Genomic DNA, 56,061 nt, shown 5'->3' with positions numbered 1-56,061 from the left:
GGTGCGCGGCCCGTGGTCCATGCCCCAGTCGAAGTCGCCGGCCATCCGGACGCTGGTGATGAAGTCTTCGCGTTCGTCTACGCCGCGGCCGTACGGGTCCAGCAGCAGCGGCTGCGCGCCGTCGGCGTCGAAGTCCAACGTCGGCACGGAGAGCGGCAGGGCCTCCGGCTCAGGCGAGGCGCGCAGGCCGTAGCGCGAGCCGGCCGGCAGTCCCTCGACGATGCCGTGGTGGACGCCGTCCGTGATGTTGGGCAGGGTCTTCAGCTGCCAGCTGCCCCCCGGGGCCTGGTAGGCGATGTCCAGGTTAGCCACCCCCGGCGCGTAGACGGCCACATTGGCGAAGGCACCCCGAGGGTCGTCCGTCGCCGCGGAACCCGTGCGCGGGACGCTGACACCGAGCGGAAACGGCCGCGAGGCGTCTACGGTGGTAGCTGGATCTACATAGGACTTGACCATCGCTTAAAGCTTAGCTGGGGATAACAAATGACCCTGGTTTTCGCCGCGGGACGTCAAAGACCGTTCACAAAGCGACCCGCATACTGGGAGTAGGCGCCGAACTGGAGGTAATTGTGCGAATAGCACTGGCTCAAATCATCACCGGCCGCGAAACGGAACGGAACCTGGACCTCGTGCGGGACTACGCCCGCCGGGCCAAGGACGGCGGGGCGGAACTGGTGGTCTTTCCCGAAGCGACGATGCGCGCCTTCGGCAACTCCCTGCTGGAGGTCGCCGAACCCCTGGACGGGCCGTGGGCCGCAGAGGTCCGCGGCATCGCGGCCGAGCTCGGCATCGTAATCGTGGCCGGCATGTTCACCCCCGGATCGTCTACCGCCGGCACCCGCAAGGTCCGCAACACACTCCTGGTCACCGGCCCGGGCGTAGACGCCAGCTACGACAAGATCCACCTTTACGACGCCTTCGGCTTCGCCGAGTCGGACACTGTGGACGGCGGCACCCAACCCGTCACCTTCGACGCCGGCGGCATCACCTTTGGCCTCGCCACCTGCTACGACGTGCGGTTCCCGGACCTGTTCACGGAGAACGCGGAGCGCGGGGCGCAGGTCAACATTGTTTGCGCCTCCTGGGGCGCCGGGCCGGGCAAGGTCGAGCAGTGGAAGCTGCTGTCCCGGGCCCGGGCCGCGGACTCAACGACGTTCGTCCTGGCGTGCGGCCAGGGCGACCCGGCCAGCGTTGGCACCGAGCCCGCCGGGTCCGCCCCCACCGGCGTCGGGCACTCCGCCGTCGTCTCGCCCTTCGGGGAGGTCCTCCAGGAGCTCGACGGCGCCCCCGGCCTGCTCTTCGCCGACCTGGACCCCGCCGTCGTCGAGGACGCCCGCGCCAAGCTCCCGGTCCTCGCCAACCGCCACAAGTTCTAGCAACGCGGGGTCACTTCTGGCCCATCCGGGGCACCCCGATGGGCCAGAAGTGACCCCGCGTTTTACTTACTTGGCGGCGCGCTGGCGGGAGATCTCGTAGAGCGAGATGCCGACGGCCATCGAGGCGTTGAGCGATTCCATGGCGGAGTCGATCGGGATGGAGACGATCTGGTCGCAGTTTTCGCGGACCAGGCGGCTCAAGCCCTTGCCTTCGGACCCGACGACGATGCAGACCGGCTCGGTGGCCAGGGCAAGGTCCGGCAGCGAGACGTCGCCGTCGCCGTCCAGGCCCAGCACGTAGATGCCCATGTTCTTGAAGGCCTTGAGCGTGCTGTTCAGGTTGGCGGCGCGGGCCACCGGGACGCGGACGGCGGCGCCGGCGCTGGTCTTCCAGGCCGAGGCGGTGACGCCGACGGAGCGGCGTTCCGGCACAATGACGCCGTGGCCGCTGAAGGCCGAGACCGAGCGGATGATCGCGCCCAGGTTGCGGGGGTCGGTGATGCCGTCGAGGGCGACGAAAAGCGGCGCGTTGGCGACGTGGCCCTTCTTCCAGCTCTCAAGGGTCTCTTCGGCCAGCTCGTAGGCGTCCTGGTATTCGTACGGCGGGATCTGCAGCACGAGGCCCTGGTGGATGGCGTCGTCCGTCATCCGGTCCAGTTCGGGCTTGCCGGTCTCCAGCAGCGGAATGCCGCGTTCGGCCGCGAGCTTGAGCGATTCCTTGACGCGGTCATCCATTTCGATCCGGATGGCGACGTGCAGGGCCTTGGCGGGGATGCCGGCGCGGAGGGCTTCGACGACGGAGTTGCGTCCGGTGACGACTTCCTCGGTGGCGCGTCCCTTCGGGCCCGAGCGGGCGCCGGGGTTGCGGGTGCCCGTGCCGCGCTTGGCTGCGGAGCGTTCCGCGAGCTGCTTGCTCTTGTGGGCCTTGTGGTAGGGACGGTCCTCCGCCTTGGGAGTGGGGCCCTTACCCTCGAGGGCTTTACGGCCGTGACCGCCGGTCCCGACGGTGGGGCCCTTCTTCATTTTGACCGAGCGGCGACCGTTGTTGGCCATGAGTTTCACCCTTTTAACTACGCGATTCGTTGATAAGTCTGAACTCCAGTCTACTGACTCGCGTTAAATCCTCGACCGGGGGCTCCTCCGGCGGCCCGCTTCGACCCGCCGGGCGGGGACGGGTTCAGCCCCGCTTGAGGCTCCAGCTGGCGCCGTCCGCGCCGTCCTCGACAACGACGCCGGCCGCCGCGAGGGTGTCCCGGATGGCGTCCGAGGCGGCCCAGTCCTTGCCGGCGCGGGCCTGGGCGCGGGCCGCGAGCTGGGCCTCGACCAGGACCCCGAGGGCAGTGTTGGCCTGCTCGTCGACTGCCGGGGCTGCCGTGTCGTTGAGACCAAGGACACGCAGCATGTCCGTGACACTGGCCAGTGCCTGCCGGGCGTCGTCCAGCTCGCCGGCGGTGAGCGCCGTGTTGCCAGCCCGGACGGTGTCGTGCAGGACGGCGAGGGCCTGCGGGACGTTGAGGTCATCATCCATCGCCGCGGCAAAGGCGTCCGGGACGACGCCGCAGCTGAAGGAGCCGAAACTGGCCGGCGCCCCGCCGTCGACGTCGCCAAGGGTCCGGACGGCGCGGCTGATGAAGCCGTCGATCCGCTCCATCGCGGCGGCCGCCTCGCTCAATGAGGTGGGCTGGTAGTCCAGCACCGAGCGGTACTGCGCCTGGCCGAGGTAGTACCGGACCACCCGCGGCGAGGCGAGTTCCAGCATGTCGGCCGGGCTGACCGTGTTGCCGATGGACTTGGACATCTTTTCGCCGGCGTAGGTGACCATGCCGTTGTGCATCCAGAAGTTCGCGAAGCCGTGGCCCGCGGCCTGGGACTGGGCCATCTCGTTTTCGTGGTGCGGGAAGCGCAGGTCCAGCCCGCCGCCGTGGATGTCGAACTCGGTGCCGAGGTACTTGGTGACCATTGCGGAGCACTCCAGATGCCAGCCCGGCCGTCCGGCGCCCCACGGCGAAGCCCAGGCCGCCGTCGCCGGCTCGCCTTCCTTGTGGCCCTTCCAGAGCGCGAAGTCGCGCGGATCCCGCTTCCCCCGGGGGTCGGCGTCGGGAGCTCCCTGCATGTCATCGAGCTTCTGCCGGGTCAATGACCCGTACTTTGCCCAGGAGCGCACATCGAAATACACGTCGCCGGAATCGTCGAGCGCCGGGTAGGCGTGTCCGCGGTCGATCAGCTGCTGGATCAGGGCGTGCATCTCGGGGATGTGGCCGGTGGCGCGCGGCTCGTAGGTGGGACGGGAGACGCCCAGGGTGTCGTAGGCCTTGAGGAATTCCTGCTCGTACCGGTAGGCCAAGGCCCACCATTCCTCCTCGCGGACAGCGCCCGGCTCGCCCTCGAATTCAGGGGCAAACGATTCGGCCGACTTCGCCAGGATCTTGTCGTCAATGTCGGTAACGTTGCGGACCACCGTGACCCGGAACCCGCGGTACTGCAGCCAGCGGGTGAGCTGGTCAAAGGCGATCGCGGAACGGATGTGCCCAACGTGCGGCATGCCCTGCACCGTGGCACCGCAGTAGTACAGGCTCACATTGCCGGGAACCAGGGGGACGAAGTCGCGGACTTCGGCGGAAGCAGTGTCGTAAAAGCGCAGGGTCACCGCTCCAGATTAGCCGATGCCCGGGAACCGGCCCGGCGGGCTACTTGCAGTGCACGCCAATCTGGTCCATCTGTTGCCGCAGCTGCGTCAGCTGCTCGGAGGTCTGCCTGCCGGTGGGGCTGGCTCCAACCTGCTTCATGATGTCGGCCATCTTCTGGATCGGTTCGGAGACTTCCGGGGCCACCTTGTCCGCGACCTCCTGGTAGTGCTGGCCGATCTGGGTGGCCTTTTCCTTGTCGCTCCCCTTGGGCACGAAGGTGTCGGTGGTGAGGAACTTGCAGCTTTCCTCAACGCTCATCCGGGGCGTGGTGGTAGCGGGCGGCGTCGCGGCGCCGGCGCACCCGGACAGCAGCGTTCCGGCTAGAAGGGCGACGACGGGAAGCAGCTTTTTCACGGGAGGTCTCCTGAGAGGTGCGGAGGGGTTGTCCCTTAAGCGTAGGCCCGATTGCCCCGCCCGGCCCGGCCGTCCTCAGACGGCCGGGTAGACCAGGGCAGTGGCTGTGGCGGCGATCCCTTCGCCGCGGCCGGTGAAGCCAAGGCCGTCGCTGGTAGTGGCCGACACACTCACAGGCGCGCCGGCGGCCTCACTGAGGACTCGCTGGGATTCCTCCCGCCGGGGACCGAACTTGGGCTTGTTCGCCACGAACTGCACGGCAATGTTGCCGATCTCAAAGCCGCCGGCGCGGACGATCCGGGCCGCCTCGGCCAGCAACGTCACGCCGGAGGCGCCAGCGTATTCGGGCCGGTCAGTACCGAAGTGCGTGCCGAGGTCCCCGATCCCGCAGGCGGAGAACAGCGCGTCCGCGGCGGCATGGGCCACGGGGTCTCCGTCGGAATGGCCGGCCAGGCCCCGTTCGCCCTCCCAGAGCAGGCCGCCGAGCCAGAGCGGCTGTGGCGCGTCCTCGGGGGCGTAGGCGTGGACGTCGATGCCGATCCCAGTCCGCGGGATCGGCACTCCGGGCTGCTGCGGCCGGTTCCCGTCCATCCTTAGCCCTCCACCCAGCGCGCGCCCAGGGGACCTTCGAGGAGGCCCTCGGCGAGGATCAGGTCCAGCGGCGTGGTGATCTTCAGCGACTGGCTGGCGCCCCGCACGGCGTACACGGGGACGCCGAGCAGTTCCACCAGCATCGCATCGTCCGTGACGGCAGCGGCTTGGGCCGCGTCGAATCCAGCGGCTGCTTCGTGAGCGCCCAGCAGGGTGGCCAGGTCGAAGCCCTGCGGCGTCTGGACAGCGCGCAGCATTTCCCGGGGGGCGGTGCCGGTGACCACTTCAGGGGCGACGTCGGTTTCGTCGCCGAAGGTTGGGTCCACCGTCTTGATGGTGTCGACGACCGGGATCACGGGGATGACGGCGACGGCGCCGGCGGTGAGGGCGGCGGCCACGCGGTGGAAGACGGCTTCCGGGGTGAGCGCCCGGGCGGCATCGTGGACGAGGACGGACTGCGTGCCCGGCGAGAGCGCGGACAGTGCGGCGCGCACGGACTCGGCGCGGCTGGCCCCGCCGTCGACAATGGTCACGTCGGGGAGCTGCACGGCTGCTCCAGGCGCGGCGGTGCGGCGGTGTTCGGCATGCAGTTCCGCGCTGAAGGTTTCGCACTGGGCCCGCAGTTCAGTGTCCCCCGGCGGGATCGCGACGCAGATCTGCCGGGCGATGCCGGCCGCGGCGACGCCCCGCAGGGCGTGCATGAGGATGCTGTCACCGCCCAGCGGCACCTTGGCCTTCGGCATGCCGTAGCCCAGGCGCTGGCCGGATCCGGCGGCGACGAGGATGACCGCTGTGACGTGAGCTGTCGATGCAGTGTTCATGCGGACAAGACTACGTCCCGGCGCCGCGCCCCAAGCCCAACTAGCTGGCAGTTGTTGTCGTTTTCAGGGCCCAAAAGGACAACAACTGCGAGTCAGTTGGGCCGGTTTTGGGCAAAAAGAAGCCCCGGCGGCCGTAACGCCACCGGGGTTCGATTCTTAGTTAGGAAGCCAGGACTTCATCGAGAACGCTTGCGGCCTTCTCTTCATCAGTCTTCTCAGCCAGTGCCAGTTCTGAGATCAGAATCTGGCGGGCCTTGGCCAGCATGCGCTTCTCCCCCGCGGAGAGACCCCGGTCGTGGTCACGGCGCCACAGGTCGCGGACGACCTCTGCCACCTTGATGACGTCACCGGAAGCAAGCTTCTCCAGGTTTGCCTTGTAACGACGCGACCAGTTGGTGGGCTCTTCAGTGAACTCGGCCCGCAGCACGTCGAATACGTGCTCCAAGCCTTCCTTGCCCACTACGTCCCGGACCCCAACAAGGTCAACGTTTTCTGCTGGAACTTCAATGGTCAGATCACCCTGAGCCACCTTGAGCTTGAGATACATCTTCTCTTCGCCCTTGACAGTGCGCATCTTGATTTCTTCAATTTTGGCTGCACCGTGGTGAGGGTAAACTACTGTCTCGCCGACCTCAAAAACCATGTGGACATTCCCCTTTCCCGCAGACCAGTTTATCACGATTAAGGCATACAACTGCCATGGATCGTGCCCCGAAACCGCGTAAATCCGCGGAAAATGGCCCGAATCGGCTCCTTAAAACCCTTGACGGATGCGGATAATAGTGCATTGGCCACCCGCTGCCAAGAGCCGCACGGTTCGACGCCGGACGGCCCCTGGGCGGGGCGGCTGCCGGTTCCACAGCCGGGCTGGCAGCCGGACCGGCAGCCGGACCGGCAGCCGGTCCCGCTCCCCTGCGGGCGCCTTTGTGTACTCCCCCGAATCCGCGTTTGCGCTCCATTGCGGATAGGCTATGGCTGAATAATGTTTCAAGACTCTCAAGGAGTGCGTGACGTGCGTTTCACTGCGATGACCCGGGGCCGGCGCGGCAAGCTGGCAATGGCAACGGCTGCACTTGGCATTGGCCTGCTGTCGGTGACCGGCTGCGGCTATATCAATGCCCAGCAGACCACTGAGCAGTACTCGGCGTCGGACGGGACCCGGACCGACCTCGGACCGCTCCAGCTCCGCAACATGATGATCATCTCCGACGGCGAGGACAAGCCGGGCCGCGTCATCGGTGCCGTGTACAACACCTCCGCCAATGATGTGAAGCTGACCATCAACGGTGCCGGCGGATCCCAGACCCAGGTTCCGGTTAAGAAGAACTCCTACGTCCTGCTCAACGATTCCGCCGACCCGGCGATCCTGAGCACCTCCGGCGGCAAGCCCGGCTCCCTGGTCGAGGTCACGATCCGCGAAGACGGCACCAACTTGGACGCCAAGTTCAAGATGCCCGTCCTGGACGCCACGATCACGGACTACAAGAAGTACCTGCCCACCGCCGAGCCCACCAGCTCCAGCACCGCCTCGGGTACGGCCACGCCGTCGCCGTCGTCGACTCCGTCGGAAACCCCCACGGAGACTCCGTCGGCCACTCCGACTCCGTAGCACTCCAGTACGCAAAAGGAGGGGCACCCGCACCGGGTGCCCCTCCTTTTGCGTTCCTGTGGCTTGCGTTCCGCAGCCCTGAGGGCGCCCGGGCGCCTGGCGCCTAGGGTTCGAACTTGTAGCCCAGCCCGCGGACCGTGATCAGGTACCGCGGGGCCGAGGGGTCCGGTTCGATCTTGCTGCGCAACCGCTTGATGTGCACGTCCAGGGTCTTGGTGTCGCCGACATAGTCAGAGCCCCAGACCCGGTCGATGAGCTGTCCGCGGGTGAGAACCCGGCCGGAGTTGCGCAGCAGCATCTCGAGCAGCTCGAATTCCTTGAGCGGCAGTGACACCTGTTCGCCATTCACGCTGACCACGTGCCGCTCGATGTCCATCCGCACCGGCCCGGCCTGGACGGTGCTGGAGACCAGTTCCTCGGGCTCGCCGTGGCGGCGCAGCACGGCCCGGACCCGGGCCACCAGCTCCCGGGAAGAATAGGGCTTCGTGACGTAGTCGTCGGCACCCAGTTCAAGGCCCACCACTTTGTCGATCTCAGCGTCTTTGGCTGTCAGCATGATCACCGGCACGGAGGATCGTTGGCGCAGCTGGCGGCAAACCTCGGTCCCGGACTGGCCGGGCAGCTGCAGGTCCAAGAGGACCAGGTCGGCGCCGTTGCGGTCGAACTCAGTGATGGCGTCGAGTCCGTTGTCCACGACCTCCACCTCGAATCCTTCCTTGCCCAGCAGGTAGGAGAGGGGGTCGCTGAACGATTCCTCGTCCTCGACAATAAGAATCCGGCTCAAGCGCTAGCTCCTTGTTCATGGACGCCGGCGGCGTCGCGTCGGTCGTGTCGTGCATTTGCCGCGGATCGGCGGGGATCCGCGGCGGGGTCGTCCTGTCCCTCCATCTCCGGGAGGCGGATGGTGAAGGTGGAACCCTGCCCGGGCTGGGACCAGAGCGTCACCTCCCCGCCGTGGTTGGCCATCACATGCTTGACGATGCTCAGGCCAAGGCCGGTGCCGCCGGTGTGGCGGGAGCGGGCGGAGTCCACGCGGTAGAAGCGTTCAAAGACGCGTTCCTGGTCCTCGGGGCTGAGTCCCTCGCCCTGGTCGGTCACGGAGACGGCTACCAGGCCGTCCCGGGCGCGCACGCCGACGCCCACCCGGGTGTTCTCCGGCGAGTATCGGATCGCGTTGTCGATCAGGTTGCGCAGCGCGGTCACGAGCAGGTCCTGGTCGCCGTAGACCATCGCGTCGGTCCGGCCGCCGACCACGATCTCGATGTTCTTGCTTTCGGCGGGAAGCTGGGACCGGTCCACGGCCTCGGCGACCACCTTGTTGATGTCCACGGGGTGGGCCTGCTGGGCCACGTTCGCCCCCTGCAGCCGGGAAAGTTCGATGATGTCCTGCACGAGGGCGGCCAGCCGGGTGGATTCCTTGTGCATGCGCTTGGCAAACCGGCGGACGGCTTCCTCGTCATCGGGCGAGGCTTCCAACGCTTCGGCCAGCAGCGAGATGGCGCCGACGGGGGTCTTCAGCTCGTGCGAGACGTTGGCGACGAAGTCGTTGCGGATCTCTTCGGTGCGGGTGATCTCGGTGCGGTCGTCCGCGAGCAGCAGGATATATTCCTCGCCGAGCATGGCTGCGCGGACCTGCACCACTATGGTTCCCTGGCCCAGCGGGCCGCGCGGCAGCTCCAGCTGTTTCTCCAGGATCACACCGTCGCGCCGGACCTTGCCGGTCATTTCGAGCAACTGCTGGTGCACCACGGTATGCCCCCGCACCAGGCCGTAGGCGTAGGCGGCCGGGCTGGCGCGCACAACGCCGTCGATCGCGTCCACCACCACGAAGGCGCGCCCCACGACGGCCAGCACCTCGGCGGCGCCCTCCGGGAGCGAGGGATCGCCGGTCTCGACGTCGCTGATTTTGCGCTGCTGCTCACTGATCCGGAAGGCGAGCACGCCAAATATACCGAGCGACAGGCCGACCAGGCCCGCGATCACACCGATGAGCATTGGATCCACGGCTCCAGCTTATGCGCTGCGGCCCGCCGGAAATCGAAAACTTGTGCGATTGCGGCGCTGGTTCAGCTAACGTTCACCTATTGAGGCGTAACAGTTCACCGGAGGCTGGAAGGGTGGCAGGTTGAACGCCGCTACGGTGAAACGAAACGGCCGGGCGCCGAGGTGCCCGGCAATGTTTCCGAGGAAAGGACGCACCCGTGCGTAAGGTTTTTCAGGAAGAGCTCGCCCAGGTCGGTGAGCAGCTCGTCGAAATTTCGAAGCTCGTCAGCGAGGCCTTTGAGAAGGCCACAACAGCCTTCGAGGGCGCCGACATCGACCTCGCCGAGGACGTCATCGCGGCCGACGCCCGGATCGATTTCCTGCAGAACAGCCTCGACGAGCGTGCCATCGACATCCTCGCCCTGCAAGGCCCGGTGGCCAGCGACCTGCGCATGATCGTGGGTTCGCTCCGGATGAGCGCCTCGCTGGAGCGGATGGGCGACCTCGCCCGGCACATCGCCCAGCTCGCCCGGCTCCGCTACCCGGCGAACGTGGTCCCGCAGCAGCTGCAGGAGACTTTCAAGAGCTTCGCCAAGCACGACCTGGAAATCGCGCAGAAGCTCACCGTGCTGCTGGAGACCCGCGACCTCGAGGTGGCCCGTGACATCCTCAAGGCCAACAGCGCCGTCAACGACCTGCACCTGAGCGTCTTCAAGGCGATCGCGCGCAGCGACTGGGCGGAATCCGCGGCCACCACCGTGGACGTCGCCCTGGCCAGCCGCTACTTCGAGCGCTTCGCGGACCACGGCGTTTCCGTCGCGCAGAAGGTCACCTACCTGGTCACCGGCGCGTGGCACCCGAACAGCATCGAGCACAGCTGACGGCCCAGCCGTCCCCAAAGCAGCAGGTACGACGGCGGCCGGTCACCTTGGAGGTGACCGGCCGCCGTCGTCGTATCCGGGGTGCGAAAGGCGTTACTTCTTGCCCTGGTTTGCCACTGCCTTGATGGATTCGGCGGCGGCCTCGGGGTCGAGGTAGGTGCCGCCCGGATTCAGCGGCTTGAAGTTCTCGTCCAGTTCGTAGACGAGCGGGATGCCGGTGGGGATGTTCAGCCCGGCGATGTCCTCGTCGCTGATGCCGTCAAGGTGCTTGACCAGCGCGCGCAGGGAGTTGCCGTGGGCGGTGACCAGCACGGTCTTGCCGGCCTTGAGGTCTTCCTTGATGTCCGATTCCCAGTAGGGCAGCAGCCGGACCAGGACGTCCTTGAGGCATTCGGTCCGCGGCACCGCGTCGCCGAGATCCTTGTAGCGCGGATCCCCCACCTGGGAGAACTCCGAGTCGTCCGCGAGAGGCGGCGGCGGGGTGTCGTAGGAACGGCGCCAGGTCATGAACTGCTCCTCGCCGTATTCGGCCAGGGTCTGGGCCTTGTCCTTGCCCTGCAGCGCGCCGTAGTGGCGCTCGTTGAGGCGCCAGTCGCGCTTGACGTCGATCCAGCCGCGGTCCGCCTTCTCCAGCGCGAGGTTTGCGGTGTTGATGGCCCGCTTCAGGCGCGAGGTGTAGAGGATGTCCGGGAGGATGTTGTTCTCCACCAGCAGCTCGCCGCCGCGTACCGCCTCGGCACGGCCCTGGTCGTTCAGGTCGACGTCCACCCAGCCGGTGAACAGGTTCTTGGCGTTCCATTCGCTGTGGCCGTGGCGCAGCAGAATCAGCTTGTAAGTCATGCTTTTCATCCTAGCCGAGCGGTCCCGGGCCGTGCCGAGCGTTACACCCACGGCTGCTACCGCGACGCGGGGTCAGCTACGGCCCATCCCCGGGCCCGGCATGGACCGTATCTGACCCCGCGTTGGACGATAGGGTTGGCGTGTGGTGCAGAAAGCTGAGCGGGTGGTGTCACCCGGGACCCGGGGCGGGACGGGTGGCGGCACCCGGTCTAGCCGGCCCGTGGGCAACGTGACCCGCGGAACCACCAACCCGAACCGGATGCGGCGGGTCGACCGCTGGCTCACCGGGCCGCAGGCCTGGCGCTTGCGCGGCGCGAAGGATCCGCTCGTCGTCGACCTCGGCTACGGCGCGTCCCCGGCCACCGCCGTCGAACTCTTTGAACGCCTCTCCGCCATCCGCGCCGACGTGCGCGTAGTCGGAATTGAGATTGAGCCGGAGCGGGTCCGGCAGGCCAAGGCGCTGGAGCGTCCCGGGCTCAGCTTCCAGCTGGGCGGCTTCGAACTCCCGGTTCCGGGCCGGCCGGTGCTGGTGCGGGCCTTCAATGTCCTGCGGCAGTACGAGGAGGCGGATGTGCCCGCCATCTGGCGGCTGGTGCAGGACCGGCTGGCCCCCGGCGGCCTGTTCATCGACGGCACCTGTGACGAGATCGGACGCCGGGTTACCTGGGTGGCGCTCGACGACGTGCGGCCGCTGAGCCTGGGGCTGTCCATGCGCTTCGGCGGCTTCGAGCTGCCCTCGGATATCGCCGAACGGCTGCCGAAAGCGCTTATCCACCGGAACGTGCCCGGCGAGAAAATCCATTCCTACCTGCAGGCGCTGGACAAGGCCTGGCTTGAGGCGGCGCCGCTGGCCTCGTTTGGGAACCGGCAGCGCTGGACGGCAATGTGCCGTGCACTGCGCGACGGCGGCTGGCCAGTGCAGGACGGCCCGGCGCGGTGGCGCCTGGGTGAGCTGACCGTGGACTGGGAAGCCGTGGCGCCTGACGGACTACAGCAGGCAGGTCACCAGGGGCCGTAGGGCCCCATGTTGCGGCTGCCGCCGCGGCCGGCATCCTTCACCGCGGGACGGACATCGGCGAGGTAGACGGATGCGGCCGTCACGGCCGCGAGGCCGAAGAGCCCCAGCGGGCCGAAGAACCCGCCGCCGCCGCCGACAATGGACAGCAGGCCGATGAAGAGGGCACCCCCGGTCAGGGCGAGCCAGAACGTCTTGGTCCGCTTGGACACCGCCTCGAAGGCGTTGGCCTTGTGCCGCAGGCAATCGAAGAACGCCCACACCTCAAGCCCCAGTGCCACGAGCGCCAGCAGGAAGTAGATCCCTCTATCGGCAATTTCAATCAGCGTTCTTCCGTCCATGCCCCCAGCCTAGCCGTCCAGTGTTGCCAAAGCCTGCTGCAAATCGGCCCACAGGTCCTCGACGTTTTCAATTCCGACACTCAGCCGGACCAGGTTCTCCGGTACGCTCTCCGGCTCCGCCGTGTGCCGGCGGCGGCGCTCGATCAGGGATTCCACCCCGCCCAGCGAGGTGGCCGGCAGCCATAACTGCAGGGCCCGGATCATCCGGTCGGCCGCCTCCGCGCCGCTGAACCCGCCGTCGGGGCCGTCCCCCGGGGCCATTTCGATGCACAGCACGGAACCGAAGCCCTTCATCTGCGCCTTGGCCCGTTCGTGGCCGGGGTCCGAGGGCAGGCCCGGGTACCGGATGCTGCCGACCTGCGGGTGCCGGCTCAGCCGCTCCGCGAGCACCGCCGCGGATGCCTGCGAGCGCTCAATCCGCAGGGCCAGGGTGCGCAGCCCCCGCAGCGCCAGCCATGCCTCGAACGGCCCGGCGATGCCGCCGTGGATGGTTCGGTGGTGCAGCAGCCTGGCGTGGAGCTCGGCGTCGGAGGTCACGAGGGCGCCCAGCACGACGTCGGAATGGCCGGAGAGGTACTTGGTGACCGAGTGCAGGACGACGTCGGAGCCGAGGCTGAGCGGCTGCTGCACGAGCGGGGTGGAGAAGGTGTTGTCGGTGACGACGAGGGCGCCGGCCGCGTGCGCTGCAGCGGTGAGCGCACGGATGTCCGCGACGCCGAGCATCGGGTTGGTGGGGCTCTCCAGCCACAGCATGCTGGCAGGCGTTCCGCCGGCGGGCGCCAGCTGTTCCAGCACGGCGTCGGTGTCCGCAATGTCCACGGTGCGCAGCTCCAGCGCACCCTTCTGCGCCAGTTCCGTCGCCATCACGAGCGAACCGGCGTAACTGTGGGACGGCATTACCAGCACCCCCTGCGCCGGAACCAGGGACAGCGCGGAACTTACGGCGGCGAGGCCGGAGGCGTACAGCAGGCCCGGCAGCGTGGCGCCTTCCAGCTGTGCCAGGGCCTGTTCGAAGGGGTCCCAGCTGGGGTTGGAATACCGGCCGTAGCCGCGGTCGCCGGGGCCCAAGGGACCGGTGCCGAAATAGGTCGAGGACAGCACGATCGGCGGGTTGACCGGGGCGTCGCGTTCGCGCGGAGGACGGCCTGCGGCCACCACCACGGTTTCGGCCGAGAGCGAGGCTGCCTGTTCTTCGGAGAGACTCATGGTGACAGGGTACTTCGGAGCCGCGCCGGGCCCGTAAGGCGTTACGCGCTGGCCGCCATGGTGTCGGTGATTGTCGGTAGGCTAGAGCAGTGACTACCCAGACTCCCGGACCCTTCCCCGGACTGTTCATTGCCTTTGAGGGCGGCGACGGTGCCGGCAAGTCCACCCAGGCCGCGGAGCTCGCCGGAGCACTCGAGTCCCGCGGGCTGACGGTGCTGCGGACGCGGGAACCGGGCGGCACGCCGATCGGCGAGAAGCTTCGGTCCCTGGTGCTGGATCATGGCCACGGGCACATCGACGCCCACACCGAGGCCCTGATCTTTGCAGCGTCCCGCGCCGCGCACGCCGCGCAGGTCATCCGTCCGGCGCTGGAGCGGGGCGAGGTGGTCCTCACCGACCGGTACATCGACTCCTCGGTCGCCTACCAGGGCGCGGGCCGGCACCTCGGCACGGATGCGGTGCGTGAGATCAATGACTGGGCCACCTCCGGCCTGCAGCCGGACCTGACGGTGTTGCTTGACGTCGACCCTGCCGACGGGCGCCGGCGCCGGACCGCCGGCGACGCCGCGGAGGACCGGCTCGAATCCGAGGCCGACGACTTCCACGCCAGGATCCGCGCCGCTTTCCTGGCGCTGGCGGCGGCCCGGCCGGAAAAATACCTGGTTCTCGCGGCGCACCTGCCCGTGTCGGAGCTGGCTGCCCGGATCCTCGAACGGGTCGAGACGCTGCTCTCGCTCCGTCAAAGCAGCTCGGCATGAGCGTCTGGGACGACCTCCAGGGCCAGCCGGCCGTCGTCGCCCAACTGCGCCAGGCCGCGGAGGGCGACGGTCTCACGCACGCCTGGCTGTTCACCGGCCCGCCGGGATCCGGCCGGTCCAACGCCGCGAAGGCCTTTGCCGCGGCACTGAACTGCGACCAGGAAGACATCACGAAGCGCGGCTGCGGCGAATGCCCTGCGTGCCAGACCATCGTTGGCGAGACGCACTCCGATGTCACGTTCGTGCGCACCGAGAAGGTCACCATCACGATCGACGAGGCCCGCGAACTGGTCTCGACCGCGGGCAACCGTCCCTCCTCCGCCCGCTGGCGCATCATCGTCGTCGAAGACGCGGACCGGATGGCGGAGCGCACCACCAACGTGCTGCTCAAGGCCATCGAGGAGCCCACCCCGCGCACCATCTGGATGCTGTGCGCGCCGTCTCCCGCGGATGTGCTCGTGACCATCCGTTCCCGTTGCCGCCCGGTGGCGCTGCGGCTCCCGCCGGCGGCCGACGTTGCGGCCCTCCTGGTCAAGCGCGACGGCGTAGAACCGGAGGTTGCCGAACGCGCCGCCCGCGCCGCGCAAAGCCACGTGGGAATCGCCCGCCGGCTGGCGAAGGACCCGGAGGCCCGCGAACGCCGGCTGGAGACCGTACGGTTCCCGCTGCACCTGCGGGGCATCACCGCGGCCGTGATGATGGCGGACAAGCTCGTCAAGATCGCCACGGAGGAAGCCAACAGCTCCAACGACGAGCGCGACGCCGCCGAAAAGGCGGCGCTGCTCGCCACGCTGGGGGCACCCGAAAGCGGGCCGCTCCCGCCGGCCATGCGCGGGCAGGTCAAGCAGCTCGAGGACGACCAGAAGCGGCGTGCCAAGCGCTCCGTCACCGACTCGCTTGACCGTACCCTGACCGACCTGCTGTCCTTTTACCGGGATGTGCTGATCATCCAGATGGGGAACGCCGTGGAACTGGTCAACGTTGAGCTGAGGAGCGAGCTGCAGGAATTCGCCGGGCGCTCAACGGCCGAGGTGACACTTGCCCGGATGGATGCCATCAACAAGGCCCGCAAACGGATCACGACGACCAATGTGGCCCCGCTGCTGGCCGTCGAGTCCATGGCCGCCAGCCTGATCTGACCCGTCAGCAACGCTCCACCCGCTTCGATCCGCCCAGTTCCACATCCCCAAGGAGAACCGCATGACGTCAGCACCACCACCCCCGGCAGGCAGCCGAACCTTGGGGCTCGGGGTGCGGGCTGCCGGCGCCTTGGCGCTGGGCCTGGTGCTGTCCCTGGTGCTGTCTTCCTGCACGCTTTTCGGCTCCGGCGACGGCGGCCCAAAGAGCTCCTCCGCAACGGCCGACCCTTCGATCGCCGCAGCCGCCCCGGCCGAGCTGCGGAGCTACTACTCCCAGCAGCTCAAATGGTCGGCCTGCGAGGGGGACTTCCAGTGCGCCAACGTCAAGGTTCCGCTGGACTACAGCAAGCCCGACGGCGACACGATCGAACTTGCCGTCATCAAACTGGCATCGAAGGGCGGCAACAAGAAGGGCAGCCTGCTGGTTAACCCGGGCGGTCCCGGCGGTTCCGGCTACGACTTCGTCAGGGACGCCGGCTCTACGAACATTTCCGAGAAGGTGCGCTCGAATTACGACGTCGTGGGCTTCGATCCGCGCGGGGTGAAGCGCTCCGCTCCGGTCACCTGCCTCACCGACCGGGAACGCGACGCCAACCGCGCCAAGATCTACAAGCTGGACACCGACGCAGGACTGGCCGAAGCCTTCGCGGACAACAAAGCCATCGCCGCCAAGTGTGCCGAGAAGACCGGGCCGGTCCTGGGCCACGTCGACACCGTCAGCGCCGCCAAGGACCTCGACGTCCTCCGCGGCGTCCTGAACGACACCAAGCTGAACTACCTGGGCTACTCGTACGGCACCTTCCTCGGCTCGACCTACGCCTCGCTTTTCCCGGACAACGTGGGCCGGATGGTCCTGGACGGCGCCCTGGACCCCTCCCTGAGCAATGAGGAGCTGACCGCAGGCCAGGCGAAGGCTTTCGAGAAGGCCATCCACGCCTATGCGACCAGTTGCCTCCAAAACAGCGGCTGCCCGTTGAGCGGAACCCCGGACGAGGCCGTCCGGCAGATCCAGGACCTCATCGCGGCCGTGGAAGCCAACCCGCAGCCGGCCAAGGACGGCCGGCTGGTCAACGCGTCCATGTTCGTCAGCGGCTTCATCCTGCCGTTCTACAACGACGACAACTGGCCCGTGCTGACCCAGGCCCTGGACAGCGCGATGAAAGGCGATCTGTCCCCGATGCTCCGGCTGTCCGACTTCGGCGCGGACCGCGAGCCGAACGGCACCTACTCGGCAAACTCTGCGTTCGCCTTCAATGCCATCAACTGCCTCGACTACTCGATGGAAACCGGCACGGCGGCGATGCGGACCGAGGAGAAGCGGCTCCGCCAACTCTCCCCCACTCTGGGCTACTACTTTGCGTACGGCGGCACGAGCTGCAAGGACTGGCCCTACAAGAGCCTCCGCACCCCGGCTCCGGCCCAGTACAAGGGCACGGCCGACATCCTGGTCGTGGGCACCACCGGCGACCCCGCCACACCGTACGAATGGGCCGTCGCCCTGCGCAAGCAACTGGGCACCGCCGCGCTGCTGACCTGGAAGGGCGAGGGCCACACCGCCTACGGCCGTTCCAACAGCTGCGTTGAGAAGGCCGTGGACGGGTACCTCGTGGACGGCAAGACACCGGCGGACAACACCGTCTGCTGACCGGTCCACGGCACCCTCGCGGCTCATTTTGACCCGGGCGCGGGGACTCCATTACAGTTGTCTCTTGCATGATCCGCCCGGTTCGCCGGGGTTTCACGCGGTTGCTTCCTTAGCTCAGTCGGTAGAGCGTCTCACTCGTAATGAGAAGGTCATCAGTTCGATTCTGATAGGAAGCTCGGAAGTTCGAAGCAAAGAACCCCTGGAAATCATTGATTTCCAGGGGTTCTTTGCTGTCCGCCCACGCGGTCCGGTCCGGCCCGGGATGCGGGTCCGGGTCCGGGTCCGGGGGGACTTCGACACGGGCACGCCGGGCACGTAGCGGCCGGCGTGCCCGCGTTTGGTCCAATAGTGCCCGGGGCTGCGGCCGCGGCATGCACGGCCCGGACCCCGGCTGCTCTTGTCATTCACGTCCCCGTCCGCGACCCTTGGGAAATGGACCGGCCTGAGCGCGAGGTGCCCGCCCCTCCCGGGCCGGACCCCGCCGCGACGCCGACCGGACCCGGGATGGCAGCACCGGGACCGGCACCGGCCGCGTCCCCCACTGCATCACGGGCAGGCGGCCGCCGGCCGTGGGGCACGGTGGTGGGCTTCGGGCTGGTCAGCCTGGCGACCGACGTCGTCTCCGACGGCGCCCGCCCGCTCGCCGGACCGCTGCTGGCGCAGCTCGGCGCCTCCGCGCTCATCGTAGGGCTTGTCACCGGCGGGGCCGAGGCAGCGGCGCAGGGCCTGCGCTTGGTCTTTGGGCCCTGGGCGGACCGCACCCGCCGGTACTGGACCTTCACGCTGGCGGGCTACGCCCTGACGGCGCTCTGCGTGCCGCTGCTGGCCGTCGCCCCGGCCGCGGGTGCCGCCGGGCTGGTCCTGGCGTCGGCGCTGATCATCGGGGACCGGGTGGGCAAGGCCGTGCGGAGCCCGGCAAAGACCGTGCTGCTCGCCTCAGTGGCCAAGCGGGTGGGGCGCGGCCGCGGCTTCGCCGTGCACAAGTCCCTGGATCTCACCGGCGCGCTCCTCGGTCCGCTGATCGTGGCGGCCGTGCTGGCGGCCACCGGCCTCATCTCGGCCGCTTTCGCGGTCCTGGCTGTTCCCGCTGTGGTGGCGCTCGCGCTGTTGCTCTGGTTGCGCCGCCGCGTCGCGGAGCCCGGCGGCACTCCGGCGCCGCCTGGAACGGCGGGCAAACCGCCGTCGTTGTTCACCGGCGTTTTCCTGCTGTTCGCGGTGTGCGCCTTCTTTTGGAGTGCGGGTCTGGTGGCTTTCGGCGTGATTTCCTACCATTTGACCGCTGCTGTGGCGGTTCCGGCGCCCGTGGTGCCGCTGCTCTACGCCGCGGCCATGGGCGCGGCGGCACTCGGCGCGCTGGGGAGCGGCTTCCTCTACGACCGCGCGGGCCCGGCCGTATTGCTGGCGCTGCCGGTGCTGATTGCGGCCGTGCCCGTACTGGCATTCTCCACCGGCGTGGCCCTGGTGGTGGCTGGCGTGGCCAGCTGGGGCGCCGCCACCGGAATCCAGGACTCGACGGTCAAGGCGCTCGTGGCGGACCTCGTGCCGGAGCCGCGGCAGGGATCGGCGTACGGGGTCTTCGCGGCTTTCGAGGGAGCCGGCGCGCTGGCCGGCGGCGCGCTCTATGGCGCCCTCTACGGGGCGTGGCCCGCGCTGATCGCAGCGGTCGCCGCGCTGCAGGCGGCTGCCCTGGTGCTGCTGCTCATGACAGTGCGAAGGGCGCGCCGGGCCTGAGGCCCGGGCGCGCCCCTCGGAATGGTCAGTGCACCGTCAGCGCACCGTCAGCGTGCCCACACGGACGCGGCGCCGGAGTGCCCGGTGATGATGCTCTGGTACAGGAAGAAGGCGCCGGCCAAGGCTCCTGCAACCAGCAAGACGGTCCGCAGGACCCGGTTTTCGCGCAGGCCGCCGAGGAAGGCGAAGCGCCGGCCGATCGGTTCGAAGCTCACGATAATCATCGCCGCGACGATCACGAAGAAGATGATCGACACCACCTTCAGCACGTCACCTTGTTCGGCATGTTCCCGGACCAATTCCGTCGATGGACGGGCCTTCTGCAGCTGCTCCCCCGCCTGCGCGGTGATGAGCGCGACCGGAACCAGCCCCAGCGAGAGAACACCCAGCGGCCAGGCCAGGTACCGCCGCCAGCGGGTTACGGCAGCGTAGGCGATGGCGGCGAGGCCGGCGATCGGGCCAAGCACAACGACGGCGTGGACCAGAAGGATGTGGGCCGGGAGGCCGCCTATTTCAATCACGTGGAATCTCCTACGGTGGACGTGTGCTGCGCGCCCCCGGCGTGGGGGCCGGAGCTTCTATGATTCTTGCATGGCAAAACGTGAGCTCGCGGACATTGCGGCGCAGCTCTACGGGATGCCGTTCGACGGCTTTGTCGCAGGCCGCAATGCCGCGGCCAAGGAACTGCTCTCCGCAACGCCCGCGACGCCGGAGCTACGCTACCGCGCGGCGGAGGTGCGCTCCCTGCCCAAACCCTCGGTGAGCGCCTGGGCCGTCAACATGCTCGCCTGGCGGCGGCCGGAAACACTCCGTGACCTGGCCGAGCTGGGACTCGCAATGCGCCGGGCCCAGGCCTCCCTCGACGCGGCAACGCTCCGCAGCCTCTCCCGCGAACGGCGGACCATGCTGGCCGGCGCGGTCGACGCAGCCCGCGCCGTGGCGGAGCAACAGGGGCGGAAAATCAGCGGCACCGTCGCGGCGGAAGTGGAACAGACCCTGCGTGCGGCCACGGCTGACGAGGGCGCCGCTGCCGCCGTCCGGAGCGGGCGGCTGCTCCGGACGCTCTCCGCCGACGGCGTCGACGTCGTTGACCTCGACGGCGCCGTCGCCGTCCCGGATGCGACCGGGGCAAGGCCGTCGGCCGCTCCCCCGGAGAACGCTGCGCCCCCGGCTCCGGGCACGCCTCCGGCAACCGGCCAGCCGCGCCTGCGGGCCGTCCGGCAGGAACGGCCGGCGCCCAGCCCCTCGGCCAGGGAGCGCGCCCAGGCCGCCCTCCGGCAAGCCACCGACGCCGCCCTTTCCAGCGCCGCCGAGGCAGAACGCGCATCCGGGGAACTAGAGGACGCGACGGACGCTGCGGCTGCACTGACGGAGGAGGCTGCCGGGCTCAGGGAACAGCTGGCGCGTGCCGAGGCCGGGCTGCGGCAGGCCCGAAAGCGGCTCGAACTGGCCTCGGCTGCCGCGCAGCAGGCAGCCCGGACGGCGGAGAAAGACCGCCGCCGGGAGGACCTGGCCCGGGAACGGGTGCTGCGGCTGGGCAACACGCCGGGCGGATGACCACTTACTGTCAGAGGGCGGTTGCAGACTTAATTCATGGAACAGGATCAGGATTTCGAACATCAGGAGTTCACGGCAGCCCGGCAGGCAGCAGCCCCGTCCGCAGCAGAGCATTGGGAAGTCACCTACCTGGACACCGAGTGCGGCCGGATCCGCACCGAAGCGTTCGACGACGCCGCTGGGGCTGAGCGCTTTGCCAGCCGGCGCATCCAGGACGAACACGGCTGGGCGGTCATCGACGCCGTGCTGCCGCGTCAGGGCCGGGCCGCAGCGTAGACGGGAGGGCAACCTCGGACCTCGTGCGAAGGTCCTGGCTCGTCAGGGAGCCCGGAAGTCCGTCCGGATGGCCTGTTGGCGGACGTCCCGAAGGAGTAACTTTCGGAGTGGAGGCTTCCTCTTCTGGTGTCAGCTACGTTGGGAGCTTCGCCTTGGACCCGAAAAGAGGCCAGCATGCAAGCACGGATGCGTGGTGCGGCGATCATGGCGGCGGCAGCCCTAGTCCTGGCGGCGGCCGGATGCGGGGCCAGCGGACTTTCGCAGGCTGATCAGCAGTCCGCTGACGCGATGGTCCTGACCCTGGCCACCGCTGGCGGTCCCGACGGTCATTCCGCAGCGCAAGTCCGGGAATTCGCCAGCCAGGTGAAGGAACTCTCCGGCGGGTCGATCCGGATCGAACTCGTGCTCAGGGCGGCCGCCGACGAAGCAGGCGCATGGGACCAGGCCGTGGCCCAATCCACCGAAGGCGGCGACTTCGACATGGCGCTGGTCCCCACCCGGACCTGGGAGTCGGAGGGTGTCCTGTCCTTCACGGCACTCTCGGCGCCTTTCCTCCGGGCCTCGGACCAGGTGGTGGCGAAGATTGTCGCGCCGGAGATCGCCGGCAGCATGATGGCAGGGCTGAGGCCGATCGGACTCACCGGGCTCGCCCTGCTGCCCGACCGACCGCGGATGCTCTTTTCCTTCGACGGACCCGTAACGGCACCGGCGGACCTGGCCGGAAAAGTTGTCCGCGCCCCCGGTTCCAGCACGGGATACGCGACCCTGAAGGCCTTGGGAGCCAGGCCGCAGTCACTGGCGGGGGAACTTTTCACCGACGCGCTGAACAAGGGCACGGTTAAGGCCGCCGAGTCATCCTTCACCCGGGCCGGAACCTTTCCCCGGCCCAGCACAACCACGGGGAATCTGCCGCTGTACGTAAAGGTCAACTCGCTGGCCATTAACACCAAGACCTATTCGCACCTGGCCGCAGACGACCGGCGGATCCTGATGGAGGCGGCCGCGAAGACCCGGGAAGCAGTAACGAGCTCCATGGTCCACACCGCCGACGAGGCGGCAGCCTACTGCCGAAGCGGCGGCACGATCGTCGCAGCCACGGACGAGCAGATCGCAGCATTCGAAGCTGCGGCGGCCCCGGTCTACGCCCAGCTTGAAAAGGATTCCGCCACGCGGGCACTTATCGCAAAGATCCGCGCCTTCGCCGACGCTCCGGACGGGGCCTTCGACGTCGCCCCCTGCAGTCCCGGCGCCTGACTGCGCGAAGACCACCTGTAGCCGATGCAAAGAAGACCGACGAAAAGAGCGGTCCAGGGCCAATAGCCCTGGACCGCTCACTTCTTACCTCCTGGGAGGAACCCCTAATTTACCGGGATGGCTAGGCGAAGTCGGAGACCGCCGGGTCTGCACCGATGCGGCCGGCGCCCTCTGCGGAGCGGTCCAGACCGTTGATGGCCTGCACGTCCGTCTCGTCGAGGGTGACGTCCAGGGCCGCGTAGTTCTCGCGGATCCGCGATTCGGTGACGGACTTGGGGATCACGACGTTGCCGATCGCGAGGTGCCAGGCGATGACCACCTGCGCCGGCGTGGCGTTGTGCTTGGCCGCGATCTGGGCGATGACCGGGCTTTCCAGCAGCTCGCCGCCCTGGCCCAGCGGCGACCATGCCTCGGTGAGAATGCCCTTGGATGCGTTGAATTCACGCAGCTCCGCCTGGTTGAAGAACGGGTGCAGCTCGATCTGGTGGATCGCCGGAACCACGCCGGTTTCGTCGATCAGGCGCTGCAGCCCCTCCTTGGTGAAGTTGGAGACTCCGATGGTCTTCACGCGGCCCTGCTTCTGCAGCTCGATGAGCGCCTTCCAGGTGTCAACGTACTTGTCCTGCTTGGGCTGCATCCAGTGGATAAGGTAGAGGTCCAGGGTCTCGAGGCCAAGGCGTTCCATGGATTCCTCGAACGCCTTCAGGGTGGACTCGTAGCCCTGGTCCGCGTTCCACAGCTTGGTGGTGATGAAGATTTCCTCCGGCTTCAGGCCCGAACGCTGGATCGCGCGGCCTACCCCGGCTTCATTTCCGTAGATCTTGGCGGTGTCGATGTGCCGGTAGCCGGCCTCGAACGCCTGGACGACGACCTTCTCGGCGATGTCGTCCTCAACTTGCCACACGCCGTAGCCGAGCTGCGGGATGGTGTTGCCGTCATTGAATGTCAGTTCGGGTGAAGAAGTCATTCGTCCATCCTGCCAAGCGGCTGCCCCTCAGGCCAGTGTTTTGACGCCGCTAAGCTAGGCGCTTAACCCGGAATATCCTTAGCACCCGGTGTTTCGACCCGGTCACCCGCCGCGATGTGGGCGCAACATCAGCCTTGCGTTGCTGCGTCCGCGAGCCGCCGTTCGGCGTCGTCGATGTGTTCCACGACGGACTCCGCGCGGCGGCGCACGGACGCCGCACCGACCGGGACCGGCCCGACGGCGAGGCGCAGCATCGCCGCTGCTTCCGCGGTCATGGCCAGCGAGTTGCCGGCCGTGGACAGGGAACGGTGCACGCCGGCCAGGGCTCCAGGGATGTCGAGGCCGTCGCTGGGCGAGCGGCGTTGAGCCTCCACGCAGATCTGCCGGACCCGCCCGGCCAGGGCGGACAGTTCGTTGGCGATCTCGACCAGCTCCGCGTAGAGGGCCTCATCCTCGACGCCTTCGAGGACCTGGTGGTACCGGTCCAGTCCCCGGACAAACCGGTCGTGGGCGCGCCGCCACAGGCCCTTGCCGAGTTCGGCGTCGTCCTTGCGTCCCTGCCGTGCCGCGCTAAAGAAACCCAACGGTGGCCTAGAGGTACTGGCCGGGACCGTGGTCCGGGTCGGCGGGTCGGACCGGCTGCGTGGGATCCGCGCCGGGCTGGGGCTCGGCGGCGCGTTGCGGTTCGCCGTTTTCCCCAATGATGACGCCGGGCGCGATCATGGTGCCGGGCGGCAGCTGGCGGAGTTGCAGCTGCGCGGCCGCGTGCTCCCGGGCGGCATGCTGGGCCGCGATCGCGGTCTGGATGCCGTGGAAGAGTCCCTCCAGCCAACCGACCAGCTGGGCCTGGGCGATGCGCAATTCCGCGTCGGAAGGGGTGCCGTCCTCGGGGAACGGCAGATGGATCCGCTCAAGTTCCTGCACCAGCTCGGGCGCGAGCCCGTCTTCCAGTTCCTTGATCGAGCGTTCGTGGATTTCTGCCAGCCGGATCCGCGCCGCGTCGTCCAGCGGGGCGGACTTCACCTCGTCGAGCAGCTGCTTCAACATGGTGCCGATCCGCATGACCTTGGCGGGTTCGTCCACCAGGTCCTGCAGGTGGCTGGCCCGGTTGCGCACGCCCGGCCCGCGGGAATCCGAGGGGCCCTGGGCCGGGCCCGTGGCCGCCGCTTCGGTGTCGGGTGCGTCCTGCGGCGGGGCGGACGTGGTGATGCCCTCCACCGGAGTGTCGTCGCCGGACTGAGTGTCGATCGGATCGCTCATGGCTTCATACTCTCACGCGCGGCAGCGAAGGGCAGGGGTGGATGACGACCCGTGCCGCACCCCGGCGAAGCGCCTACGCAGTGCGCGGTTATGCGCCTACGCAGTGCGCGGTTATGCGCCTGCGCAGTCCCCGGCGTCGTATCCCGTAAACGGCGGAAGGCGCCGTCGGGAACGGGTGTTCCCAACGGCGCCTTCCGGATTGCGACAGCGGTGTCAGCAGCAACGGCCTTGCGGGTTGCTGTCCTGGCGGTCCGTGTGGTCGCGCCAGAAGTCCCGTTCACACATCGGCGGACCGTCGTGGCCGGGGGCCTCCTGGTGCTCCAGATACTTCTTGTAGGCATCGGCACCGAGGACACCGCTGAAGTACTCAGCAAAGCCCCGGAATCCCGCTACGAGTGCATTCATGGCAGCAACCGTCAGTGCCGTGCGGCGTGTTCGAGCCGCTGGTCTGCGGGCAGCTTCTTCCACTCCGCGTCCAGCTCCCGCTCGGCCGCGGTCGGGAACAGCCCGGCCGGCGCGAACACGCGGGACGGCTGGGCCGGGTCCTCGTATTCGACGTTGGCGATGCCGGCGGAGGCATTGCGGAAGGCCTTTGCCGTCGCGATCAGGGCCGTGATGATGACGATGATGCTCAGCACCACGAAGATGATCGAAAGCCAGCCCTGGATCATCGTGTTGCGGACCACGGCTTCCATGGCGGCTTGCGTCTTGGCCGTGCCGAAGGAGGTCTTTCCGTCGGCCAGTGCCTTGGCGAACGCCGCGTTGTTGGCGAAGTACCCGACGGCGGGGACCGGCGAGAAAATCTTGTAGAAGCTCGCGGTGATGGTGACGACGGACGCGAAGGCCAGCGGCAGCGCCACGATCCAGAGGTACTTGAAGGTGCCGCGCTTGGCCACGATGGCGAGCACCACCGACAGCGCAATGGCCGCCAGCAGCTGGTTGGCGATGCCGAACAGCGGGAACAGCGTGTTGATGCCGCCCAGCGGGTCGGTAACGCCCATCAGCAGCACCAGGCCCCACGCGGCGACCATCACCGCAGTGGCGAGCCAGGCCCCCGGCCGCCAGGAGTGGTCCTTGAACTTCGGCACGAAGTTGCCGATCGAGTCCTGCAGCATGAACCGCGCGACGCGGGTGCCGGCGTCGACCGCCGTGAGGATGAAGAGCGCCTCGAACATGATGGCGAAGTGGTACCAGAAGGCCATCATCGCGGTGCCGCCGATGAACTGCTGCATGATGTGCGCCAGGCCCACGGCGAGCGTGGGAGCGCCGCCGGAGCGGGAGATGATGCTTTGCTCGCCGACGTCCTTGGCGGTCTGGGCGAGTACATCCGGGGTCATGTTGACTCCGGCCAGGCCCAGGCTGTTGACCCACTGCGCGGCCGATTCGACGGTGCCGCCGGTCAGGGCGAGCGGCGCGTTCATGGCGAAGTAGATACCGCGGTCGATCGAGATCGCCGCCACGAGCGCCATGATGGCGACGAAGGATTCCATCAGCATGCCGCCGTAGCCGATCAGGCGGGTCTGGCGTTCCTTTTCGATGAGCTTCGGCGTCGTGCCGGAGGAAATCAGGGCGTGGAAGCCAGAGAGGGCGCCGCAGGCGATGGTCACGAACAGGAACGGGAACACGGCCCCGGAGAAGACCGGGCCGTTGTCGCGCGAGGCGAACTCACTGAACGCCGGGACCGTGATTTCGGGCCGCACCACGATGATGGCCAGGGCCAGCATCACGATCACGCCGATCTTCATGAATGTGGAGAGGTAGTCGCGCGGTGCCAGCAGCAGCCACACGGGCAGGATCGCGGCGATGAAGCCGTAGATGATCAGGCCCCAGGCGATGGTGACCTTGTCCAGGTGGAAGAACGCGGCACCCCACTCGGTGCCGGCCACGGCGCCGCCGCCGATGATGGCGGCCATCAGCAGCACGAAGCCGATGAGCGAGACTTCCATGACCTTGCCGGGGCGGAGGTAGCGCAGGTAGACGCCCATGAAGAGGGCGATCGGGATCGTCATGCCGACGGAGAACACACCCCAGGGGCTTTCGCCGAGGGCGTTGACGACGACGAGGGCCAGGATGGCCACGATGATCACCATGATCAGCAGGGTGGCGACGAGGGCGGCGGTGCCGCCGATTACGCCGAGTTCCTCGCGCGCCATCTGGCCGAGCGACCGTCCGCCGCGGCGCATGGAGAAGAAGAGCACCAGGTAGTCCTGGACGGCGCCGGCGAGGACGACGCCGATGATGATCCAGATGGTGCCGGGCAGGTAGCCCATCTGGGCCGCGATGACCGGGCCGACGAGCGGGCCGGCGCCTGCGATGGCGGCGAAGTGGTGGCCGAACAGCACGTTGCGGTCGGTCCGGACGTAGTCCTTGCCGTCCGCCTTGTATTCGGCAGGGGTGGCGCGGCGGTCGTTCGGCTTGGTGATGTACCGCTCGATGACCTTGGAATAGAAGCGGTAGCCGATCAGGTATGTGCAGACCGAGGCGAACACGAACCAGATCGCGTTGACCGTCTCACCGCGGACGATCGCGAGCATGAACCAGGCGACGCCGCCCAGCAGTGCGATCGCCGCCCAGAGCGCGATTTTCGCCGGTGTCCATTTGCGCTCTTCCGCTTCGCGGACGGATTCGTCGACGGCCGTGGCCGGAAGGCCCGGAACCGGCGTGATGCCGTCGTCGACTCGTGCGGTGTTTGGCCCGCCATCTGGCATTGTGCCCATGTCTCCTCCTTGAGAAACCCCATCTGACAGATCAGCAGTCAGATCTGCCCCATGGCACCCTATCAACGCGGCATCCGAATGGACATGGACCCGGGGCCGGGACGCCCGGCGGCTCGCCAAGCGGTGCAGAGTCCGCGGTGAACGGCGTCACAACGGGGGTGCTTGTCAGGCCGGCCCGGCCAGCTGCATGAGGCGGGCTTCGCAGAGGTCCAGCCAGCGGACCTCCGCCTCGGTCTGGAAGATCAGCGAGTCGAGGACCAGCAGCCTGGCCGTGTCCGCGGGGCGAGGATGCGCCACGGCCTCGCGCCGGGACTTGGTGTACTCCTGCAGCGCCCGGATGGAGACGGCGCGCTGTGCCTGGATGAGTCCGCCGACGTCGACGGCGGGCAGCGTCAGCGCGAGGGCGAGCTTGATGGCCAGTTCGTTGCGCGGCGGATTGGAACGGCCCACGGGAGCGTGGAACCAGTCCCGGACCTCGGCGAGGCCAGCCGGGGTAATGCTGTAGACGATGTGGCCTTCACCGTCTGCGCCGTCTTTTTGAACGAGTCCATCACGTTCGAGGCGGTCGAGGGTGGTGTAAACCTGCCCGATGTTGAGGGGCCAGGAGGAGCCGGTGCGATCCTCGAACTCGGTCCTGAGCTGATACCCGTAGCGCGGCCGGTCCTGCAGCAGCGCGAGAAGGCTGTGGCGGATAGACATGGTGCCCCCGACGGTAGCAGGACGACAGCATACACGCGCCCCAAGACGCGTGTATACCGCGTATGGAATTACATTATCGTCGTTTACCCGGGACAGCCACTTCGCATATGCCAATCCGCGTATGCTGTCCGTCACAGGGGGCTAGGTGACGAGCAGGACCTTGCCCACGTGCTCACCGGAGTAGAAGTACCGGTGGGCTGCCTGGACCTGGTCGAGGGGAAAGGTCTTCGCCACGAGCGGCCGGATCCGGCCGTCGGAGAGCAGCGGCCACACGGCGTCGCGGACCGCGTTCATGATGACCGTCTTTTCCTCCACCGGGCGGGGACGGAGCGAGGTGGCGATGATGGCCGCCCGTTTCCGCAGCAGCTGTCCGAGGTCCAGTTCGCCCTTCGTGCCGCCCTGCAGCCCGATGACGACGAGCCGGCCATATTCCGCCAGGGCGTCCACGTTCTGTCCGAGGTACTTGGCGCCCACGACGTCGAGAATGACGTCGGCGCCCTTCCCGCCGTTCTGGGCACGGAGGCTCTCGGGGAAGTGCTCCTCGGCGTAATTGATAGCAATGTCGGCACCGAGGAAGGCTTTCGCGGTGCCGACTTTCTCCGCGGTGCCCGCGGTGGTCGCCACCCGAGCGCCGAGGGCCTTCGCCAGCTGGATGGCCATGGTGCCGATGCCGCCGGTGGCCCCGTGGATGAGCACCGTTTCCCCGGCCTGCAGCTGGGCCGTCATGACAAGGTTCGAATAGACCGTGGCCGCGACTTCCGGCAGCGACGCGGCGGTGACCAGGTCCACGCCGTCGGGAATCCTCAGGACCTGCCCGGCCGGAACGGCCACCTGCTCGGCGTAGCCCCCGCCGGCCAGCAGCGCGACGACTTTGTCCCCGACGGAGAAGGGCTTGGTGACACCGGGGCCGAAGCCCGCGATTCGCCCGGAGACTTCGAGTCCGGGAATTTCCGAGGCGCCCGGGGGCGGCGGATAGAACCCCATGCGCTGCTGGACGTCCGCCCGGTTGAGCCCGGCAGCAACCACATCGATCAGCACCTCGCCCTGGCCGGGAACGGGTGCCGGGACCTCGTGGACCTCCAGGACCTCCGGACCGCCGGGCTCTGAGATGTAGACAGCCTTCATGGAGAACTCCCGATTCCTTACTGATTTCGTGCGGGCGGGGCGTCCGCGCACGCGGCGCGGGCAACTCCCGTTTCCAGAGTAGGTGGCCAAACCGGCGTCGTCTGCGAGCGCCGCCACTTTTGTGGCTGCCTACCGGCTATGAAACACTACTCTTCAGGGAAGGTTGTCCGAGCGGCCGATGGAGCTGGTCTTGAAAACCAGTGTGCGGTAACCCCGTACCAAGAGTTCGAATCTCTTACCTTCCGCGGGAGCGCAGATTTTGCGCGGTTCAGAGGCCGGTGGCGGCGATCGAAAGATTGCCACCACCGGCCTTACCTGTTCCGCCGACGGGCAATGGCGGCGGCAAATGTTGCAGTGGTCGCCAGCACCCTGGAAAGACCGCAGCGCGTGCAGGTGACAGCCAGGGCGAGGGTTTCGTCCCCGGCATCCAGAACGGCAGCGGAACCGGCGAGGAGGTGCCGGTCGCTGCGGCAGTCAGCGCACCAGGGACGGCGGCCACGGGGCTGGTTGGCGCTGACCGGCCGGTAGGTGCCCGAAGTGGCGGCCATCCGACTCACACCAGGCCGGGAAAGCTGGAGAGAATGTAATCCGCGGCGGCCGGGCCCTTCATGCGCAGCGGCGTATGCCCGGGACGGATCTTTTTCTCCTTCATGGCCGCCCAGAAGGCATCTTCGGGCCGGGGCGCACTCCGGGACAGGAAACACCAGCTGGTGTAGACCCCGTAAAGGCAATCCCGTCCGAGGACGGAACCGGATGCGGCGTCGGAGGTGGTGGCTTCTTGAAGGAACTGGTCATATTGCGAATCTGCCATGGTGGCTCGTTTCCGCCGGGTGCACAGGGCGCCGCCGAGGGCTACAGCAGCTGGTACTTGAACGCCATGCACGGGGCGCCAAGCGGGTCCGGATGCCGCAGTACGGCAAGATCCAGGATGTATCTACAATGTAGACAATAGGCGTAGACTTCACTGTAAGCAAGCTTGTTGATCAATTTCCAGGGACGGCCCCGTTGTGGGACCGGCCCCTCCCGACAGGATCGGATTCCATGTCCCCCGCAGAAAAGCCGGCGCCCGCCCCGGCTCCCAAGAGCCGCCTCAGCCGGGAGCTTGTGCTGTCCGCGGCCCTGACGCTGGTTGACTCCGAAGGACTGGACGCGCTCACCATGCGCCGGCTCGGGCAGGAACTCGGCCGGGACCCCATGAGCCTGTACCGCTACGCCGAAAACCGCGCCGCCCTGCTTGACGGCGTCTCCGAACTCGTCCTCAACGAACTCGAAATCGTCCCCGACGACCCGGACTGGCAGGCCCAGCTCCGGCGCATCGCGCACTGTCTGCGCGAGCTCGCGCTCCGGCACCCGAACGTTGTGCCGTTGCTCGTAACACGCCCCCTGTCCACGCCCCTGGGACTCCGGCCGCTGGGGACCCTGCGTCCGCTGGAACAGATTCTCGCGCTGCTGATCGACGCCGGCTTCGCGCCGGCCGACGCCCTGCACGTCTATCGCGCCTACTACGGCTACCTGTACGGCCACATCCTCAATGAACTGCAGGAATTCATCGTGGATCCCGAGGAAAATGAGGCTCTTCTCCGCCTGGGCCTGCACCGGCTGCCGCCGAAGGAATTTCCCCGACTCCGGGCCCTGGCGCCGGTCCTCGCCGATTACGACGGAATGGCCGAGCTGGACGAAGGCATCACCATCCTGCTGACGGGCCTTGCAGCCCGCCTGTCGCCCACGGCCTAACCGCTTTCGAAAGGTGCCACGCAATGTTCCTCCTTTTCGGCCTTAAGACTGTCCTCAACGACCTGCCCGGACGGTTGGCCACCTGCCAGCACTGCGGCCAGTTCGTTCACCACCACCTGCAGCAACGCGCCACCAAGTTCACGCTGTTTTTCATCCCCATCTTCACCACCTCCAAGACCTACCGGATCACGTGCTCGAACTGCGGCCAGATTTCGGCAATCAAGTCGCGACAGGCAAAATCTCTGGCCTGGTGAAAGACCGGGGCCGAGCAGATAGCCGGCCGGGTGAAGCATCCCGCACGGGTCCTGACCAGCGCTAAGATGGCGGCATGACACCGCAGGAGCTGGCCAACCTGGGCCACCTGCGCCGGGCCCGGGACCTGATTGACCGCGACTACGCCCGGCCGCTCGACGTGCCCACCATGGCCGCCGGCGCCCTCATGTCCCCCGCGCACTTTTCCCGCCAGTTCAAGGCGGCCTACGGCGAGACGCCCTATAACTACCTCATGACCCGGCGGATCGAACGCGCCATGGCGCTGCTGCGAGCCGGTGCCAGCGTGACCGACGCCTGCATGGAAGTCGGCTGCACCTCGCTGGGCTCCTTCAGTTCCCGGTTCACAGAGATCGTCGGGATGGCCCCCAGCGCGTACCGCGACCGGGAACACCGTGCGGTGAAGGCCATGCCGTCCTGCGTCGCCCGGCAGCACACGCGGCCGTCGCGGAAGCCGAGCAGGATTGAAGAAGCGCACCCGCTCCCGCCGTCGTAGCGTGTGAGTCATGAACATTTCACTGCAGTACGCACAAATCACCGTCAACGACGTCGACGAGTCGCTCGCCTTCTACCGCGACGTGCTGGGCCTGGAGGTGCGCAACGACGTCGGCTCGGACGGCCACCGCTGGGTSACCCTCGGCAGCGCCGCACAGCCTGATCTGGAGATCGTGCTCTCTCCCCCGCACGCCGGCCGTTCCAAGGACGACGGCGACGCGCTCCAGCAACTGCTCACCAAGGGCGTCCTGCCCGTGATCGTGTTCCGCACGGACGATCTCGATGCCACCTTCGAGGCTGTCCGCGGCGCCGGCGCGGAAGTCCTCCAGGAACCCATCGTGCAACCGTGGGGACCGCGGGATTGCGCCTTCCGCGACCCGTCCGGCAACATGGTCCGCTTCAACCAGGCCTGAACCGGCGCTCCGGGCGGAGCCTTTCCGCCGCCCCTAACGCCTGAGCCAGGGCCAACTAAATCCTTTGGAAAAATTGCCACAAGAAATACCGGCCAGCCGCTTCCCAAGCGCCTACTGGCCGGTATTCTTTTGAGTGCCCGGGCCAGGGGGACGGCCGGGCAGTCAAAAAAGCTCTACCAACACCGTCGCTGGGGCACCTTGTTGGGGTTCCGTGCCGGCTGTGAGGCGTTCCGCTGGGGGCCGTCTCGCCGAATGCACACTCAATCCACCCTGTGTTCATTCACCCCTGTTTTGCTGTGCCGGGATCTGCTTGACCAGGAGCAGACCGGCCGGTCCGCGGGCCACCTACCCGGACATCGCACCCAGCCCTTACCCGGGCACCCTAATGAGAGTTAGAGCGGATGAAAATCACACCTTGGAAAACAGCGCTGGGCACAGCACTGTCCGCGGGGCTCATCGCAGCGCCGCTGACCGCTTTGCCCGCCGCCGCACTGGAGGTCTCACCGGCAGCCGCCGGAACTTCGCCGGTCATCGTCAACGAGGCCTACCTCAGCGGCGGCAGCGCCGGAGCGGCCTACAAGAACAAGTTCGTGGAGCTGTACAACACCTCGGACGCCCCGGTCGCGCTGGACGGTTGGTCCATCCAGTACCGCTCCGCCACGGGCACCACCGCCCCGAGCACCACGGTGCCCCTGTCCGGCACCGTCGCCGCCAAGGGGTACTACCTGCTCAAGGGTGGCAGCAACGGCATCGCCGGACTTGATCTGCCCGCCGCGGACGTCACCGCCACCGGCTTCAACCCGGCCGGCGCCGGCGGAACGATCGTCCTGGCCAAGCAGGCCACCGCCCTGGCTACGCTGGCCACCGGCTCCGTCGTCGAACCCACGAACGTCGCCGACCTGCTCGGCTACGGCAGCTCCAACACCTTCGAAACCCAGGCGGCAACGGCGCCGTCGGGCAACACCGATGTCAAGAGCATGAACCGCAGCGGCGGTGCGGACAGCAACAACAACGCCGCTGACTTCACGCTTAACGTCGCCATCACGCCCAAGGCGGCCAACGGTGAGACCGCCCCGGTCGATCCGGGACCGGTCACTCCCCCGACGGCCAAGAGCATCGCGGAAATCCAGGGCACCGGCGCGGCCAGCCCGCTCGCCGGCACCCCCGTCACCGCCCGCGGAAAGGTCACGGCGACCTTCCCGACAGGCGGCTTCGCAGGCTTCTACATCCAGACGCCCGGAACCGGCGGCGATCTGACCCCGGCCAACCACACGGCGTCGGACGCCATCTTCGTCTACGCGCCGTCCGCCGTCGCCGGAGTGCAGATCGGCGATTACGTCGAGGTCACCGGCGACGTTGCCGAGTACTACGGCATGACCCAGCTCAACGTCGCCGGCGCCGCCGGAGTCACCAAGCTGACGGACGCCGCCCCCGAGGTCAAGGCCACCGGCTTCGCCCTTCCGGCCGACGAGGCGTTCCGCGAATCCCTCGAGGCCATGCTGCTGACGCCGCAGGGGCCGGTCACGGTTGCGGACAACTACTCGCTGAACCAGTACGGCGAAATCGGCCTGGCCGGCGGCACCACCCCGCTGGAGCAGCCCACCGCCGTCGCCCCCTACGGCTCCGCCGAATACACCGCCACCGTCGCGGCCAACGCCGCCCGCGGCATCAAGCTCGACGACGGCGCCAGCACCAACTTCCTCAAGGACGCCACCAACAAGGCACTGACGCTGCCGTACCTGACCACCGCGGATCACGTCCGGGTGGGCGCGCCGGTGACGTTCAAGACCAACGTGGTGCTCAGCTACGCCAACAGCGCCTGGAAGTTCCAGCCGCTGACCCAGCTGACCGCCGCCAACGCGGACACGGTCCAGCCGGCCGGCTTCGGCGCCACCCGCGCCGAGGCCCCGACGGCGGTGGGCGGCAACCTCAAGCTTGCCTCGTTCAACGTGCTCAACTACTTCCCCACCACCGGCGACCAGGTCGCCGGCTGCAAGTTCTACACGGACCGGGCGGGCAACCCCATCACCGTCAGCGGCGGCTGCAACGTCCGCGGCGCCGCGAACGCCGAAAACCTCAAGCGCCAGCAGGACAAGATTGTTGCCGCCATCTCCAAGTCCGGCGCCGACGTCGTCACCCTGATGGAGGTCGAGAACTCGGCCCAGTTCGGCAAGAACCGGGACKACGCCCTGGCCAAGCTGGTCGACGCCCTGAACGTCGCCACCCCCGGCATCTGGGACTACGTCCGCACCCCCGCCAACGCACCCCCACTGGCCGATGAGGACATGATCCGCACCGCCTTCATTTACAAGAAGGCCGCGGCGGAGCCGCTGGGCGAATCCATCATCCACAACGACACAGTTGCCTTCGCCAGTGCCCGCAAGCCGCTGGCCCAGGTCTTCAAGCCGGTCGGCGCGGCCGATGACAAGAAGTTCATCGCGATCGCCAACCACTTCAAGTCCAAGGGCTCGGCTGCAACGCCGGACGACACCGACAAGGGCCAGGGCGCCTCGAACCTCGCCCGCACCGCCCAGGCGCAGTCCCTGCTGGCCTTCTCCGACGAGCTGCAGAAGTCCAAGGGCACGAACAAGGTCTTCCTGATCGGCGACTTCAACTCCTACGCCAAGGAGGACCCGATCAACGTCCTCACGGCAGCCGGGTACGTCAACCAGGACGAAAAGGCCAAGAACGCCGACGGCAGCGCCAAGCACTCCTACCTCTTCGGCGGCCTGGTGGGCTCACTGGACCACATCCTCGCCTCGCCGGCGGCCAACGCCGTCGTCACCGGCGCGGACATCTGGAACATCAACTCGGTGGAGTCGGTGGCGCTGGAATACAGCCGCTACAACAACAACGTCACCGACTACTACGCTCCGAACCAGTTCCGCGCCAGCGACCACGATCCGGTCGTCGTCGGACTGGACCTGCCCACCACCCCGGCCAGCGTTGACCTGAACTTCCTGGGCATCAACGATTTCCATGGCCGCATCGATTCCAACACGGTGCTGTTCGCCGGAACGATCGAGAAGCTCCGGGCCGCCGCGGCCCCCGGCGCCACCGCGTTCCTCTCCGCCGGCGACAACATCGGCGCCTCGCTGTTTGCCTCGGCCGTCGCCAAGGACCAGCCGACCATCGATGTCCTTAACGCCCTGGACCTCCGCACCTCGGCCGTGGGCAACCACGAGTTCGACGGCGGCTGGGCCGACCTGCGCGACCGGGTCATCGCCGGCGGCGGCAACGCAAAGTTCCCGTACCTCGGCGCCAACGTCTACCAGAAGGGCACCACCGAGCCGGCGCTGCCCGAATACACCGTTCTGGACATGAACGGGATCAAGGTCGCCGTGATCGGCACGGTCACGCAGGAAGTGCCGTCCCTGGTCACCCCTGCCGGGATCGCGGACCTTAAGTTCGGCGATCCCGTCGATGCCATCAACCGGGTCGCCGCCAAGATCAAGGCGGACAAGCTCGCCGACGTGATCATCGTGGAGAACCACGACGGCGCCGGTTCCGGCACTCCCGAGGGCGCCACCCTGGAGCAGGAGGTCGCCGCGGGCGGCCCCTTCGCCAAGATGGTCCAGGAAGTCACCCCGGATGTCGCCGCGATCTTCAACGGCCACACCCACAAGCAGTACGCCTGGGACGCACCCGTGCTGGATTCTGCCGGGCAGCCCACGGGCAAGACCCGTCCGATCGTCCAGACCGGCAACTACGGCGAGTTCATCGGACAGATCCAGCTCACCATCGACACCAAGACCATGTCCGTCACCGGCTACAAGGCGGCCAACGTCAAGCGCGCCACGGACCCGGCGGCCGACCTGGTCGCCGCGTACCCGCGGGTGGCCGCGGTCAAGGCCATCGTGGACAAGGCCGTCGCCGACGCCGCCGTGATCGGCAACCAGCCGGTCGGCAAGGTCACCGCGGACATCACGACGGCGTTCGGCGGAACCCCCGCCGTGCGTGACGACCGCGCGAGCGAATCCACGCTGGGCAACCTCGTGGCGGACTCGCTCGTGGACGCGCTCAAGGCACCGGAGCTCGGCGCCGCAGAAATCGGCGTCGTCAACCCGGGCGGCCTGCGCAACGAGCTCTACTACGCCCCGGACGGCACCATCACCTACGCCGAGGCCAACGCGGTCTTGCCGTTCGTGAACAACCTTTGGACCACCACGCTCACGGGCGCGCAGTTCAAGACGTTGCTGGAGCAGCAGTGGCAGACCAACCCGGACGGCACGGTCCCCAGCCGCGCCTACCAGCAGCTGGGCCTGTCCAAGAACGTCAACTACACCTACGACGCAGCCCGCGCCGCGGGTGACCGGATCACCGCGATCCGGGTCAACGGTGCGCTGATCGATCCGGCGAAGTCCTACCGGATCGGCACGTTCAGCTTCCTGGCCACCGGCGGCGACAACTTCCGCATCTTCAAGTCCGGCACCGGCACCAAGGACTCAGGGCTGGTAGACCGCGACGCGTGGATCAAGTACCTGCAGACGCACACGCCCGTCTCGCCGGACTTCGCGCGCCGTTCCGTGGCCGTGGTGAACACCACCGCGGCCGAGGTCAAGAGCGGGGACCCGATCACCCTGGCGGTCTCCAAGCTGGACCTCACCTCGCTCGGCAGCCCGGCCAACACCTCGCTGCGGGCCGAGTTCGCCGACGCCGCGGGCACCGTGACCGCGCTCGGGACGGTGCCGGTTTCCGCCGGCGCGGCCACCGTGAGCGTGCTGGTGCCGGCCGGCGCTGTTGCGGGCACGGGCACCCTGGTGCTCACCGCCGTCGAGTCCGGCACTGTGGTGAAGGCGGACGTGCTGGTCGCGGCCAGCGTGCCGGTCCCGCCGCAGTGCACCGCGCCGGTCAAGCCGAAGCGGCCCGCGGACCTCGTGGTTCAGGCCAACTACGGCACGGCAATGGCCGCGTACCGGAAATGCCTGAAGGGCTAGTTCCGTAGCCCAGCCTCAGTGAGCATGCCCCTCCCCCGGCCGGAGCGGTGGACATATTGTGCAAGTGTCCACTGCCCGGCCCGGGGAGGGGACATGCTCATTTTTCGTTGGCCCTGAGGTCTGCCACTTCACTAACCCGGGCGGGGCTGCTGTGGCGGATGAGGCACTATCCCTCGGACTGGATCCGGACCCGGATGAACGCTCCGAAACCCGCGGCATCCACCCCGGCGCCGAGAACCAGGGCGCTACCGGCCGAGGATGTCCCGGGCAATCTCGTCAGCGTCGCGCAGCGTGCGCTGTCCGCTGCGGTAGACCGGCCCCTGCTGCTGCCGCGCCTCCGCGGCGATGGCGGTGCCCCATTGCGCGGCGGAGAGCTGCAGGCCCAGCACGTAGATCCCCTCCGTGACCGATCCGTTCGCACCGACGGGCCGGTAGGGATGCGGGAGCACCTCCAGCCCGGAACTCTGCACGGGCGTGCCTTCCACGCTCATCATGAGGCGCGGGCGCACCAGGCCGTCCGCGAGCAACTGCTCCAGCAGCGGCGACGCGTTGATCGCCACCCGGTTGGCAGGGGCCAGCGCCTCAATCAGCACCGCGGCCTGTACTGCCTCACCGCCGCTGCCGTCCCGCCCGGCCACCCATGGGGAGGCGGCCGTGAACGCCCTGGCCTTGCGGTCGACGCCGAACTTGGGGTCCGGTCCCACGAAGCTGACCACGCCGGCGCGGGCCAGGGCCGCAAGCTGCTCGGCACGGAGGGCCGGCGGGCCGCTCGCGAGCCCTTCCACGAAGGACTCAAACCAGCCGCGCAGGCCGGCGACCCAGGACTGTTCGGTGATGCCGCCGTCGGCCACGGCCGTCTTCAGCACTGCCCGGCCGTGATGCAGGGCGCCGATCGCCATCTTCACCGGATCGTCCTCACCGAGCGCGGAGCGCCTCGCGTCGTCGAGCAGATAGTCGACGACGGCGGCATCCAGTTCCGCCCGGGACGCGAAGCTGCGGCCCGCCAGCGGCGCGGCAAGTCCCAGCAGGTCCAGCCGGTAGGCAGGGCGGACGTGGGCGTCGATCACCGCGCCGGCGGCCTCTTCCCACTTCACGGTGGAGTGGGCGTGCGGCTGCAGCGCCTCCTCCAGTCCGGCCAGGAAGCCGGCCGGGTCCGCGCCCACGGCGTCCGGGTGCGTGCGCGCCAGGGTGGAGTAGTAGGCCCACACGACATCCCGGTGCAGCAGCGGCCACAGGTCGTGGTCGAAAGCGGGCAGGATCCCGGCGGCGGCGAACTTGGCGAGCGCATCCTCGGTGCAGTACCTCAGCGACACCGCTGCCGGGTAGTAGCCGGCCAGGGTCGCCTTCGCCCGGTACGGGGTTCCGCGGCGCGAGGCGGCGATGATGGACGGTTCCCGGCCGGACGGCAGGTACGTCAGCCCCGCCCCGTCCGGTGCGGGCAGGAATTTGCCGCCGCGGCCCTCGGTCAGCTGGCCCATCACGTCGAAGAAGTTCAGGCCCATGCCCCGCACCAGCACCGGCTGGACGGCGGGAATTCCGGACCAGTCAACGTCGGCCGGGGCGGCCGGCGGCAGGTACTTCAGCCCGAGTTCGTCCGCCGCCGCCTGGAGCTCACGCTGCTCCGGGTTGAGACGGGAGTCCAGGTGGCCGAGCGCCAGCACCACGGACCCGACGGTGAGTTCGGTACCGTCGGCGAGGGCGACGTCGAACCCCGCGTTCCCGGGGCCCGCGGCCGGCCGGACCGACGTCGCGGTGGTCTGATGGAAATCCACGGTGACCCCGGCGGGCAGCTTCTCCAGCAGCTCCTCGAGCGTGGACCTCAGGTAGCGGCCGTACAGCGCGCGGCTGGGGAAGCCGGCGGAACCCAGGCCGGACAACTCGGTGCGTTCATCGGCCGACAATGCGGGGTCCGGATCCTTCCGCTGCAGCTCCCGCCACTGGTCAAAGGTGCGCCCGGCCAGCGGCACCGCAAGCTCCGGATCCTCCGGGACCACCGTGGGATAGAAGGACTGGGTGTTCATCAGGTAGAGACGGGACTGTCCGGGCTGCCAGACGTGGCCGGGGCCCGCGGGATAAGGGTCGATCACGTCGATGTGCAGGCAGGCTTCAGGGGTGGTCGGGGCCCAGTTGGCGAGCAACCGCTCCAGCGCGCTGGTACCCCGGGGACCGGCGCCAATCAGTGCCGTCCGGATGCTCTGCGATTTACCCACGGCATCCAGCGTATCCGCATCCGCGCTGCCGCCTTGACTTGCCTGCCCGGCACCGGTGTTGCTTGGATGGGCCCATGACCACCACTTCAGCTGAGTACCCCACCGCGCCCGGCGAGCCCTCCGGCGCGCTTTCCGGGACCGCCCCCGAACCCGTCGATGAGAACATCTGGCTGGAGGAAATCTACGGCGAGGAACAACTGGCCTGGGTCCGGGAACAAAATGCCCGCACCGAGGAACTGCTGGAGGATGCCGAGTACGGCGAACTCGAAGACCGGATCCTGGAGGTGCTGGACTCCACCGATCGGATCGCCATGGTGGGCAAGCACGGCCAGTGGTACTACAACTTCTGGAAGGACCGCGAGAATCCCAAGGGCCTGTGGCGGCGCACGGACTGGGAGAGCTACCGGGCGGGTTCCCCCGCGTGGGAAACCCTGCTCGATGTCGACGCCCTGGCCGCAGCCGAAGGCGAGGAATGGGTCTTCCACGGCGCCAGCTTCCTCCGCCCCGCGGCCGGGCAGCCGCACCGGCTGGCCCTGCTGGCGCTCTCCCCCGACGGCGGCGACGCGAACCGCTACCGGGAGTTCGACGTCGAGACCCGCAGCTTTGTCGACCCGGCCGAGGGCGGCTTTGACCTCCCGACCGCGAAGGGCAACGCTTCGTGGCTGGACGCGGACACCCTGCTGGTCGCCAGCACGGCCGCGGGACTGCCGACAACCACCTCTTCCTACGCCCGGACCGGAGTGGTCCTGCGCCGCGGCGAGTCCCTGGCCTCGGCCGAGCGGCTGTTCGAAATTCCGGAAGATCACATGATGGCGCTCCTGGCGCACGACTCCACCCCCGGCTTCGAGCGGACTTTCGCGGTGGACTGGATCAGCTTCTTCGAAAAGCGCACCTCGGTACTGCGCGACGGCGTCTGGGTCGAGCTGGACGTGCCCGAGGACGTGAACCTTAGCTCGCACCGGGAATGGCTGCTTTTCCGTCCGCAGGGCGAATGGACCGTGGATGGAACGAGCTACCCGGCCGGGTCCCTGCTGGCAGCGCGCTTCGATGACTTCCTGGCCGGCAGCCGGGAATTGTCCGTGCTGTTCACCCCGGATGCGCACACCTCCCTGCAGTCCTGGAGCTGGACCCGGGACTTCCTGCTGTTGAACCTGCTCCGCGACGTCTCCTCCGAGATCCGGGTGCTCGATCCGCAACGGCCCGGGGCGGACGTCGCCTGGGCCTCCAGCGTGCTCGATGCCTGCCCGCCGCTGCATGACGTCAACGCCTACGCCGTGGACGATGAAGACGGCAGCGACGACGACGGCGACGGGAGTGGCGGGGCCGGGAACGACTTTTGGCTGGTCGCCACCGGATTTACGACGCCGAGCACGCTGACCCGCGGCACGCTCACGCGCGCCGGTGCGGACGGCGTCGTCAGCACGCACGAGGTGGTCCGGACCGCGCCGTCGTTCTTCGACGAGGACGCCTACGAGGTCCAGCAGCACTTCGCCGTGTCCAAGGACGGCACGCGTGTGCCCTACTTCCAGATCGCCGCGAAGGACCTGGTGCTGGACGGGCAGAACCCTACGCAGCTCTCCGGCTACGGCGGATTCGAGATTTCCCGCACCCCTGCCTACAGCGGCGCCGTCGGCCGGGCCTGGCTGGAGCGGCGCACGGAGGAATCAGCGGGCGCCGAGGGCGACGTGCCGCACAGCCGGGGCGGCGTTTACGTGGTGGCGAACATCCGCGGCGGCGGCGAGTACGGGCCGTCGTGGCACCGCGCCGCGTTGCAGGACAAGCGGCACCGCGCCTACGAGGACTTCGCCGCCGTGGCGCAGGACCTGATCGCGCGTGGCGTGACGTCCCGCCAGCGGCTGGGCTGCGTGGGCGGCTCCAATGGCGGCCTGCTGGTGGGGAACATGCTCACCCAGTACCCGGACCTGTTCGGTGCCGTCTCCTGCGGGGTGCCGCTGCTGGACATGCGCCGGTACAGCAAGCTCTCCGCGGGGTACTCCTGGATTGCCGAATACGGCGACCCCGATGTGCCCGAGCAGTGGGAGTTCATCCGGACCTTCTCGCCCTACCACCTGCTCCGCGACGGGGTGGAGTACCCGGAGACCTTCATCTGGACCGCCACCTCGGATGACCGTGTGGGTCCCGTGCAGGCCCGCAAGATGGCCGCCCGGATGCAGGCCATGGGCATCCCCAATGTCTGGTTCCACGAAGCGCTCGAGGGCGGCCACGCCGGTGCCTCGGACAACCGCCAGGCCGCGGCCCTGCAGAGCCGCAGCCAGCATTTCCTCTGGCGCGCCCTGGCGGGCCGGGCGGCCTAGGTGCAATTCCCACGGACGGGCAACGCGGGGTCACTTACGACCCATCCCGGGCGCTTGGACCGGCCGTAAGTGACCCCGCGTCGACCGTTTTGCACTGCATGGCCCCTTCTGCGTATCCTTGGTTGGCTAGTAATAGCAATTGGAGACGTGCCAGAGCGGCCGAATGGGCTTCACTGCTAATGAAGTGTGGGGCACAACTCCACCGGGGGTTCAAATCCCCCCGTCTCCGCGTTTGGCCCCGGTCCTGGACCGGGGCCTTTTGCGTTCCCGGGGCCCTTGGTCCCGCTCTGCGCCTCCACCCGGGCGAGCTTCGTCCGTGACGGGCCGGCCGGATGGCAGGATGGGCGCATGTCGACCAACCACGCGTTTGACGCGATCATCGTAGGCGGCGGCCACAACGGCCTGGCCGCGGCAGCGTACCTGGCCAAGGCCGGCCGGAAGGTCCTGCTGCTCGAAAGGCTCGACCAGCCCGGCGGCGCCGCGGTGTCCGCGCAGGCGTTCGACGGCGTCGGGGCACGGCTCTCACGTTATTCCTACCTCGTGAGCCTGCTGCCGCAGCAGATCATCGACGACCTTGGCCTGCGGATCACGCTGGCGCGGCGGAGGTACTCCTCGTACACCCCGGACCCGGCCAATCCCGGACGGGCGCTCCTGATCGACAACGAGGACGCCGAGTCCACGGCCGCCTCGTTCGGTGCGATCGGGGCGTCCGACGACGAGTTCCGCGCCTTCAACGAGTTTTACGCCAGCTGCGGGAAGCTCACCCGGGCGCTCTGGCCCACCATGACGGCCCCGTTGCCCACCCGGTCGGCAGCGAAGTCGCTCGCCCGCCGGGCCGGCGCCGCGGAGGCGTGGGAGGCCATGGTTGAGCAGCCGGTCGGGCACGCCATCGCCGAGGCACTCCGGAACGACCTGGTCCGCGGCGTGGTCCTGACCGACGCCCTGATCGGCACCTTTGCCCGCGCCGACGACGCCGACCTCCAGCAGAACATCTGTTTCCTGTACCACCTGATCGGCGGCGGGACCGGTGACTGGGACGTGCCCGTGGGCGGGATGGGCGCGGTGTCCGGGGAGCTGGAACGTGCGGCCAGGGACGCGGGCGCGACCATCCTCACCTCTGCGGAGGCCACCTCCGTCCGCCCGGGCGGCGTCGTCAGCTACCGGCACGACGGCGCACACCACACCGTCTCCGCCCCGTGGGTCCTGTCCAATGTGGCCCCCGTGGTCCTGGACCGCTTGCGCAACGCCGCGTCGGGCGGTCCGATTGCGGCCGCGCAGGGCGGGACTGCACCCGCCAAGCACGCCACGCAGAACCCGAACCATCTCCGCGAGGGCGCCCAGGTCAAGGTGAACCTGCTGCTCAAGCGGCTGCCCCGGCTGCTGGACGACGCCGTCAGTCCGGAAGCGGCTTTCGGCGGCACGTTCCACATCAACGAGACGTGGTCCCAGCTGGATGCGGCGTACGTCTCCGCCGCGGGAGGGGCTGTTCCGGATCCCCTGCCGTGCGAGATCTACTGCCATTCGTTGACCGATCCAAGCATCCTGTCCGCGGAGCTTCAGGCGGCCGGCGCGCATACCCTCACAGTGTTCGGCCTGCACGTCCCGGACCGGCTGGTCACCGCGCAGAACAACGACGCCCGGCGGGCGGAGTTGCAGGCCGCGGTGCTGCGTTCGCTTAACAGTGTCCTCGCCGAGCCGGTCGAGGAGCTGCTGCTGACAGGTCCGGACGGCCGGCCGTGCATCGAAACCAAGACCACCCTGGATATCGAACGCGCCGTCGGCATGCCGCGCGGCAACATCTTCCACGGCGGCCTCGACTGGCCATTCGTGGACGACGACGCACCCCTGGACACCCCGGCGCAGCGCTGGGGCGTCGCTACGGACGACCCGCAGCTCCTGCTTTGCGGTTCCGGGGCCCGCCGCGGCGGGGCCGTCAGCGCCATCGGCGGCCACAACGCCGCCATGGCCGTGCTGGAGTCCGGGCGGCCGCGCAGCAGCTGAGCGCGCGCAACGAAGCGCGCTGCTAAAAGCGCTGCGCGGGATGGCCTCGGCTCAGCCCGCCTGGCCGAGCACGAGCGGCAGCACTGCCCCGGCGCCTGCGAGCCGCAGGGCACGTCCGGCCACGGTGACGGTCCAGCGGCTGTCCACCAGATCGTCCACCAGCATGACGCTCTGGCCCTGGATGCCGTCCAGCGCCGCGGCCAGCTCGGGCCCCACCACGACCCGGTCCCAGACCCCGGCGAGACGGTAGGCGCTGTTTCCGCCGCGGCCGCCCGTGGGGCCGCCGTGGGCAAGCTGCAGCTGGCCCAGGTACGGGATGCGGCCGATCTCGGAGATACCGCGGGCCAGCGACTCCACCAATTCGGGCTTGCCCCGGGACGGGACGCTGACGATGGCGGCCGGACGGCCAGCGCCGCTCCAGCCGGGGTTGCGCGCGTCGCCGCTGCCCCATTCGCGTAGGACCTGCACGCAGGCCCGCAGCATGCCGGGGTCCACGGCCCGGTCGGGGGCACCCGCGGCGAAGGTCTCGCGCAGCGCGCCGCCCCAGCCTAGATCTGTCAGTCGCGCCAGCACCCGTCCATTGGCCAGGCTTTCCTCCGGCTTGATCTTGCCCTTTACGGTCACGCCGAGGCGGTCCATACCGCTGGGCCACTGCAGCCGCGGTTCCAGCACCATGCCGGCCCGGTTCAGTGTCGCGCCCGCCGTTTCGGTGGCGTCGGCGGCAATGTCGGCGGGGAACCACCGGCCGGCGCAGTTGTCGCAGCGGCCGCAGGCGGTGGCGGTCTCGTCGTCGAGCACCGAGGTGATGTACTCCATCCGGCAGCCGGCGGTGTCCTGGTAGATCACCATGGAGTCCTGCTCGTCAACGCGTGCCTCCGCAATCCGGCGGTACCGCTCGGCGTCGTAGGTCCACGGCTGGCCGGTGGAACGCCACCCGCCGCCCACGCGCTCGACGGCCCCGTCCACGGCCAGCACCTTCAGCAAAAGCTCCAGCGGCGTCCGGCGCAGGTCCACCCGGGCCTCAAGCGCCACGGTGGACACCGCGGTGCCGGCCTCGGCCAGCGCGGTCAGGACCGCGGAGGCCTTTTCTTCCGAGGGCATCGACGCGGTGGCGAAATACTGCCAGATGTCCCGGTCCTCGGAGCCGGGCAGGAGCAGCACGTCGGCGTTTGCCGCGCCGCGGCCGGCACGGCCGACCTGCTGGTAGTAGGCCACCGGGGACGACGGCGCCCCGAGGTGCACCACGAAGCCAAGGTCCGGCTTGTCGAAGCCCATGCCGAGGGCGGAGGTGGCCACCAGCGCCTTCACCTGGTTGTCCTTGAGCAGCTGCTCGGCGCGTTCCCGGTCCGCGGGGTCGGTCCGGCCGGTGTAGGCGAGCACTTCGTGGCCGGCCTCGGCCAAGAGCCGGGCGGTGTCCTCCGCGGCCGACACGGTGAGGGTGTAGATGATGCCGCTGCCGGGAAGGTCCTTCAGGTGGGTAAGCAGCCAGCCCAGCCGCTCCCGGGAGTCGGGCAGCCGCAGCACGCCCAGCCGCAGGGACTCACGGCCCAGGGCGCCGCGGATGGTCAGCACGCCCTCACCGAGCTGTTCCTCGATGTCGTGCACCACCCGCGAGTTGGCGGTGGCGGTGGTGGCCAGGACCGGGACGCTGTCCGGCAGCTGGGTGATCAGGTCGGCGATCCGCCGGTAGTCCGGCCGGAAGTCGTGGCCCCAGTCCGAGATGCAGTGCGCCTCATCGATCACCAGCAGCCCGGTCCGGCGGACCAGCTCAGGCAGCTGGTTCTCCCGGAACGACGGGTTGGTGAGCCGCTCCGGGGACACGAGGAGCACGTCCACCTCGTCGGCCGCGAGCTGTTCGCGGACGGTGTCCCAGTCGAGCTGGTTTGCCGAGTTGATGGCCACGGCCCGGACCCCGGCCCGCGCGGCGGCGGCGACCTGGTCCCGCATCAGCGCGAGCAGCGGGGACACGATCAGCGTCGGGCCCGCTCCGCGGCGGCGCAGCAGCAAGGACGCGACGAAGTACACGGCCGACTTGCCCCAGCCGGTGCGCTGCACGACAAGGGCGCGCCGGCCGCCGTCCACGAGGGCCTCGATAGCCTCGAACTGGCCGTCGTGGAACTCAGCATCCGGGTGCCCCACAAGTTCGCGCAGCACCGCCTGGGCCTGCTCACGCGTCCCGGTACCCCCGGCGGAGGGTGATTCGGGGGCGGAAAGGACTGCAGCGTTCTGGTTATTGGCCATTGCTTCAGTATCCCAGTCCCCTCCGACAGCCACGAAGCGGGCGGAGTCGTATGTGGACAATCCGTATCCACATACGCGGCCGGCGCGGACGGTCCGCGGCAGCTTCCACGTAAGATGGGAGCCGTGACTAGCGACCAGACGAAGACTTTTGACCTCTCGGCTTCCTTCAAGGCCTACGACGTGCGCGGAATTGTGGGCGAATCCATCACCGCGGAAATCGTCGAAGCCGTCGGGGCTGCCTTCGTGGACGTCCTGGACCTGGCCGGGCAGACAGTACTGGTCGGCGGCGACATGCGCCCCTCCTCCCCCGAGTTCAGCCGGGCCTTCGCCAACGGCGCGGCAACCCGCGGCGCCAACGTCCAGCTGCTCGACCTGATCTCCACGGACGAGCTGTACTACGCTTGCGGCGCCCTGAACGCTGCCGGCGCCACGTTCACCGCAAGCCACAACCCGGCCGAGTACAACGGCATCAAGATGGCCAAGGCCGGCGCCGTGCCGATCTCCTCCGAAACCGGTTTGAAGGAGATCCAGGCCCTGGCCGAGGAATACCTCAACGCCGGCACCATCCCCGCGAACGGCCCCCGCGGCCTGATCAGCGTGCGGGACGTCCTCAAGGACTACTCCGAGTACCTGCGCAGCCTCGTTGACCTCAGCGGATCCCGACCGCTCAAGGTCGTGGTGGACGCCGGCAACGGCATGGCCGGCATGACGACCCCCGCCGTGCTGGGTGACACGCTGCTGCCCAAGCTGCCGCTCGAGATCATCCCGCTCTACTTCGAGCTCGACGGATCTTTCCCGAACCACCCGGCCAACCCGCTGGAGCCGGAAAACCTGCGCGACCTGCAGGCCGCCGTCGTCGAGCACGGCGCGGACATCGGCCTGGCGTTCGACGGCGACGCCGACCGCTGCTTCGTGATCGACGAAAAGGGCGAGCCGGTCTCGCCGTCGGCCGTCACCGGCATGGTGGCGCGCCGCGAGATCGCCCGCGCCAAGGCCAACGGCGAGGAAACGCCGACGATTATCCACAACCTGCTGACCTCGCGGGCGGTGCCCGAACTGGTGGTCAACGACGGCGGCCGCGCGTTCCGCACCCGGGTGGGACACTCCTTCATCAAGGCCGTGATGGCGGCCGAAGGTGCGATCTTCGGGGGCGAGCACTCCGCCCACTTCTACTTCCGCGATTTCTGGAATGCGGACACCGGCATGCTGGCCGCCATGCACGTCCTGGCTGCCCTCGGCGAGCAGGACGGCCCGCTGTCGGAGCTCGGCCGCGAATATGAGCCCTACAAGTCCTCCGGCGAGATCAACTCGGAAATCGAGGACAAGGCCGCCGCCGTGGAGCGTGTCCGCGTGGACTTCTACGACGAAGACGTTGAGGTGGACTACCTAGACGGCAGCACCTTCATCGCTGCCGACGGAAGCTACTGGTTCAACCTGCGCCCGTCCAATACCGAGCCGTTCCTCCGCCTGAACGTCGAGGCCACGGACCAGGAAACCATGGAACGCGTCCGCGACCGGGTCCTGGCCCTGGTCCGGGGCTGATCGCCATGACCGATTCACCGGAGACCCAGGGGGCCGTCCTGCAGCCGGCGGATCCGGCTGAGGACTCCTGGCGCGGCTCGGTGCCGGATGCCAGCGCCACCGACCTGGAGAACCTGCTCGGCACCGGAGTGGGTGCGGCCCAGGAGCAGCTCGAGCGCAACGGCGGCTTCCTGCCCTTCGCCCTGGTGGTGGAGAACGACGGCGAAGTCCGCCTGGTGGCTGTCACCCCGGCGGACGCGGCCGGGGACAGCGACGCCGATTTCGACGCCGACGGCATGATCAACGACCTCACCGAGCTGCTCCGGCAGCACCGGGACGAGTTCCGCGCCGCCGCGATCGTCTGTGACATCACCCTGCTGGAAGAGGACTCGGACGCGATCCACGTGGCCGCCGAGCACCAGGACGGCTCCGTCTTCGCGGCGGTACTGCCCTACGGCGCGAACCCGGCGACGCACGAGCTGGAGTTTGGCGAGCTTTCCGCCGACACCAACGAACCCGCCGTCTGGGTGGACTAGACCAAGCCGGTGCCATGAAGATCAACGCCTTCGCGGACGTGAGCCTGCGCGCGATGATGGTGCTCGCGGCCGCAGCCGACGGCGAACTGCTCACCACCCAGAGCATCGCGGACGCCGTCGGCACGCCCTACAACCACGTCAGCAAGGCAATGGCAAAGCTGCGCGAACTCGGCCTGATCGACGTCGAACGCGGCCGCAATGGCGGGTCCCGGCTCAGCGGCGCCGGCCGGGCCGCCACCGTCGGGCAGCTGCTGCGCGCACTGGACACCCGGACCGACCCGGCGGACTGCGTGGCTGTCGCGGGCGCCTGCCCGCTCATCAACGAGTGCCGGCTGCGCAGCGCCCTGGGCCGCGCGCGTGAGGCGTTCTACCGTGAGCTTGATGACATTGTCGTCGCTTCGCTGCCGACCTCCCGGCAAATGAATCCGGTCTTCCAGGCCATCGGCCTGCGCCCGGGCCTGTAGCCAGCCTCTAACCAGGCGCGGCCCCGGCATCCGAGGCCGCGATCCTCCTCCGGAGTCCGCCCCGCCCGGGCGTCACCCGATTTGCAACCGTTTTCTACGCCGTGTAGAACTGAGGCATAAATACTTGTATTTGAAATGCAGGTATTTCAGAAACGGTCCGGTTGAAGACCCCGGGCCACTATCTCAGGAGTCAGCATGCTCTCGGACAAGTCCTTCCCCGTCATCGAGGCCACCCTGCCGCTGGTCGGTTCCCGGATCGGCGATATCACCCCCAAGTTCTACGCCCGGCTCTTCGGCGCCCACCCCGAGCTGCTGGACGGGCTGTTCAGCCGCTCCAACCAGCGCTCCGGCAACCAGCAGCAGGCCCTGGCCGGGAGCATCGCCGCTTTCGCCAGCCACCTCGTCAGCAACCCGGGCACCCTGCCGGAGACCGTGCTGTCGCGCATCGCGCACCGCCACGCCTCGCTCGGCATCACCGAGCCGCAGTACCAGGTGGTCTACGAGCACCTCTTCGCCGCCATCGCCGAGGAGCTGGCCGAGGTCATCACCCCGGAAATCGCCGAGGCCTGGACCGAGGTCTACTGGCTTATGGCCGACGCGCTGATCAAGCTCGAGAAGGGCCTCTACGCCAGCCAGGCCAACGGCAAGATGTGGTCCCCGTGGAAGGTCGCCGCGAAGACCCCCGCCGGCACCGGCTCGATGACGTTCACCCTGGAACCGGCCGACGACACCCCCATCACCCCGGCCCTCCCCGGCCAGTACGTCAGCGTCAAGGTCACCCTGCCGGAGGGCCTGCGCCAGGTCCGCCAGTACTCGCTCTCCGGCGACGCCGGCACCAGCCGCAGCTTCACCACCAAGCTCGACGACGGCGGCGAGGTCTCCCCCGTGCTGCACAACCACGTCGAGGTCGGGGACATCCTCGAGATCTCCAACCCCTACGGCGAAATCACGCTCAAGGAGAGCGAGGGCCCCGTGGTCCTGGCGTCGGCCGGCATCGGCTGCACGCCTTCGGCTTCGATCCTGCGCTCCCTTGCCGAGGCCGGTTCGGACCGACAGGTGCTGGTCCTGCACGCGGAAAGCACCCTGGACAGCTGGGCGCTGCGCTCCCAGATGACGGACGACGTCGAGCGCCTGGAAGCGGCCGAGCTGCAGCTCTGGCTCGAGCGGCCGGAGGCGGGGGCGAAGGAAGGCTTCATGTCGCTGCGCGACGTGGACCTGCCGGCCAACGCCTCGCTGTACCTGTGCGGTCCGCTGCCGTTCATGAAGAACATCCGCAACGAGGCCATCAATGCGGGCATCCCCGCCACCAAGATCCACTACGAGGTCTTCGGGCCGGACATCTGGCTCGCCAACTGAGTCCCTAGCAATCGATGAAAGAACGACGGCGGCCCCGCACCTTGCGCAAGGTGCGGGGCCGCCGTCGTGGATAACCGGGCCAGGAGCCCCGGCCCGGACCTCACCTCACCTCACGACGGCACACCGGTGATCGCGTGGCCGAACCGCAGGAGATTGCCGGGGTCGTAGCTGGACTTCACGGCCCTCATCCGTTCATAGACGGCGGGCGACCATGCCCTGGAACGGTCAGCCTCATCGCCGGGTTCGCCGTGGAAGTTGACCAGGGTAAAACCCGTCGAGTGCGGAGCCATCGCGGCCAGGACCGTGCGGATGGCTGCCGAGACGGCCTCGGCGACCGGGGGCATCTTGAACCCGAGCAGGAAGAGCAGGAATGCCGCGTCCCGCCCCGACACGGCGTTCGGCAGCGCCCCGGCACGGGCCAAGGCGCCACCCAGCGGCCGGATTTCGACCAGGAGGAGCGGACAGTCCGAGCCTTCGCCGGTGTGTTTCAGCAACTCCGCCAGGGTACTGTCGCCGAGATCCTTCAGCAGCGCTCCGCCGGCTGTGAAAGGGAGCGGATCCGCCGGATCCATGTGGATCTGGTCAACGTCCAGGTAGCTCATGGGGCCGGCCGTATCCATCAACGGGCTCGAAACGGCGCGCATCGGGGCCAGCAGCGCATCGCCGGCCTCCCGGTTCCCCAGAAAGGCGAAGCGGAGGTGCACCACAAACTGGCCCCGCAGCGGCGCGGGGACGAACTCCATGTCGGGAAGCCGCAGCAGCGAAATCGAGGGCGAGGCGTCCTCCGGCAGCGTAGGCAACCACTCCCGGAACGCCGCCAGGATGAGGCCGGCATCGGCACCCGGATAGATGATGCCGCCGCCATAGAACTCGCCCAGCGGAAAGAGGCTGAACTCGAGTTCGGTCACGATCCCGAAGTTGCCCTTGCCGCCGAGCATCATCGCGAACAGCTCGGCTTCGGCCTCGGCGTCAATCCGGCGCAACGCACCGTCCGCGGTGACCACTTCCATGCTCCGGACATGATCAGCGGCAAAGCCGTGGGCGCGGCCCAGCACTGGAAGCCCGCCGCCGACGGTGTATCCCACGACGCCGACGTCGGTACTCGAGCCGTGCAGTCCCACCAGCCCGAGCGGAACGCTCGCTTCCAGGACGCTGCGCCACTTCACTCCTGCCCCCACCCTCGCGGTGCGCTCCACCGGGTCGATGTGCAGCTCCTGCAACCGCCTGGTGTTAATCAGCAGGCCGCCCTCGACCACTGAGTCGGCGCCGTGCCCGGTGGACTGGACCGCCACCGGCAGCCGGCGTTCCGCCGCCCATTTGACCCCGGCCGCGACGTCCTTGGCGGTGCTGGCGCCCAGGACGACGTCGGGCCGGTGGACGGTAGCGGCGTTGAACGCGAACGTCTCGGCCGCGAATTCTGGGCTGTCCGGCAAAGCGACCGTTCCGCTGACAGCTTCGGACAGGGCCTGGATATCCTCGGTGACAAGCATGAGTGCTCCTGGGGTTTCGCCTGCCGGGGCAGGCGGAGGGCACGCCGCCGCGCGCCCGGGATGTTCCCCGCATCCCTGGCAGTCAGCGTCAGGCCCGGCTGATGAATGCGACGAGCCTACGGCCGCTCCCGACTACAGGCTAGGGGCCTTGGTCCCGGCAGCCGCCGGCCCCGCCATGACTCATCGGCTGCTCCGCAGCGGCCGTTCTGAGGCCTCAAAAGGGCATCCGCGGTGGGGCCACGCCGGGAGGGTTCCCCAGCCGAACTTGTGAGGCTAGGGAACCGGTGGGGAGCAATCGATGAGGGAACGACGGCGGCCCCGCACCTTATCCAAGGTGCGGGGCCGCCGTCGTTGGATCAACCGCCTGCTAGTGCGCGGACATCCGTTCCTTGAGCGAGTCGAGCTCGGCGCGCAGCGCGTCCGGCAGCGAGTCGCCAAACTTTGCGTACCACTCCTCGATGGAGGCCAGCTCGGCGTCCCATTCCTCGCGGTCCACGCGGACGGCGTCCTCGACGTGGGCGTGGGTCAGGTCCAGGCCGGTGAGGTCCAGCGAATGGCCGGTCGGAACGAAGCCGATCGGAGTCTCCACCGCGTCGGCCTTGCCCTCGATGCGCTCAATGGCCCACTTGAGGACACGGGCATTGTCGCCGAAGCCGGGCCACGCGAAACCGCCGTCAGCCGTGCGGCGGAACCAGTTCACCAGGAAAATGTGCGGCAGCCGCTCCGGGTTGGCCTTGCCGGAGACGCTGATCCAGTGCTTCAGGTAGTCGCCGGCGTCGTAGCCGATGAACGGCAGCATGGCCATCGGGTCGCGGCGAAGCACACCGACCTGTCCGGCCGCGGCGGCCGTGGTCTCCGAGGAGAGCGTCGAGCCCATGAAGATCCCGTTGGTCCAGCTGCGGGCCTGGGTCGCCAGCGGCACCGTGGTCTTGCGCCGGCCGCCGAAGAGGATCGCGGAGAGCTCCACACCCTCCGGGCTGTAGTACTCCTCGGCCAGCATGTCGACCTGGGAAATCGGGGTGCAGAAGCGGGAGTTCGGGTGCGCGGCAGGCTGGTCCGACGCCGGGGTCCAGTCGTTGCCCTGCCAGTCGGTCAGGTGCGCGGGGACCTCGTCGGTCATGCCTTCCCACCACACGCCGCCGTCGTCCGTGAGGGCAACGTTCGTGAAGATGCTGTGGCCCTTGGCGATGGCACGCATGGCGTTGGGGTTGGTGCCCCAGCCGGTGCCCGGGGCGACGCCGAACAGGCCGGCCTCGGGGTTGGTGGCGCGCAGTTCGCCTTCCTTGCCGATCCGCATCCAGGTGATGTCATCGCCGAGGGTTTCGACATCCCAGCCCTCGATCGTGGGGTCAAGCAGGGCGAGGTTGGTCTTGCCGCAGGCGGAGGGGAACGCCGCGGAGATGTAGTAGTTCTTCTTCTCCGGCGAAGTCAGCTTGAGGATGAGCATGTGCTCGGCCAGCCAGCCCTCGTCGCGGGCCATGACCGATGCGATGCGCAGGGCGTAGCACTTCTTGCCGAGCAGGGCGTTGCCGCCGTAACCGGAGCCGAAGGACCAGATGGAACGCTCCTCCGGGAAGTGCACGATCCACTTGTCCGGGTTGCACGGCCAGGCGACGTCAGCCTGCCCCGGGGCCAGGGGGGCGCCCAGGGAGTGCAGGGCCGGGACGAAGAAGGCGTTGGTGGCGGTGATCTTGTTCAGCACGTCGGTGCCGATCGTGGCCATGATGCGCATGGAGGCGACAACGTAGGCGCTGTCCGTGATCTCCACGCCGAACTTCGGGTCCTCGGCGTCGAGGTGGCCCATGACGAAGGGGATGACGTACATGGTGCGGCCGCGCATGGAGCCGCTGAACAGGCCGCGCAGCTTCTCCTTCATCTCCGCCGGAGCCATCCAGTTGTTGGTGAAGCCCGCATCGCGTTCGTTCTCGGAACAGATGAAGGTCTGCTCCTCGACGCGGGCGACGTCGGCGGGATCTGAGAATGCCGCGAAGGAATTCGGGAACAGCTTCTCATTCAGCCGGGTCAGGGTGCCGGCCGCCACGAGCTCGTCCGTGAGCCGGGTGTTCTCTTCTTCCGAGCCATCAACCCAGTGGATCCGGTCCGGCTGGGTCAGTTCAGCAACCTCTTCAACCCATGCCAGCAGTCCAGCATGTGTGGTGGGTGCTTTCTCAAGCAGCGGCAGTCGCGCCAGATCGCCCATTACGGTTCCCTTCCTCGGGTTCAGTGGTGTGTCCTAAATGCTAGGTCTCGCGGGTGATTCAGTTTCAGGCCCAAATACGGGTTGACGATGGAGCCGAGATCCAAAATCCCCGGAAAATCAAGGTTTAGTATCTCCGAGCGCTGATCTTTTTGTGATCAAGGTCACGTAGACCGGTCTAGTCGGGCAGATTACATGGCTCTCGATTTGGAACTCTGGGCCCCTCTCGCGTAAAGTAATTCGAGGTTCGGGGAGCGAGAAGTTCCCGAAGAGCCGAGAATGCGCCCATAGCTCAGCTGGATAGAGCGTCTGTCTACGGAACAGAAGGTCAGGGGTTCGAATCCCTTTGGGCGCACAGATAGAAAAGATCCGCACCGGTCCGCCGGTGCGGATCTTTTTTGCTTTCCCGGCTTGTTTCAGAAATCCGCGGCGGTTCCGGACAGAGGCAGGTCCGATCCGGGCCGCACCGGTCTCAAACGGTAGCGGAAAACGGGCCACGGCCCGGCGACTTACTCCCCCACGGCAGCCGCGATACGCCGGCGTATCCCGTCAAAGTGGCTGCCCAGCCGTTCCGCGGCGAGGACGGCGTCGCCCGCCGCCACAGCCTCGTAGATGACCCGGTGCAGCGCAGCCCCCGCGGCAGTGCCGACGTCGGCGGTGCCAACGTCGGCGGTGTCGGCTCCGGCAGGTTCGACCTCGCCGGCGGCCGGCCGGGCGTCGCCGCCCAGTTCCAGCTGGATCCGGCGGTAGACCGCCTGGAACGCGTCCACCAGGCCCAGCAGCAGCTCATTGCCCAGCGGCTCGAACAGTTTGCGATGGAAATCGGCGTCGGCTTCGACAAAGTGTTCCCCGGACCCGGCCAGCTCTTCCATCCGCAGCACCGCCGCCTCGAGTCCCGCCAGGTGGTCCGCCGTCATGCGCGCCATGGACACGCCGATCAGCCCCGACTCCAGCAGCCGCCGCGCCTCGATCAGCTCGAGCGCCTCCCGCCCCCGGTGCCGCAGCGACATCCGCGCCCGGAAGCTGAGCCCGCCAACCAGAGCCTCGAAGTTGCTCGCGGCCACGAACATGCCGAAGCCGTGCCGGATCTCGATCACGCCCAGGACCTGGAGCACCTTCAGCGTCTCCCGCAGCGTGTTCCGGCCGATCCCCAGCAGCGCCGCGAGTTCGTTTTCGGTGGGCAGCGGGTCGCCGGGTTCCAGCTCCCGCTCGAGGATCAGCTCGATGATGTCGGCCTGCAGGGCGCGCAGCCGGGCCTGCGCGCCCAACCGGCGCGGCGGCCCGGCGTCGCCCGCGTCCGAATTGGCTGCGCACACGGCTGGACTCCTCCCCAAAGGTGATCCTCAGGGTAGCGGACGTCCCACCTCCTGCCCAGTGTCCCGTCAAAGCCCCTCCCGGCGGGGTTAGGCTGTTGCCATGACGGCACACTTTGAGCGTGAATTCGATGTCATCGTGATCGGGGCAGGCGCGGTGGGCGAGAACGTGGCCGAGCGCGTGGTCCGGGGCGGATTGACGGCCGTCCTGGTGGAGGCGGAGCTGGTGGGCGGCGAGTGTTCGTACTGGGCCTGCATGCCATCGAAGGCGTTGCTCCGGCCCGGCACCGCACTCCATGGCGCCCAGACCGTGCCGGGCGCCGGGGAGGCGGTCACCAGGGTGCTCGACGCCGCGGCCGTGCTGAAGCGGCGGGACTACTTCACTTCCAACTGGCAGGACGACAGCCAGGTCAAATGGGTCGAGGACACCGGGATCGAGTTGCTCCGCGGCCACGGCTGGATCACCGGGGCCCGCCGGGCGGAGGTGGCCGGCGTGGACGGCAACAGCTACAAGCTCGTGGCGCGCCACGCCATCGTGCTGGCCACCGGGTCGCGCCCCACCATCCCGCCCATCGAAGGCCTCGAGGAAGTCGACTTCTGGACCACCCGGGAGGCCACCTCCGCGCACGAGATCCCGGCGCGGCTCGGTGTGCTCGGCGGCGGCGTGGCCGGCACGGAGCTCGCCCAGGCCTTCGCCCGGCTCGGGTCGACCGTGACGGTCGTGGCCCGCGGCGGGCTGCTGGGAGCTTTTCCGGCCCCGGCGGCCGAGCTGGTCCAGGCGGGGCTGCGCGCCGACGGCGTCGAACTCCACCTCCGCACCGGCACCCAAGGCGTCCATGAGAACGACGACGGGTCCCTGACCCTGGCGCTCGAGGGCGGCGGCAGCGTCACGGTGGACAAGCTCCTGGTAGCCACCGGCAGGCACCCCGCCGTGGAGGGCATCGGGTTGGAGAGCGTGGGCCTGTCCGCCGACGACGGGAAGGCCCCGCGGCTCGAGACGGACGCGAGCGGGCTCGTCCGGGGAGCCGACGGCAACGACAGTAGCCCGTGGCTCTACGCCGTCGGCGACGCCGCAGGCAAGGTCCTGCTCACCCACCAGGGCAAATACGGGGCGCGGGCCACCGGCGACGCGATTGCCGCCCGCGCCAAGGGCACGCTCACCGGCGAGCCGGCCCCGTGGAGCCGCTACGCCCACACCGCGGACGAGCACGCCGTCCCCAATGTGGTCTTCACCGACCCCGAGCTGGCAAATGTCGGGCGCAGCCTGGAACAGGCCGAGAGGGACGGCTACCGGGCCACCTCCGTGCAGCTCCCCATCCAGGTGGCCGGCTCCTCGCTGCATTCCGAGCATTACAAGGGCTGGGCCCAGCTGGTGGTCGATGAGGACCGCAAAGTGCTGCTGGGCGCCACCTTCGCCGGGCCGGATGTTGCCGAGCTGTTGCACGCGGCGACCATCGCCGTCGTCGGCGAAGTCCCGCTGGACCGGCTCTGGCACGCCGTCCCGTCCTATCCCACGATCAGCGAGGTGTGGCTGCGGCTGCTCGAGGAGTACGGCCTCTAAGCGCGAACAGACACTTGGGGCCCCGGAACCGTCGGTTCCGGGGCCCCAAGTGTCTGTTCGCCCACATCTATTTGAACTGACCGGTCAGTTTAGTTAGCCTTGGAGTAGATCATTTCTGCGAAAGGCTTTCCTTGCTCTGCGTTCAACAGCTTCACGTGAAGGGCCGGCGGGACTA

General features: G+C 68.3%; 51 protein-coding genes and 4 tRNA genes (2 of these 55 cut by a window edge). 28 read left to right on the top strand and 27 right to left on the bottom strand.

What is annotated here, in order from left to right; translation table 11 throughout:
* A protein-coding gene (gene glgX, locus AC1DBD_RS16100; RefSeq protein WP_476982496.1) for a glycogen debranching protein GlgX crosses the window boundary here: on the bottom strand, window positions 1–456 show its start. Its footprint begins 1,659 nt before the window's first position; 456 of the gene's 2,115 nt are visible here — the first part of the coding sequence; the start codon lies at window positions 454–456; the stop codon falls past the left edge of the window.
* A gap of 113 nt (window positions 457–569) precedes the next feature.
* Between glgX and AC1DBD_RS16095 the strand changes: the two genes are divergently transcribed.
* Window positions 570–1,376, top strand: a complete 807-nt coding sequence (locus AC1DBD_RS16095; RefSeq protein ID WP_476982495.1) for a carbon-nitrogen hydrolase family protein — start codon at window positions 570–572, stop codon at window positions 1,374–1,376.
* A gap of 66 nt (window positions 1,377–1,442) precedes the next feature.
* On the opposite strand, the gene rlmB is transcribed toward AC1DBD_RS16095, so the two are convergent.
* From rlmB to AC1DBD_RS16065, 6 genes are all read right to left on the bottom strand, one after another.
* Entirely contained in the window at window positions 1,443–2,429 is a 987-nt protein-coding gene (gene rlmB / locus AC1DBD_RS16090; protein WP_441419047.1) for a 23S rRNA (guanosine(2251)-2'-O)-methyltransferase RlmB, read from the bottom strand.
* Window positions 2,430–2,553: 124 nt separating this feature from the next.
* Window positions 2,554–4,023, bottom strand: coding sequence for a cysteine--tRNA ligase (gene cysS / locus AC1DBD_RS16085; protein ID WP_476982494.1), 1,470 nt, complete (start codon window positions 4,021–4,023; stop codon window positions 2,554–2,556).
* A 40-nt stretch (window positions 4,024–4,063) separates the two neighbouring features.
* Window positions 4,064–4,417: a hypothetical protein gene (locus AC1DBD_RS16080; RefSeq protein WP_476892787.1), complete on the bottom strand. Its 354-nt coding sequence runs from the start codon at window positions 4,415–4,417 to the stop codon at window positions 4,064–4,066.
* Window positions 4,418–4,492: 75 nt separating this feature from the next.
* Window positions 4,493–5,008 (bottom strand): 2-C-methyl-D-erythritol 2,4-cyclodiphosphate synthase, encoded by a 516-nt coding sequence (ispF, locus tag AC1DBD_RS16075; RefSeq protein ID WP_476909051.1) that lies wholly within the window; start codon window positions 5,006–5,008, stop codon window positions 4,493–4,495.
* A gap of 2 nt (window positions 5,009–5,010) precedes the next feature.
* Window positions 5,011–5,829, bottom strand: a complete 819-nt coding sequence (gene ispD, locus AC1DBD_RS16070) for a 2-C-methyl-D-erythritol 4-phosphate cytidylyltransferase (protein WP_476909050.1) — start codon at window positions 5,827–5,829, stop codon at window positions 5,011–5,013.
* A 160-nt stretch (window positions 5,830–5,989) separates the two neighbouring features.
* Complete coding sequence (locus AC1DBD_RS16065) at window positions 5,990–6,472, bottom strand: CarD family transcriptional regulator (RefSeq protein WP_026266570.1); 483 nt, start codon at window positions 6,470–6,472, stop codon at window positions 5,990–5,992.
* Window positions 6,473–6,856: 384 nt separating this feature from the next.
* On the opposite strand from AC1DBD_RS16065, the gene AC1DBD_RS16060 reads away from it, so the two are divergent.
* The gene (locus AC1DBD_RS16060) at window positions 6,857–7,438 is read left to right on the top strand and encodes a hypothetical protein (RefSeq protein WP_476893027.1); all 582 of its coding nucleotides are present in this window, start codon (window positions 6,857–6,859) and stop codon (window positions 7,436–7,438) included.
* A 103-nt stretch (window positions 7,439–7,541) separates the two neighbouring features.
* Here the strand turns inward: AC1DBD_RS16060 and AC1DBD_RS16055 are convergent, their stop codons facing one another.
* Window positions 7,542–8,222 (bottom strand): response regulator transcription factor, encoded by a 681-nt coding sequence (locus tag AC1DBD_RS16055; protein ID WP_175324033.1) that lies wholly within the window; start codon window positions 8,220–8,222, stop codon window positions 7,542–7,544.
* The gene (locus AC1DBD_RS16050; protein WP_476909061.1) at window positions 8,219–9,433 is read right to left on the bottom strand and encodes a sensor histidine kinase; all 1,215 of its coding nucleotides are present in this window, start codon (window positions 9,431–9,433) and stop codon (window positions 8,219–8,221) included. Before AC1DBD_RS16050 ends, AC1DBD_RS16055 begins: the two co-directional genes overlap by 4 nt.
* Before the next feature lie 206 nt (window positions 9,434–9,639).
* Between AC1DBD_RS16050 and phoU the strand changes: the two genes are divergently transcribed.
* The gene (phoU, locus tag AC1DBD_RS16045; RefSeq protein WP_441419042.1) at window positions 9,640–10,302 is read left to right on the top strand and encodes a phosphate signaling complex protein PhoU; all 663 of its coding nucleotides are present in this window, start codon (window positions 9,640–9,642) and stop codon (window positions 10,300–10,302) included.
* 93 nt (window positions 10,303–10,395) lie between these two features.
* On the opposite strand, the gene AC1DBD_RS16040 is transcribed toward phoU, so the two are convergent.
* Complete coding sequence (locus tag AC1DBD_RS16040; RefSeq protein WP_175324031.1) at window positions 10,396–11,142, bottom strand: phosphoglyceromutase; 747 nt, start codon at window positions 11,140–11,142, stop codon at window positions 10,396–10,398.
* Between the two features lie 142 nt (window positions 11,143–11,284).
* Here AC1DBD_RS16040 and AC1DBD_RS16035 point away from each other — a divergent pair, with 142 nt between their 5' ends.
* The gene (locus tag AC1DBD_RS16035; RefSeq protein ID WP_476982493.1) at window positions 11,285–12,160 is read left to right on the top strand and encodes a class I SAM-dependent methyltransferase; all 876 of its coding nucleotides are present in this window, start codon (window positions 11,285–11,287) and stop codon (window positions 12,158–12,160) included.
* Here the strand turns inward: AC1DBD_RS16035 and AC1DBD_RS16030 are convergent.
* Both AC1DBD_RS16030 and AC1DBD_RS16025 read right to left on the bottom strand, forming a co-directional pair.
* Window positions 12,145–12,498, bottom strand: coding sequence for a DUF2516 family protein (locus AC1DBD_RS16030; protein WP_441419040.1), 354 nt, complete (start codon window positions 12,496–12,498; stop codon window positions 12,145–12,147). The genes AC1DBD_RS16035 and AC1DBD_RS16030 overlap by 16 nt on opposite strands.
* A 9-nt stretch (window positions 12,499–12,507) precedes the next feature.
* A complete protein-coding gene (locus tag AC1DBD_RS16025) occupies window positions 12,508–13,704 on the bottom strand; it encodes a trans-sulfuration enzyme family protein (RefSeq protein WP_441419039.1) in 1,197 nt (398 codons plus the stop codon).
* Window positions 13,705–13,793: 89 nt separating this feature from the next.
* On the opposite strand from AC1DBD_RS16025, the gene tmk reads away from it, so the two are divergent.
* The 5 genes from tmk (at window position 13,794) to AC1DBD_RS16000 (ending at window position 18,977) form a co-directional block, all read left to right on the top strand.
* The gene (gene tmk / locus AC1DBD_RS16020) at window positions 13,794–14,462 is read left to right on the top strand and encodes a dTMP kinase (RefSeq protein ID WP_441419038.1); all 669 of its coding nucleotides are present in this window, start codon (window positions 13,794–13,796) and stop codon (window positions 14,460–14,462) included.
* Window positions 14,459–15,601 (top strand): DNA polymerase III subunit delta', encoded by a 1,143-nt coding sequence (locus AC1DBD_RS16015; RefSeq protein ID WP_476909047.1) that lies wholly within the window; start codon window positions 14,459–14,461, stop codon window positions 15,599–15,601. The genes tmk and AC1DBD_RS16015 overlap by 4 nt, the downstream gene beginning before the upstream one ends.
* A 61-nt stretch (window positions 15,602–15,662) precedes the next feature.
* Window positions 15,663–17,246, top strand: a complete 1,584-nt coding sequence (locus AC1DBD_RS16010) for an alpha/beta hydrolase (RefSeq protein WP_476909046.1) — start codon at window positions 15,663–15,665, stop codon at window positions 17,244–17,246.
* 103 nt (window positions 17,247–17,349) lie between these two features.
* A tRNA-Thr gene (locus AC1DBD_RS16005) sits at window positions 17,350–17,422 on the top strand.
* Between the two features lie 256 nt (window positions 17,423–17,678).
* Complete coding sequence (locus AC1DBD_RS16000) at window positions 17,679–18,977, top strand: MFS transporter (RefSeq protein ID WP_441419035.1); 1,299 nt, start codon at window positions 17,679–17,681, stop codon at window positions 18,975–18,977.
* A 47-nt stretch (window positions 18,978–19,024) separates the two neighbouring features.
* Here the strand turns inward: AC1DBD_RS16000 and AC1DBD_RS15995 are convergent, their stop codons facing one another.
* The gene (locus AC1DBD_RS15995) at window positions 19,025–19,498 is read right to left on the bottom strand and encodes a hypothetical protein (RefSeq protein WP_441419034.1); all 474 of its coding nucleotides are present in this window, start codon (window positions 19,496–19,498) and stop codon (window positions 19,025–19,027) included.
* Between the two features lie 70 nt (window positions 19,499–19,568).
* Between AC1DBD_RS15995 and AC1DBD_RS15990 the strand changes: the two genes are divergently transcribed.
* The 3 genes from AC1DBD_RS15990 to AC1DBD_RS15980 all read left to right on the top strand — a co-directional run bounded on the left by AC1DBD_RS15990 (window position 19,569) and on the right by AC1DBD_RS15980 (window position 22,064).
* Window positions 19,569–20,534, top strand: a complete 966-nt coding sequence (locus tag AC1DBD_RS15990) for a hypothetical protein (RefSeq protein ID WP_476982492.1) — start codon at window positions 19,569–19,571, stop codon at window positions 20,532–20,534.
* Between the two features lie 36 nt (window positions 20,535–20,570).
* Window positions 20,571–20,810 carry a hypothetical protein gene (locus AC1DBD_RS15985; RefSeq protein WP_476909044.1) on the top strand — a complete coding sequence of 80 codons (240 nt, stop codon included), beginning with the start codon at window positions 20,571–20,573 and terminating at the stop codon, window positions 20,808–20,810.
* Between the two features lie 174 nt (window positions 20,811–20,984).
* The gene (locus AC1DBD_RS15980) at window positions 20,985–22,064 is read left to right on the top strand and encodes a TRAP transporter substrate-binding protein (protein WP_476909043.1); all 1,080 of its coding nucleotides are present in this window, start codon (window positions 20,985–20,987) and stop codon (window positions 22,062–22,064) included.
* 121 nt (window positions 22,065–22,185) lie between these two features.
* Here AC1DBD_RS15980 and AC1DBD_RS15975 read toward each other — a convergent pair whose 3' ends face one another.
* The 7 genes from AC1DBD_RS15975 to AC1DBD_RS15945 all read right to left on the bottom strand — a co-directional run bounded on the left by AC1DBD_RS15975 (window position 22,186) and on the right by AC1DBD_RS15945 (window position 28,832).
* Window positions 22,186–23,031, bottom strand: a complete 846-nt coding sequence (locus AC1DBD_RS15975) for an aldo/keto reductase (protein ID WP_441419030.1) — start codon at window positions 23,029–23,031, stop codon at window positions 22,186–22,188.
* Window positions 23,032–23,159: 128 nt separating this feature from the next.
* Window positions 23,160–23,615 (bottom strand): hypothetical protein, encoded by a 456-nt coding sequence (locus tag AC1DBD_RS15970; RefSeq protein WP_441419029.1) that lies wholly within the window; start codon window positions 23,613–23,615, stop codon window positions 23,160–23,162.
* A gap of 7 nt (window positions 23,616–23,622) precedes the next feature.
* Entirely contained in the window at window positions 23,623–24,291 is a 669-nt protein-coding gene (locus AC1DBD_RS15965) for a bacterial proteasome activator family protein (protein WP_441419028.1), read from the bottom strand.
* 213 nt (window positions 24,292–24,504) lie between these two features.
* A complete protein-coding gene (locus AC1DBD_RS15960) occupies window positions 24,505–24,696 on the bottom strand; it encodes a YbdD/YjiX family protein (RefSeq protein WP_476982491.1) in 192 nt (63 codons plus the stop codon).
* Between the two features lie 11 nt (window positions 24,697–24,707).
* Complete coding sequence (locus AC1DBD_RS15955; protein WP_476982503.1) at window positions 24,708–26,999, bottom strand: carbon starvation CstA family protein; 2,292 nt, start codon at window positions 26,997–26,999, stop codon at window positions 24,708–24,710.
* Window positions 27,000–27,173: 174 nt separating this feature from the next.
* Window positions 27,174–27,707: a PadR family transcriptional regulator gene (locus tag AC1DBD_RS15950; RefSeq protein WP_476892805.1), complete on the bottom strand. Its 534-nt coding sequence runs from the start codon at window positions 27,705–27,707 to the stop codon at window positions 27,174–27,176.
* 141 nt (window positions 27,708–27,848) lie between these two features.
* A complete protein-coding gene (locus AC1DBD_RS15945) occupies window positions 27,849–28,832 on the bottom strand; it encodes an NAD(P)H-quinone oxidoreductase (RefSeq protein WP_476982490.1) in 984 nt (327 codons plus the stop codon).
* A gap of 157 nt (window positions 28,833–28,989) precedes the next feature.
* Between AC1DBD_RS15945 and AC1DBD_RS15940 the strand changes: the two genes are divergently transcribed.
* Window positions 28,990–29,077, top strand: a tRNA-Ser gene (locus AC1DBD_RS15940).
* Window positions 29,078–29,143: 66 nt separating this feature from the next.
* On the opposite strand, the gene AC1DBD_RS15935 is transcribed toward AC1DBD_RS15940, so the two are convergent.
* Both AC1DBD_RS15935 and AC1DBD_RS15930 read right to left on the bottom strand, forming a co-directional pair.
* On the bottom strand, window positions 29,144–29,380 hold the full coding sequence (locus tag AC1DBD_RS15935; RefSeq protein ID WP_441419025.1) for a hypothetical protein: 237 nt from the start codon (window positions 29,378–29,380) through the stop codon (window positions 29,144–29,146).
* Between the two features lie 5 nt (window positions 29,381–29,385).
* Window positions 29,386–29,643, bottom strand: coding sequence for a hypothetical protein (locus tag AC1DBD_RS15930; protein ID WP_441419024.1), 258 nt, complete (start codon window positions 29,641–29,643; stop codon window positions 29,386–29,388).
* A 230-nt stretch (window positions 29,644–29,873) separates the two neighbouring features.
* Here AC1DBD_RS15930 and AC1DBD_RS15925 point away from each other — a divergent pair, with 230 nt between their 5' ends.
* The 5 genes from AC1DBD_RS15925 to AC1DBD_RS15905 all read left to right on the top strand — a co-directional run bounded on the left by AC1DBD_RS15925 (window position 29,874) and on the right by AC1DBD_RS15905 (window position 36,681).
* The gene (locus AC1DBD_RS15925) at window positions 29,874–30,566 is read left to right on the top strand and encodes a TetR/AcrR family transcriptional regulator C-terminal domain-containing protein (RefSeq protein WP_441419023.1); all 693 of its coding nucleotides are present in this window, start codon (window positions 29,874–29,876) and stop codon (window positions 30,564–30,566) included.
* 23 nt (window positions 30,567–30,589) lie between these two features.
* Complete coding sequence (locus tag AC1DBD_RS15920) at window positions 30,590–30,820, top strand: zinc-ribbon domain-containing protein (protein WP_441419022.1); 231 nt, start codon at window positions 30,590–30,592, stop codon at window positions 30,818–30,820.
* Between the two features lie 74 nt (window positions 30,821–30,894).
* The gene (locus AC1DBD_RS15915; protein WP_476982489.1) at window positions 30,895–31,332 is read left to right on the top strand and encodes a helix-turn-helix transcriptional regulator; all 438 of its coding nucleotides are present in this window, start codon (window positions 30,895–30,897) and stop codon (window positions 31,330–31,332) included.
* A 10-nt stretch (window positions 31,333–31,342) separates the two neighbouring features.
* Window positions 31,343–31,744 (top strand): VOC family protein, encoded by a 402-nt coding sequence (locus tag AC1DBD_RS15910; RefSeq protein WP_441419020.1) that lies wholly within the window; start codon window positions 31,343–31,345, stop codon window positions 31,742–31,744.
* Between the two features lie 401 nt (window positions 31,745–32,145).
* Window positions 32,146–36,681: an ExeM/NucH family extracellular endonuclease gene (locus AC1DBD_RS15905; RefSeq protein ID WP_476982488.1), complete on the top strand. Its 4,536-nt coding sequence runs from the start codon at window positions 32,146–32,148 to the stop codon at window positions 36,679–36,681.
* A gap of 245 nt (window positions 36,682–36,926) precedes the next feature.
* Here the strand turns inward: AC1DBD_RS15905 and AC1DBD_RS15900 are convergent, their stop codons facing one another.
* Complete coding sequence (locus tag AC1DBD_RS15900) at window positions 36,927–38,891, bottom strand: FAD/NAD(P)-binding protein (RefSeq protein ID WP_476982487.1); 1,965 nt, start codon at window positions 38,889–38,891, stop codon at window positions 36,927–36,929.
* 74 nt (window positions 38,892–38,965) lie between these two features.
* Between AC1DBD_RS15900 and AC1DBD_RS15895 the strand changes: the two genes are divergently transcribed.
* The 3 genes from AC1DBD_RS15895 (at window position 38,966) to AC1DBD_RS15885 (ending at window position 43,207) form a co-directional block, all read left to right on the top strand.
* Window positions 38,966–41,206, top strand: a complete 2,241-nt coding sequence (locus AC1DBD_RS15895; RefSeq protein ID WP_476982486.1) for a prolyl oligopeptidase family serine peptidase — start codon at window positions 38,966–38,968, stop codon at window positions 41,204–41,206.
* A gap of 141 nt (window positions 41,207–41,347) precedes the next feature.
* Window positions 41,348–41,435, top strand: a tRNA-Ser gene (locus AC1DBD_RS15890).
* 119 nt (window positions 41,436–41,554) lie between these two features.
* Window positions 41,555–43,207: a phytoene desaturase family protein gene (locus AC1DBD_RS15885; protein WP_476982485.1), complete on the top strand. Its 1,653-nt coding sequence runs from the start codon at window positions 41,555–41,557 to the stop codon at window positions 43,205–43,207.
* A gap of 51 nt (window positions 43,208–43,258) precedes the next feature.
* Here the strand turns inward: AC1DBD_RS15885 and AC1DBD_RS15880 are convergent, their stop codons facing one another.
* Window positions 43,259–45,448 (bottom strand): RecQ family ATP-dependent DNA helicase, encoded by a 2,190-nt coding sequence (locus AC1DBD_RS15880; RefSeq protein ID WP_476982484.1) that lies wholly within the window; start codon window positions 45,446–45,448, stop codon window positions 43,259–43,261.
* Window positions 45,449–45,571: 123 nt separating this feature from the next.
* Here AC1DBD_RS15880 and AC1DBD_RS15875 point away from each other — a divergent pair, with 123 nt between their 5' ends.
* From AC1DBD_RS15875 to AC1DBD_RS15860, 4 genes are all read left to right on the top strand, one after another.
* Complete coding sequence (locus tag AC1DBD_RS15875) at window positions 45,572–46,990, top strand: phosphomannomutase/phosphoglucomutase (protein WP_441419014.1); 1,419 nt, start codon at window positions 45,572–45,574, stop codon at window positions 46,988–46,990.
* Between the two features lie 5 nt (window positions 46,991–46,995).
* Window positions 46,996–47,505, top strand: coding sequence for a hypothetical protein (locus AC1DBD_RS15870; RefSeq protein ID WP_175323783.1), 510 nt, complete (start codon window positions 46,996–46,998; stop codon window positions 47,503–47,505).
* A gap of 14 nt (window positions 47,506–47,519) precedes the next feature.
* The gene (locus AC1DBD_RS15865; RefSeq protein ID WP_476982483.1) at window positions 47,520–47,969 is read left to right on the top strand and encodes an RrF2 family transcriptional regulator; all 450 of its coding nucleotides are present in this window, start codon (window positions 47,520–47,522) and stop codon (window positions 47,967–47,969) included.
* Between the two features lie 195 nt (window positions 47,970–48,164).
* Window positions 48,165–49,325: a globin domain-containing protein gene (locus AC1DBD_RS15860; RefSeq protein WP_476982482.1), complete on the top strand. Its 1,161-nt coding sequence runs from the start codon at window positions 48,165–48,167 to the stop codon at window positions 49,323–49,325.
* Between the two features lie 110 nt (window positions 49,326–49,435).
* Here AC1DBD_RS15860 and AC1DBD_RS15855 read toward each other — a convergent pair whose 3' ends face one another.
* Together AC1DBD_RS15855 and AC1DBD_RS15850 are read right to left on the bottom strand one after the other, a co-directional pair.
* On the bottom strand, window positions 49,436–50,815 hold the full coding sequence (locus AC1DBD_RS15855; protein ID WP_476982481.1) for an FAD-binding oxidoreductase: 1,380 nt from the start codon (window positions 50,813–50,815) through the stop codon (window positions 49,436–49,438).
* A 367-nt stretch (window positions 50,816–51,182) separates the two neighbouring features.
* A complete protein-coding gene (locus AC1DBD_RS15850; RefSeq protein ID WP_476982480.1) occupies window positions 51,183–53,015 on the bottom strand; it encodes a phosphoenolpyruvate carboxykinase (GTP) in 1,833 nt (610 codons plus the stop codon).
* A gap of 278 nt (window positions 53,016–53,293) precedes the next feature.
* Between AC1DBD_RS15850 and AC1DBD_RS15845 the strand changes: the two genes are divergently transcribed.
* Window positions 53,294–53,367: transfer RNA gene (locus AC1DBD_RS15845), tRNA-Arg, on the top strand.
* Between the two features lie 154 nt (window positions 53,368–53,521).
* Here AC1DBD_RS15845 and AC1DBD_RS15840 read toward each other — a convergent pair.
* Entirely contained in the window at window positions 53,522–54,328 is an 807-nt protein-coding gene (locus tag AC1DBD_RS15840) for a FadR/GntR family transcriptional regulator (protein ID WP_476982479.1), read from the bottom strand.
* A gap of 100 nt (window positions 54,329–54,428) precedes the next feature.
* Here AC1DBD_RS15840 and AC1DBD_RS15835 point away from each other — a divergent pair, with 100 nt between their 5' ends.
* Complete coding sequence (locus AC1DBD_RS15835) at window positions 54,429–55,886, top strand: dihydrolipoyl dehydrogenase family protein (protein WP_476982478.1); 1,458 nt, start codon at window positions 54,429–54,431, stop codon at window positions 55,884–55,886.
* Window positions 55,887–56,017: 131 nt separating this feature from the next.
* A protein-coding gene (locus tag AC1DBD_RS15830; RefSeq protein WP_476982477.1) for an ABC transporter ATP-binding protein crosses the window boundary here: on the top strand, window positions 56,018–56,061 show its 5' portion. 634 nt of this gene lie beyond the right edge of the window; only the first 44 of its 678 coding nucleotides appear in the window; the start codon lies at window positions 56,018–56,020; the stop codon falls past the right edge of the window.

Source organism: Arthrobacter sp. 10T419 (assembly GCF_056394105.1).
Note: the sequence above shows the minus strand (reverse complement) of the source record. Positions and strands in the feature narration are given on the sequence as shown.

What these genes read in the sequence shown, in the direction of transcription:
- rlmB (WP_441419047.1), bottom strand. Translation starts at nt 2,429, where the DNA reads ATGGCCAACAACGGTCGCCGCTCGGTCAAAATGAAGAAGGGCCCCACC.
- ispF (WP_476909051.1), bottom strand. Translation starts at nt 5,008, where the DNA reads ATGGACGGGAACCGGCCGCAGCAGCCCGGAGTGCCGATCCCGCGGACT.
- ispD (WP_476909050.1), bottom strand. Translation starts at nt 5,829, where the DNA reads ATGAACACTGCATCGACAGCTCACGTCACAGCGGTCATCCTCGTCGCC.
- AC1DBD_RS16065 (WP_026266570.1), bottom strand. Translation starts at nt 6,472, where the DNA reads ATGGTTTTTGAGGTCGGCGAGACAGTAGTTTACCCTCACCACGGTGCA.
- AC1DBD_RS16060 (WP_476893027.1), top strand. Translation starts at nt 6,857, where the DNA reads ATGACCCGGGGCCGGCGCGGCAAGCTGGCAATGGCAACGGCTGCACTT.
- AC1DBD_RS16050 (WP_476909061.1), bottom strand. Translation starts at nt 9,433, where the DNA reads ATGCTCATCGGTGTGATCGCGGGCCTGGTCGGCCTGTCGCTCGGTATA.
- AC1DBD_RS16040 (WP_175324031.1), bottom strand. Translation starts at nt 11,142, where the DNA reads ATGACTTACAAGCTGATTCTGCTGCGCCACGGCCACAGCGAATGGAAC.
- AC1DBD_RS16030 (WP_441419040.1), bottom strand. Translation starts at nt 12,498, where the DNA reads ATGGACGGAAGAACGCTGATTGAAATTGCCGATAGAGGGATCTACTTC.
- AC1DBD_RS16025 (WP_441419039.1), bottom strand. Translation starts at nt 13,704, where the DNA reads ATGAGTCTCTCCGAAGAACAGGCAGCCTCGCTCTCGGCCGAAACCGTG.
- AC1DBD_RS16015 (WP_476909047.1), top strand. Translation starts at nt 14,459, where the DNA reads ATGAGCGTCTGGGACGACCTCCAGGGCCAGCCGGCCGTCGTCGCCCAA.
- AC1DBD_RS16010 (WP_476909046.1), top strand. Translation starts at nt 15,663, where the DNA reads ATGACGTCAGCACCACCACCCCCGGCAGGCAGCCGAACCTTGGGGCTC.
- AC1DBD_RS16000 (WP_441419035.1), top strand. Translation starts at nt 17,679, where the DNA reads ATGGACCGGCCTGAGCGCGAGGTGCCCGCCCCTCCCGGGCCGGACCCC.
- AC1DBD_RS15990 (WP_476982492.1), top strand. Translation starts at nt 19,569, where the DNA reads ATGGCAAAACGTGAGCTCGCGGACATTGCGGCGCAGCTCTACGGGATG.
- AC1DBD_RS15985 (WP_476909044.1), top strand. Translation starts at nt 20,571, where the DNA reads ATGGAACAGGATCAGGATTTCGAACATCAGGAGTTCACGGCAGCCCGG.
- AC1DBD_RS15980 (WP_476909043.1), top strand. Translation starts at nt 20,985, where the DNA reads ATGCAAGCACGGATGCGTGGTGCGGCGATCATGGCGGCGGCAGCCCTA.
- AC1DBD_RS15975 (WP_441419030.1), bottom strand. Translation starts at nt 23,031, where the DNA reads ATGACTTCTTCACCCGAACTGACATTCAATGACGGCAACACCATCCCG.
- AC1DBD_RS15965 (WP_441419028.1), bottom strand. Translation starts at nt 24,291, where the DNA reads ATGAGCGATCCGATCGACACTCAGTCCGGCGACGACACTCCGGTGGAG.
- AC1DBD_RS15960 (WP_476982491.1), bottom strand. Translation starts at nt 24,696, where the DNA reads ATGAATGCACTCGTAGCGGGATTCCGGGGCTTTGCTGAGTACTTCAGC.
- AC1DBD_RS15955 (WP_476982503.1), bottom strand. Translation starts at nt 26,999, where the DNA reads ATGCCAGATGGCGGGCCAAACACCGCACGAGTCGACGACGGCATCACG.
- AC1DBD_RS15950 (WP_476892805.1), bottom strand. Translation starts at nt 27,707, where the DNA reads ATGTCTATCCGCCACAGCCTTCTCGCGCTGCTGCAGGACCGGCCGCGC.
- AC1DBD_RS15945 (WP_476982490.1), bottom strand. Translation starts at nt 28,832, where the DNA reads ATGAAGGCTGTCTACATCTCAGAGCCCGGCGGTCCGGAGGTCCTGGAG.
- AC1DBD_RS15935 (WP_441419025.1), bottom strand. Translation starts at nt 29,380, where the DNA reads ATGGCCGCCACTTCGGGCACCTACCGGCCGGTCAGCGCCAACCAGCCC.
- AC1DBD_RS15930 (WP_441419024.1), bottom strand. Translation starts at nt 29,643, where the DNA reads ATGGCAGATTCGCAATATGACCAGTTCCTTCAAGAAGCCACCACCTCC.
- AC1DBD_RS15925 (WP_441419023.1), top strand. Translation starts at nt 29,874, where the DNA reads ATGTCCCCCGCAGAAAAGCCGGCGCCCGCCCCGGCTCCCAAGAGCCGC.
- AC1DBD_RS15920 (WP_441419022.1), top strand. Translation starts at nt 30,590, where the DNA reads ATGTTCCTCCTTTTCGGCCTTAAGACTGTCCTCAACGACCTGCCCGGA.
- AC1DBD_RS15915 (WP_476982489.1), top strand. Translation starts at nt 30,895, where the DNA reads ATGACACCGCAGGAGCTGGCCAACCTGGGCCACCTGCGCCGGGCCCGG.
- AC1DBD_RS15895 (WP_476982486.1), top strand. Translation starts at nt 38,966, where the DNA reads ATGACCACCACTTCAGCTGAGTACCCCACCGCGCCCGGCGAGCCCTCC.
- AC1DBD_RS15885 (WP_476982485.1), top strand. Translation starts at nt 41,555, where the DNA reads ATGTCGACCAACCACGCGTTTGACGCGATCATCGTAGGCGGCGGCCAC.
- AC1DBD_RS15880 (WP_476982484.1), bottom strand. Translation starts at nt 45,448, where the DNA reads ATGGCCAATAACCAGAACGCTGCAGTCCTTTCCGCCCCCGAATCACCC.
- AC1DBD_RS15870 (WP_175323783.1), top strand. Translation starts at nt 46,996, where the DNA reads ATGACCGATTCACCGGAGACCCAGGGGGCCGTCCTGCAGCCGGCGGAT.
- AC1DBD_RS15865 (WP_476982483.1), top strand. Translation starts at nt 47,520, where the DNA reads ATGAAGATCAACGCCTTCGCGGACGTGAGCCTGCGCGCGATGATGGTG.
- AC1DBD_RS15860 (WP_476982482.1), top strand. Translation starts at nt 48,165, where the DNA reads ATGCTCTCGGACAAGTCCTTCCCCGTCATCGAGGCCACCCTGCCGCTG.
- AC1DBD_RS15855 (WP_476982481.1), bottom strand. Translation starts at nt 50,815, where the DNA reads ATGCTTGTCACCGAGGATATCCAGGCCCTGTCCGAAGCTGTCAGCGGA.
- AC1DBD_RS15850 (WP_476982480.1), bottom strand. Translation starts at nt 53,015, where the DNA reads ATGGGCGATCTGGCGCGACTGCCGCTGCTTGAGAAAGCACCCACCACA.
- AC1DBD_RS15835 (WP_476982478.1), top strand. Translation starts at nt 54,429, where the DNA reads ATGACGGCACACTTTGAGCGTGAATTCGATGTCATCGTGATCGGGGCA.